The organism is Vibrio sp. Vb0937 (genome assembly GCF_033338855.1).
Genome location: NZ_JAWOTK010000009.1, coordinates 114,258 through 158,831 on the forward strand (window position 1 = coordinate 114,258; position 44,574 = coordinate 158,831).

Here is a 44,574-nt window from a genome sequence, read left to right on the forward strand (position 1 = left end):
AATAGGTTGTGCTCGTCCTGGTATGTATGGGGTTTATAGCGATATCGCTGCTATGCGCAATTTTGTCGATGGTGTTATCGGAACAGCAACACCACCAAAAGAGAATGTTTCTGTTGGATACACCACCGAACAGACACTGGCATCATTTAATGTTGGGGAGTTACAGCAACATAGCTTTGTTATCCAGAATTCAGGGAACACCACGTTCACTGTGGAAAATGTTCGCGCGTTTGCTTCGGGTGTTACTGATGCAGCTGTTATTGCCAATGATCAGTGCTCTCAGGCGACGTTAGCAATGAATGCAAGTTGTCGTGTTGATGTTGAATTTGGTGCTACTCAGAGCGGAGAAGCAAGAGTGGCTTTGAACTTCAACGTTGATAAGACCAGCACACAATACCAAGCGTTAGTATCCGCTCAAGCGAAAACGGTGACAACGCCTCCCACAGATAGCTGTACAACTGTATGGCAAGCCAGCTTAGTGTATCTCAAAGGAGATACGGTTACTTGGAATGGTAAAGTTTGGCAAGCGCAGTGGTGGACTCAAGGTGATAATCCAGCAGACTCAGGGCCTTGGGGTGTTTGGCAAAAAGTAGGCGATGCGAATTGCAAGTCTAACTAACGATCGGGCCAGTGAATTTGATTCGTTGACCATGAGATAAGATTCATTCTTGGTTTCAACGATCAGTACATAGTTATTATAACTGGGGTTTATTGTTTGCGAATAATAAGCCCTTTTTTATTGTGTCAACTATGAGAACCCACAAAATGTGTATGACTTTGTCCTGACGTTATCTTTATATAACTGGCAGAATTGCGATCAACATTTTATGTTTTGTCTGATCTTTGTCAGGTTTGCATTAAATTATTCTCCAGTGAGCGTTGAGATCGGGTTTTACGCGATCAACTCAGTTTGGCATAACTCGTTACTTAATTTTTGTCGAAAAAGATAAGGTTAACTGCCATGATTCATTGGTTATCATTATGTTTATTTAAGGTCATATTTTGTGTTGAGACAGCTGTTATTACTCATCCTTTGTTTTATTTTGTTACCTGTTTCACCGATCTCTACGGCTAAAGCCACTGCGAGCGAAGTTAAAGGAGCGCTCTGTATTGTTCGCGCTGATGACAAGTTAGTGCTAGTTCATGAAGTATTAACGGATAAGATTTCTCTACCTGGCGGAACCATCATTGATGGTGAGTCTCCACAAGTTGCTGCTCAACGAGAAACGTGGGAAGAAACCGGTATAGTGGTTACGGTTGGAGAGGAGCTTGGCAGAACGGACACTGCGGTTTTTTACGACTGTATATCAGACTCTGACATTATCGCTTTTTCTATGAATAATTCTTTAGGTGGAAATGAACTGCCTATTTGGTTTGCCCCTCATTATGGAGTAGAAGTTGCGTCAGCGATGTTGCTTAGCCCATCTGAATTACCATCATCTTTATATCGTTATCCTGAGCAATGGCCACAAGCCACTCAGTTTTTTGATCAAGCTACCAAGCAATCAGTATCTTATGTGACTCAGTTGATCGAATCCGCGCCTTCATTTCGTCAGGTTGAATTGGCGTGGCTGATAGATTTACAGAGTTGGGTAGGGGCGTTGTCAGAAACGAGTTACGAGGTAGCTAGTCAGATCTCGAAACTCGTTATAGATCTGACAGAACCGACGGTACTACTCTTTCTATTTCCTTTTGCCATGATGCGCTTTGGTAGCCGGTTTGTGTACCGACTCTTTTTCGCAATTAGTGCAACGTCGCTTATGGTGCTTGTCGCTCAACAAGGCTTTTCGCTACCGCGCCCACATGTCTATATACCAATGATGGAGTTAACGCACAGCTTTGGCTTTAGTTTTCCTAGCTTGCCTATCGCTGTGTGGTTTTGTGTGCTGACGTTCTTGTTTCATAGAACCCAGTATTTTGGTTTGAATGGAACAACGGCAGTCTTCGTGTTCATCACTCTTACTGTGGTGTTAGGTAAGTTTTTCCTCGGCAGTGCCTTTATTTTAGATATGTTATTTGGCGCGCTGTTAGGCAGCTTGGTGGCTTGGCATGTTCTTCGACTGGAGACAAATCAAGATGTGAACGTTGATCAAGTTCTAAGCTCAAAAGGCGTCTGGTTCATTATGACTGCGGCAACATCGGTCATCTCCGTCATCTGGCCATTACCTGTGTTTGGTCGCTGGCTAGCAATTTTAATCACTGCATCAGCGTTGGTCATGACATTTAAAGAGTCGAAAGCACATTTAGATACTCGGCAGATGATCTTTGTGACGCTTGCATTGTTGCTTGTTGATCAACTCTATTTGTACTCGGCTAATATCGTATCGTTTAGCGGTTTGTGGTCATTAGTCTTGTCGACGTTACATTATCCATTATTAATGTTGTTATTTATGCTGCTTGCAAGGAAGCTGACTTGTGAAAACCAACCGAGCAAAACGTTGCTAGATTGATGGCTGTATTTGTTATCTATTAGTATTTGAGTAAAAACAAAGCCTTGCATTACAGCAAGGCTTTTACACGTTTAGTCCACGAAAAACGCCGCTTGCCTATCTTGGACGGCTAGGGGTGTTAAACGTAAGAAGCTTAACGCAACAGACATGGCGGAAAGGGCTATGCATTGAGCACGAACTTTTCTATAGCTTTAGCGACACCGTGCTCATCATTACTTGCCGTAATGTAGTCAGCGATTTGCTTGGTTTCTTCCATTGCATTTGCCATCGCGATACCAAGGCCAGCGTATTTCAGCATGTGGTGGTCATTTTCTGCGTCACCCATACAGATAACTTCTTCCGGTTTAATTCCCAGATACTCGGCAATTGCGGCAACACCAATACCTTTGTTGCTCGCAGGGTTAAGAAACTCAAGGAAAAACGGAGCGCTTTGAACAACCGTAAACGCTTCGCGCATTTCAGCTGGCAGTGCTGCTATAACTTCTGTTAGTTTGCTTGGCTCTGCAACCATCATAGCTTTGATGATTGGATGATCGTCTTCTAGTGATTCGAAGTTCATCTCGGTGACATTTAAGCCATTTATCTTTGCTTCAATATCGGTGTAAGGGTTGTGCTCGTTGGTGATTAAACCATGAACTTGACTAAAAGCATGGACGTACGCACCTAGCTCTTCGGCTTTTCGCGCCACCAGTTTTGCAGCTTTACCATCTATGATTTGCTGGTGGATGATGTCGTTTGTGCCTACGTTCTTGACCATCGAACCGTTGTAGTAAAGAACAAAATCTCGATCGGAATGGATATTCAGTTCGTCGAGCTTGTCTTGCATTCCTTCTAATGGGCGACCAGAAGCGAGAACGACAGTAACGCCTGCTTCTCGAGCTTTTGCGATCGCTTGTTTGTTTTCTTCAGAAATGGCTTTATCACTATTGAGTAGCGTGCCATCCATATCTAGTGCGATCAGTTTATACATCATTTCTTACCTTAAAGTTTTTTGGGATCTGTCAGTGAATAAGGCTTGGTTTAACGTTAACCAGAAACCTATATTCATTACGCTATGAAACTACAAAATGGTCTATTTTAACAATTAATTTTTGGTTTAAATTGACCTAGACACGCGTGTCCATTATGGTCTTCGCCTCGAAATGTTATGAGTTGAGTGAGTTCTGCGTTGTATAAGCTAAATGAGATGTTTGAAACCATCCAAGGGGAAGGGGTTTTCACTGGAGTCCCTGCTGTTTTTGTTCGGCTTCAAGAGTGTCCGGTTGGTTGCTCATGGTGCGATACCAAACAAACGTGGTATGCAGATGAGAATGATCAACGTCAAATAGGCGATATTCTGGTGAAAACGGAAGATTCTCCGACGTGGTGTGTTGCATCTGCCGAGAACATCGTAGAGCAATATCAACAGCAAGGCTTTAATGCTAAGCATATCGTGATTACTGGTGGAGAGCCTTGTATTTATGATCTGCGCCCTTTAACAAAGGCGTTTGAAGATATGGGGTGCCAATGCCAAATTGAAACCAGTGGCACATCAGAAGTGATTACTTCAGAAAATACGTGGGTGACAGTGTCACCAAAAGTAGCAATGAAAGGTAAATTACCAGTGCTTAATAGCGCGTTAGAGCGGGCAAATGAGATTAAGCATCCAGTCGGCACCCAGAAAGACATCGACCACCTTGATGAGCTTTTAGCAAATGCGAACGTAGCGGCTGAGACTATCATTGCACTACAACCAATTAGCCAGAAGCTTCGTGCTACGCAATTGTGTATTGATACGTGTATTGCCCGCAATTGGCGTTTGTCTGTTCAAACTCATAAATATTTGAGTATTGCTTAGACGAGAGGCTCGTCATCATTCGAAGTGGCTTTTCTATCTAATCCCGGTTTCGCGAGTAATGCAGTTGGTAGCTTTGCTATGGAATCATTGTCGATGTATCTAAACAATTTATAGCGTTGTAAAAGCTAAGCAGTGTTGGCTGCTGTGGTGTGGTGCTATCTTTGGTTCGACAATCGTTTCGCATTTAATTGATGCCACCAATCTGGCGGCATCAAAATGAAGCTCTGTTGGCTGGAGTTTCACGCTGAGATAAAACGTTTAGAAGCTAACGCAAAAGGTTTTATCCCAGCGCTATTACCGCTAACAAAGACTATTTGCTCGCTAAGTATTCTTCTAAGCCGCTTTGTCGCAGTAGGCACGCTGGGCATTCACCACAGCCTTTACCAACGATTCCGTTGTAACATGTTAAAGTATTGTTTTGGACAAACTCCAACATATTGTGCTTATCAGCTAGAGCCCAGGTCTCGGCTTTAGTAAGCCACATTAAAGGAGTCTTAATGTTGAAGGCTTTATCCATACCTAAATTGCAAGAGAGATTTAGAGAGCGAATAAAGTTGTCTCGGCAGTCAGGGTAACCACTAAAGTCTGTTTCGCAGACTCCCGTAATGATGTCTTGAATGCCAAGCTGGTAAGCATGGATACATGCGTAAGTAAGAAAGAGAATGTTTCTCCCTGGAACGAATGTATTGGGTACGTTAGCGTCGCTTAAGTCATTAGATACCGGAATGTTGTCTCTTGTCAGCGAGCTTATCGCTAACTCATTAATTGATTTTACATCCAGGACTTTGTGGCTTTTGATGTTAAGTTGCTTACCTAATTCGATAGCGATATCTATTTCATCTGAATGACGCTGGCCATAATCAAACGTTACAGCATGAACTTCATCATATGTATTTAATGCATCGATTAAGCAGGTCGTAGAGTCCTGCCCACCGGAAAAAACCACAAGTGCTTTTGTTGTAGCCATGTTGAACCCTTAGTTATGCTCTTTGATTCTTTGGTATTGATACGTATTCTTAGGCGTTTAATCCCAATTACGTACTCGACTTCGTGGCGATTGCGTCCGCAATCAGCTGGGCTGTGCTCTCAAGCACTCTTTGCTTGTCATCATTTGACAGCTTGTGGAGATTCACAGCAAGTTCAGCGGTGATTTCATCTTCACAAAAAAAATAGTTTAGAGGCACGTTTAGCTCATCTGCGATAAGTTTGAGCGTTTTTACGTCGGGAGTATGGCGCTCCCTTTCGTATTGATTCATCCTTGCACTTGCAGAACTATCATCCATGCCGATACGGATGCCCAGTGCTTTTTGGGACAGATTCGCTTGTTTACGCGCATGCTTAAGGCGGGCTGGGAGTGGATTATTAAACAACACTTAATGTTCATACGAAGGACTTGGATGACTAAGATTATCTTAGTTTTTCTGATTTGTGTATACTAAGTAATGCTTAGTTATTGCCGAGGTCGCCAAGGCCGTGTATGTATAGCTAAACAAGATTTCGTATCTTTAGGTTGATTAAGTGACGTTGAATCTACTTCTTCAAAAACTGCCGTATGAAGCAGTGGGAGGAGCGAGTAAGGCACGAGAAACCGCAGCGATTTGTAGAGCAGAATTTGCTCTTCACATAAACGTAGTCGTCTAAGTTGAAGAGCAATATTGTTTTTGATGATCAACTATATACTTAAGTAAATAACTGTGTCGCACAATAGATCAGAGCTGCTGCTAAGCTCATATTGATGACTTTGCCATATCTCTGGAATTGCGATTGAAGTAGCTTTCCTGCAACGGCCCAAACTACGTTGCTAAGAAGTGCGATCAAAGCAAGAATGAGGCTAGTCGCTAAGATCCAGTAGATATTCTGAGTGTGGGGCAGTACGAACGTAGAAATAGAGGTCATTCCATAAAGAATGATTTTCACATTAACGAACTGCAAACCGAAACCTGTTAAGAAACTGATACCTTTAGAATTATCCGATGAAGTTTTGATCTCACTCGTAGCAAGCCCCCAAGCCAACCAAACAATATAAGCTGCTCCAATCCATGTTAGCCAAGGTGTAATCACGGGCAAGAGGCTGATCATGTTATACGTGAAAGCGCCACAAAGTAGCATCAAAACAACATAGCCACAAAACATCCCCGAAATCACTTTTGTTGAGCGTTTTAGTCCATATTGCGTCGCGATGCTGAGCGATAAAATGTTGTTTGGCCCTGGTGTAATTGAAGTAATGATTACGTAAGTAAAAAATGCGGTGTAGATGGCGGTCATCTCTATCTCTCCTGTTTTTACTGCACTATACTTCGCTACAATTGATTAAAAAATTGAATAAATTAAAACTTAGACTTTTAATTTATTGAACTGTTGGTTGTGGAGTCTAGTCATGAATCTAAAACGCTTTCTTACTTTTAAAGCTATTGTTGAAGAAGGATCGTTTCTAAAAGCGTCACAGAAGCTTTATTGCACGCAATCAACCGTCACCTTTCAAATCAAGCAGTTGGAACAAGATCTGTCTTTGCAGCTGTTCGAAAAAATAGGGCGTAAGATGGTTTTGACTCAAGCAGGAGAAAAGATACTGCCTTACGTCTATGAACTGGCGCGAGTGATGGAAAATATTGAGGGAACAGCACAGCAAGAAAACTCGGAGCCGACCGGTGAATTGAAAGTGCTGGTTGCTGAGACTCAACTTGCTTATAAGATGGCTAATGTTTTAAAAGAGTTCAGGATCAGAGCGCCCAATGTCCGACTCTCTCTGCAATCACAAAATTGCTATCAGATTCGAGATGAGTTGATAGCGGATAAAGCTGATTTAGGTGTGTTTTATCGAGTAGGTAATGACGATACGCTCAAGGTCCACGAGTTTGAGCAGGAGCCACTGGTATTGGTTGCTTCACCGCTTTTAAAAGGGCTAGATTTAAAGAAGAGAGAGCAACATATTGATTTAGGGTTTATAAGCAATGGCCCTAAGTGCCTTTTTCGACGGATGTTTGAGAGCATTATTCAGGAGCGTGATATTAGCATCGACAACATGATCGAACTTAGCAGTATTAATACGATCAAAAATTGCGTTGAGAGTAATATTGGTATCTCTTATTTACCTCGTTTTACGGTTGAAAAAGAGTTGCAAGAGGGCAGTTTACAAGAGCTTGAGTTCACCGAATTTTCACAGATGATCAAGCCACTTTGTGCTTATCATGCTGGGAAGTGTGTGACGCCGGCGATGGAAGTCTTTATTGATTGTATGCGTAACGAGTATGAACGGTTTTCTACTCAGAGCCGGTGATCTTTAATATGTGCTATCTGACATAGTTTCGTTTTTACTCCTTTTTACTTTTTAAGTGGCTACTTCTAATTTATTGATTTTTATTGCTTTGTTGTGAATCCGACTATTGTGGGATGATAAATGGGATCTGATGTGAAGAGCTATTTATTGACGGAAAGAGATAAGATATAAAAACGACGGCGTGTGATAACTAGATTAGATAAGGTTACATAATTAACAGTGTAATAAATGCCATTCTTTATGGATTATTTTCAACGAGACTTAATTGTTACGGTTCGTTATTATTAACTCGTTAACGCATCCATTGCTAGGAAGTTAACTTACGCATATTGTTTTTTTCATCATTTGCAGCAAATTATATTTGCTGCTTTTTTTTAACCAAAAAAAAGTTCAAATCTTGAACTACAAGCTCTGAACTTTTGTTTATACTTAGTGGTTTTCTACTTTAATAAGTAAAACACCGTTTAAAAGTATCGCGTAACCTAGTAACTCTAAGCTTTCTTCGACCAAGTTTTTCACGTCTCTATTGTATGAGTTCCCCATGAACTCGACCCAAAAATCACCATACCCTGCAAAGCGTGAGAATAAGAAAACAATAAAAAAGCCAATCGTTAATGTCGTGAAGCTAGAATGAGAAATGAAAAGTTTTACCTCATTTTTTATGTTAACTATATTATTAAAACAAAAATAACAGACCGAGACTATTATAATCCAAGCAGGATACTTCCATGAACCGTGAGGGAAATACTGCTCTATGTGGTAGTCCATTTCTCTAACGAATATAACCATAAAAAATGAAGACATTATTACTAATATGTGTTTGAGTTCAAGATATTCCTTAGATTTATACAAACACATTAACGATGAAAAAAGCACAAATGCTATTTGATTCATTTCTATAAGAGAGTTCTCCGATGTGCTTTTGTCCATTTGTACGCTAAAATAAATCGTTGCTAACGTGTAAATAACCAAAAAAATAAGATAAGATATTTTATATACTAACAAACTAGTGACCGAGGTGTGTTTTTCTTTAATATACATCGTAACTTGTATAGGTGATGGATTTGTTAGTATTATAAATCAAGAATGTTTTATATTTAGTGAATTAAGCGCCATTTAGAATGGAACTTAATTCACCTAACATTAAACTTCTATGAATCTTAAATTTTCCTGTTTTAACTTATTGATTTTATTTGATGTTTTATTATCTGTTAATTTTGGTTAAATAGAATCACCTAGCTTTTATTGAAATGCTTTTCCCATATTGGTGGTATGCCAATTTCTTCTTGAACGATATCAATGAATGCCCTAACCAATGGTGATTGCTGACGGTGTGAGTACATGGCATAAATATCACCAAAATCTTGAGTTTCATATTCTGGTAAAAGTTGAACTAAATTAGAAGACTCTAGGTTGTTAGGGAGCATAAATTGACCTATAAGTGCTGCGCCCAGACCTGACTTTACGCTTTCAATTATTAGCTCAGCTTCATTTACCATGTATGACCCTGATATTGGGTATGTATCTAAACCATCTGAGTTTGCTTTGTCGTAGAATTTAAGCTTATCGACAATAAAATTACCATTTGAATAAATAATAAAAGGTAGCTTAACTAACTCATCAGGCGTTTCTGGGTTACCATGTTTTTCAATTAAATTTCGAGAAGCAATGATTGCAGTCGTATTTTTTGCTAATTTTCTTGCTACCATTGATGAATCCCTCATAGGTCCGATTCGAAAAGCAATATCAAAATTACTTCTAATCACGTCTACATGAAGATCATCTAGCATTAGTTCAACACTTGCTTTTGGGTACTTATGTAAAAACTTCTCTATCGAAGGTTGTAGATAGAGTTTTCCAAATAATGTTGAGCTTGAAATTCGTACTTTCCCTGAAGGCTCAGTCTGAAAGTTCTCCGCTATTTGTTGAGTATCATCAAGGAGTTGAGATATTTGGTCTGCTTTTTCAACTATTTGCTTGCCGACTTGTGTTAATGAAAGAGAGCGAGTTGTTCTGTTTAATAGCCTAACGCCTAAGTGCTCTTCTAACTGCTTGATGTGTTTAGATAAAACAGAGCGGTCGATATTCATCCCATCTGCTGCTTTTGCAAAAGATCCAGCTTTAGAGACTTCTAAAAGCAGGTGTAGTTTATTTGCTAAATCCACAATGTTTATCCAGGTTAGATATTAGCGTATTAGTTTCATGTATAACTGCTGCTCTGTCTAGAAATTATTAATATACTTAATAACCAAAAGAAAAGGGAGCAATAGCTCCCTTTAGTATGAATATAAATGAGTATTTATATTATGGTTATAGTGTTTGACGTTTTTTGTTTCGACTCACTAACATGTAAAAAACAGGTGTGAGTAGTAATCCAAATACCGTTACGCCTACCATACCCGAGAATACGGCAATACCCATTGCTTGTCGCATTTCCGCTCCGGCCCCTGTACCAATCATTAATGGAATAACACCAGCGGTAAATGCAATTGATGTCATTAGAATCGGTCGAAGACGTAAACGACATGCTTCCAAAATCGCTGATAAGGTATCTTGGCCATTGTCTTTAAGTTCTTTAGCGAACTCCACCATCAAGATGGCATTTTTACACGCTAGAGCCACAAGGACAATCAAAGCAATTTGCGTGAATATATTGTTGTCACCACCAATGAACCAAACACCTGCTAGTGCAGAAAAAATGGTCATAGGAACGATCAAAATGATAGCGAATGGCAGTTTTAAACTCTCGTACTGCGAAGCTAGCACCATGAAAACTAACAAAACAACAAGTGGGAATATATACACCATCGTGTTACCAGCCAAAATCTGCTGGTAGGTTACATCAGTCCATTCATAAACCATTCCCTCTGCTAGGTTTTGATCCAGTACTTCCTCAATAGCCGTTTGGGCTTGGTCAGAGCTGTAACCAAAAGCAGGACTGCCGTTTAGTTCTGCACTAGGGTAGCCGTTATAGTGCATCACGCGGTCAGGCCCAATCGTGGGTATGATCTCCAGTACAGCGCCGAGAGGAACCATTTTTCCGGCAGCATTTCTTACTTTGTAATTAAGTATTTGGTCAGGTTCGAGACGATAGTTCATGTCTGCCTGGGCATTCACTTTGTATGTTCTACCAAACATATTGAAGTCATTGACGTATAATGATCCTAAATAAACTTGAAGCGCATCAAAAACCTGCTCTAGAGGAACACCTTGCAGCATCGCTTGTTCACGATCTATTTGGATGTCCATCTGTGGCACTTGTATGCGAAATGTAGAATATAATCCCATCAGCTCGGGTCTTGTTGATGCCTCACTTATTATCAAGTTCAATTGCTTGAAGAGCTCATCAAACCCTTTGTTCGCACGGTCTTCGATTTGAAGTTTAAAGCCGCCAGTAGAGCCAAGTCCTTGGATTGGTGGTGGTGGAAAAATCGCAACGAAGGCTTCATCAATGATTGAAAAGCTCTTATTCAAAGATGCAACAATCGCATTTGCTCCGAGAGTTGGATCATTTCGTTTATCGAAGTCCTCAAGCGTAACAAAAACGATGCCACTATTCGGACTGTTAGTAAAACCATTGACCGATAAGCCTGGGAAAGAAATGGTTTGTGCTACGCCAGGTGTTGCCAGCGCGAGGTTTTCCATTTCTTTAATAACGGACTCTGTTCTATCTAAACTTGCTGCATCTGGAAGTTGGGCGATCGCAACTAAATACTGCTTATCTTGTTGAGGAATGAATCCTCCAGGAACCGCTTTGAATAGAGAAACCGTTCCCCCGAGTAACGCAATGTATACCACCACAACAACAAGGCTAAAACGAATCAGCTTCTTGACCAGAACTTGATATTGGTTCGAGCTATACTCAAAAATTCTATTGAATGGCGCAAAAACATACTTACCAAAAACCGCATCCAAGAGCTTGGTTAGCCGATCGGGTTTTGCGTTCTTATCTTGTAATAGCAGTGCTGATAAAGCAGGCGATAACGTCAACGAGTTAATTGCTGAAATAATCGTCGAGATCGTAATTGTTAGTGCGAACTGCTTATAAAACTGACCGGATAACCCTGTAATAAAGGTCGTCGGGATGAACACCGCACATAACACTAAAGCAATTGCAATAATTGGCCCGGTAACTTCGGTCATTGCTTGTTTCGTTGCTTCTAGCGGTGCAAGACCATTATGGATGTTCCGTTCCACGTTTTCGACGACGACAATGGCGTCATCGACGACGATGCCTATGGCGAGAACAAGTCCAAACAACGAAAGCGTGTTAATCGATACTCCGAGCATTTGCATTACGGCGAACGTACCGATTAATGAAACAGGCACCGCAATGATAGGGATGATAGACGCGCGCCATGTTTGCAAAAACAAAATGACTACAACAACAACTAGTACAATTGCCTCTAGCAGAGTATGAACCACTGCGTCTATCGATCCACGAACAAAGACGGTCGGGTCGTAGGCTATTTCATATGAAACTCCAGCTGGAAAGGCTGCTTGTAAACGGTCCATGGTTGAGCGAACCTGATTAGATAGCTCAATAGCATTAGCACCAGGGCGCTGGAATACGGGCATCGCCACCGCTGGTTTACCATTTAACAAGGCGCGCAGTGCATAAGAGTTTTGACCTAGCTCTACGCGTGCAACGTCTTTAAGACGTGTCAAAGCCCCTGTTTCGTCAACTTTTACTACAATGTCGTTGAATTCATCAATATTCTCCAAACGGCCCTTTACGTTCAACAAAACTTGGAATTGGTTTTCATTAGCGGCTGGTTGCGCACCTAATGAGCCTGCTGCCACCTGTTGGTTTTGAGATCGGACGGCGGAGACAACGTCCATTACGGTTAGATTTCTAGAAGCGAGCTCATCTGGATTTAACCACAAGCGCATTGAGTACTCGTCACCACCGAAAAGGCGCACATCACCAACGCCTCCGAGCCGAGCTATCTCATCTTTCAAGTTTAAATTAGCGTAGTTAGCTAAATAACTGACTTCACGGCTAGAATCTGGAGAATATATATGCACAACCATAGTGAGATCAGGAGAGGCTTTTTCGGCAACAACTCCTAACCGTTGGACGGCTTCTGGTAATCGGGGCAAAGCTGTAGTGACGCGGTTTTGAATTTGAACCTGAGCTTTGTCCAAGTCCGTACCTAAAGCAAAGGTTACGGTCAATGTCATTCTGCCGTCACTGGTTGCCTGCGAAAACATATATAACATGTTTTCTGTACCATTAATTTCTTGCTCCAGAGGCGTAGCAACTGTTTCTGCGATTACTTTTGGGTTCGCACCAGGATAGTTTGCTGTAACTACTACTGTAGGAGGGACAACCTCTGGATATTCACTCACAGGCAACTGTAAAAGTGAAATTGCGCCTACTATTAATATCAATAGCGATAACATAGAGGCAAATATGGGTCTTTGAATAAAAAAGTGTGCAAATTTCATTCGGTTGTCTTCTTAGTCTTGAGCTAAACGTTTATTTGGCAACGATGTTGAGTTTGAAGCCATAATCAATGAGGTGTTGCTAATATCTAGCGTGACATTTTTTGGTGTGATTTTGCTATTTGGGCCAACTTTTGCTGGGCCATTTACCGCAATAATTGAGTCGGCGTTCAAGCCATTCTCGATGGCACGAAATGTTCCGTAACGTTCGCCTAAGGTTACGATGCTGTATTGCAACGTATTCTCTTCATTGAGTGTTAATACAAAGCGGTTTTCTAGATCTGTGCCAATAGAACGCTCTGGAACGAGAACTCGTTCAACTGGTTTGGTTGTTGATATCTGAACTCGGCCAAACGATCCCACTTTTAAGTTTGATTTTGTTGCATCGAATACCGCTCGAACCTGCAAAGTACCGGTGTTTTCGTTGATGGAGTTGTCGACAAAGTCAACGCGTCCAAAAAATTCCTGCCCATTTTGTCCAGATAGTTCAAGACGAGTAGGTAAGTTAGAGTCGGCATTGATTGTCGAGAAGTAACGGTTCCAAGTTCGCTCATCGACATCAAAGTATGCATATACCTGATCGTTAGAGACAATGTTTGATATAACGCTTTGATTTGCGTTTACATTGTTTCCTTTAGTAATGAATGCTCTTGAAATAGTGCCGCTAATAGGGGCATATATCTTCGTAAACTCAAGATCTAACTTTGCGGATTCTAACTGAGCACGCAAAGCCATTAGTTCTGCAGAGCGTTGTTTTACTGCGGTATCTCGGGCCTCTGCTTGTTCCGCTGAGATGGCTTTTCGCTTAACCAGTTGAGCGGCTCTCTTTTGTTCGTTTGCTGCTTGCTCTAGCGCAGCTCGAGCACTCTTAACTTGTGCTTCAAGTCGTGAGACCTGAGCTTTGAAGGTTCGATCATCAAGAGTGACGAGTAAGTCGCCTTTGTTGACACTCTGTCCGTCTTTGAACTCTACTGTTTCAATAACTCCGGAAACGCGTGGCATTAAAGAAACTTTCTCTGGGGCTTGAAGCCTTGTTGTAAAGGTGAACCACGATTGAACGGGCTCATAGATGACTTTGGAGACGTCTATCGTAGGTAAGGGAGTATTAGGTTGCTTGGTTATCTCTTCGTCTGCACAAGCAGCTAAAACGGATAAAAGGCCAATGCCGAAAACTTTCTTTAACATTTGTCTCGCCCTAAATGATTCTGTTCATACTAAAAGGAACGGCATTGTATTCATTGTACCTATGGGTAAATAGGCCCTCAGCGAACATAGAGTAGTGATAAAAATGCACGATTAAATATTGGTCAAAATGCTCATTTTTTGGTTTGAAAAAGGTCAGTTTAGGGTTTTAAAGACGTGGAGTATTGTTAAATGTAATAAGCCATAATAGATAGGAATAACTAAACAGAAGCTAAAGATAGCGACGAAAATTAAAGCGTTTTTAATTCGTGCATTATTTGCAATTCACTGATGCAATTTGAACCATAAAAAATTGAAATTAATTTTGTAAAATCCATTTCCCATCACATAAAGAATAAAAACTAAATAAGGAATTGTGCAGTGGATCTCGCAAGCCAACTTGAATTACTACTGGATGTCTCTGAATACGGAACTTTTGCTAAAGCTGCTGACAGAAATCATATAGATCGTTCAGCTTTGTCAAAACAGATCAAAAAGCTAGAGGATGAATTAGGCTTACGGCTGTTAAACCGTTCCACACGTTCGCTATCCCTGACCAATGCAGGTGTTGAGATGGTGGCGCAAGCTAAGAAAGTAAGAGAGGTTCTAACTGAAACTCGTAGTATTGCTGCTACATTTCAGGATGAACCGAAAGGTAATCTGAAAATATCAAGCTCCACTTTCTTTGGCAGAGCATACTTAAATCAGGCAGTTAAAGAGTTTATAAAACAGTACCCAAACATTACTGTAGAGCTGCTGCTCGATGATAATCGAGTCGATGTTATCCACGAAGGTTTTGATGTTGTGTTTCGTATCGGACCAATCCGAGAGTCCAACATGATAGTACGTAAGTTGGCAAGTAATAATATGGCACTGGTTGCATCGAAGAGTTTTATTGACAAGTATGGAACCCCGAGCTCTCCAGAAGAGCTTATAAAAATGCCAGCAGTAATATACTCGAATGCTAACTTTAAGGCGGATAAGCTACGTATAGCGCCAAGCCAGTCATCAAGCGACGTTAGAACGTATAATATCAATGGGCAGTACTTCGTGAATGAAACTGAGTTAATGCTCGATGCCGTAAAATCTGATCTAGGGTATGCTTTAATTGGGCAGTTCTTTCTTCAGGAGAGTTTGAGTAAACAAGATCTTGTACAGTTGCTTCCTGATTATAATCTTCCCGCAATAGGGGAAATATATGCAATGTATACTCACCGAAATCAACAACCATTAGCCAAACTGTTCATTGATACTGTTCAAAAAATAATAGGAACGCCTCCTGTTTGGATGGATTATCTCGACTAATATGAGTACTAGGACATAATGTTTTAGATTGAGAGCTTGTTTATATTTATCCATAGAATATGGTTGAATTTGCACTTTAAAAATAATTGCCACTGTTCATAATTTCACTCGATTCAAACAACACAAGTAGTGGTAATTAAATGAAAATGACAAGAACGTCGATCGCAATCGCAGCACTTTTCTCTGCAAGTGCTGCAAATTCAGCCGTAGTTTATGAAGATCAAGAATCAGTATTAAATATTCATGGCCGAGCGCAAGGGATGTATTATTTCTCTGATGATAAAAATGCTGACGGAGATAATAGCTACATTCGTGTAGGACTTTCAGGTGAGTCTAAAATAAATGAAGATCTTTATGCATTCGGCTTATATGAGTTGGAATTTAAGTCTAATCGCAGAGATGCTGATGGGATTGAAGATGATGAATTTGATATCCGAAAAGGCTATGTAGGCGTTGGTGCAGATTACGGAACAGTAAGTTATGGACGTCAATACGGTGCGGTCACTTTAGTATCTGACTACACGGATATTTTCCCGGAGTTTGGTAATGAAGCTGCTGGCGTAAGTGCGGATCTATATGGTACCGGTCGCTCCGATTCAGTATTTAAGCTAACGACAAGCTATGAAGGTTTGAATATTCATGTTAGCTATCAGGCTGAAAACGATGAAGTGTCAACAGATGCAGCCTCTTATGGTGCGGCGGCGGACTACAAGTTGCCATATGGCTTCAAAGTTGCGCTTGGTTACAACGAAGGTGAAGGGCAATCGGGTGCAGAAGATGCAGAGCTGCTAACGGGTGCTATTGCATTTGAATACGACAAGTTTTATGCCTCTGTTTTATACAGTGATGGTGAAAACTGGGCTAAAGATGGTTCTGAAAGTAATATTGATTACACCGGTATTGAAGCAGTTGCCATTTATGAAGTAACAGATAAGCTTTGGGCACTAGTTGGCTATAACAATCTAGAGCGTGATGATGAAGATGTCGTCGATTACTACTCACTAGGTGCAGAGTACGATTTGACTTCTAATTTTAAAGCACTAGCAGAATACAGAATTACAGATGTAGACAATGAAGACGATATTCTTGCAATAGCTGCGAGATATTCATTCTAAAAAATTAATAAATATAAAAAGCCTGAAACTATTTTCAGGCTTTTTATTTATAGGTGTAATTTTATAAGTGCTGATTTTCATCCATATATAATGGATTATATTGATCGTTACTTGTTAAAGTGTTTTGGATATAATTGTTTTGTTAGCTAGTCCACTGCTAGTTTTCATTTTCATATTTTTTGAATGATGATTTTTTTCTTTGGCAACAAGAAGTATCTTGTTGCCTTTTTTTACGTCTTATGGTTAATTAAAACAAAAAGAGTTTTTTTATATATTGCTATAAACGAGAAAAATATAACGAAAATTGTCAATCTTAGGTTGAGTTAATCTTCATAAAAAAGTGAACTCAATTTCAAGGGTCTTTTTCATTTAAGTGATGTGGAATCCATATGGCGAACCAAGTGAATGATAAAGCGCCAAACGACGAAATGTATCTCAATGAAGATTGGAAAAATTATTTTTATGTAAACGATAGAGGTAGGGATTGATACTGTTTATGTAAGGAGAGAGCGATTTATGAAAAGCCGTCGTTTCAATATGATTAGACACCTTTACTTTCTTAAAATAGGAAGGGCTCTAAGAAAGTAAAGGTGCAGATGATTTTTAGTTTTTACCGCCGTCACTTGTTCTGAAGTGATAATCGAAGTTTATGATTGCACGATATTTAACTTCATCACGGTTAAGTGCGTATTCTTCAACTCTCACCTTACTATCATCGATTGCAATATCACGAGGGAAACCGCTTCCAATGATGTTTAGACGATTTCTAAGTTCATGTTTTGATAGCGTTTGGTATTCATCGACAAGATCAAACGCAGAGCTATAAGCGGCATCTTTTGTCGTAAAGTCATTGAGAACAACTTTGTTTGTAGAGTGTTCGACATGAATACCAGCAGTAGCAGATAAACTGAATAATAATAGTGATGAGAGCGTCATTAGTTTTTTCATATAGTCACCTTTTTATTTGTATTACAAAGTCAAGATGTCCAACGAATCCTTGTTAATATCTCTCGACAAAGGTGATAGTGCCACTATAGAAATGTGCTGTACATCACATTTGTGACCATTGACTATGGAAGAATTGTCAACAATAAAACTCAAGCACTTTTGACATTACGGTCAATGTGAAAAAGCGAATATCTGTATGGTTTCGTTAATAATTAAACCACTCTCGGAAACGCTGACTATTCAGTCAAAGCGTATGTTTCTTGTCGTTATAGTGACCTGCCTACAACTTAATCACTTAATGCATGCAATTCAATTGCAATGGCTTGGTATAGATTTTCATTCAGATCTTCCAGCTTAGTAACGATTCTACAAATTCTAGTGATTAAAAAGTCATTTTTTGTGGTTTTTTATTCTATTGTCGTGTATAAAAAAACTTTACAACAAATGATAAAGGAATATCCATGAAAAAGTTATTGTGTTTTGCTGCACTGGGGTTAGCTGTTTCGACGACGGTTAATGCAGACCCAATTTTAGACGACATCAAAAGTACAGGGGAGCTAAAAGTCTGCTTTGATTCTGGGTATATGCCTTTTGAAATGACAGCAAAAAATGGGCAGTACATTGGGTTTGATATCGATTTGGGTAAGCAAATGGCGCGTGCCATGGATGTTAAGTTTGTGCCGGTAAACACTTCATGGGATGGCATTATCCCAACACTGTTGACTGGTAAGTGTCACATGATTATGGGCGGGATGACTATCACACCTATGCGAAATACTCAGGTGAATTTCGCTGATCCCTATGTGGTTATTGGTCAATCCATTCTCGTAGATCTCAAACATGAAGGTAAAGTGTCTAGTTACCGTGATCTCAATAGTCCAGAATATGTTGTTGCAACTAAGCTTGGGACAACGGGTGAGCAAGCGGTAAAACGATACCTTCCGAAAGCTAAGATAAATCTATACGAAACTCAGTCTGAAGCGGTACTTGAGGTTGCCAACGGAAAGGTAGATGCGTTTGTTTATGACTTTCCTTACAACTCTATTTATGTGGCGGAAAACAAAGGGCAGTTAATGCACTTGGCTAAACCGTTTACTTACGAGCCTTTGGGTTGGGCTGTGCCGCAAGGAAATCCAGATACGCTTAACTTCTTAAACAACTATTTACGTCAAATTAAGGGCGATGGAACTTACGATCGCATTTACGATAAGTGGTTTAACGACGATAAATGGTTAAAGCAAGTTAAGTAATCATTTTGTTATTGTAGAGGAGCGGCTAGCTTCTGGCTCGGTTCATCGCCAACCAAACGGTTCGCGCTGTGAAGCTAACGCTTTTCTTTATTCAAATACCCAACCAACTTTAATCAAAGTCATTCTCGGAATCACATGCAAAATAACTTTAAATCCCTATTGTGGAACGCTGTTTTTGTTCTTGTTTTGCTATCAATTTGCGGTCTTGTCTATCTGTCAGGTAAGCGAATCGATTACAGCTGGAATTGGGAGCGTGTCCTTCCTTATATTGCCACTAACGCTGCTTCATCCATTACCGCGCCTGTCGATGGGAACATCACTCTCGACGAGAATAACCAACTGGCTCTGGAGAATATTCATGGTGATATTGTTCTTGAACTAAGCCAATATAAGTCTTTGGACGTCTATGAAGGTGATCTTATTTTTGAAGGAGATACCTTAGCAACTATAAAAGAGTGGCGCTCTGGCCCAATTTTAGATGGTGTTGTGACGACCATTAAAATCTCACTCTGGTCACTTATCATTGCTCTAGCGTTGGGCTTAGTTGTCGGACTAATGCGTATATCCAGCAATCCGGCATTAAAAAAGCTGGCGCTTGTGTATGTCGAGGTCATTCGTGGAACGCCTCTTTTAGTACAGATTTTTATCGTTTACTTCTTTATTGGTACTGTGCTTGACCTTGAGCGTTTTACTGCGGGAGTGATAGCGCTCTCCGTGTTTACCGCCGCTTACGTCGCAGAAATTGTGCGGTCAGGAATCCAGTCAATCCCAAGAGGACAAATGGAAGCGGCGCGTTCACTAGGAATGAATTATCCCAAAGCGATGATTTATGTCATTTTACCTCAAGCGTTTAAGCAGACATTACCTCCCTTAGCCGGGCAGTTTATCAACCTGATAAAAGATTCCTCACTCGTCTCCGTGATCTCGATTACTGATCTGACAAAAGCGGGCAGGGAAGTCGTAAGTGGTAGTTTTGCCCCATTTGAAGTTTGGTTTACCGTTGCGGCCCTTTATTTGCTTCTAACTAGTACCTTATCTTGGGCAATACAAACGTTAGAAAAGAAATTGGCAGCAAGTGATTAATGGTGGAGTCATTAATGGAATACATTATTTCAGCAAAAACAATTAATAAAATTTACCCTAATGGCTGCCATGCGCTCAGGGACGTATCGGTAAATGTAGAAAAAGGGGAAGTGATTGTCATCGTAGGACCGTCAGGTTCTGGTAAGTCAACATTCTTACGGACGATTAATCAATTAGAGACAATAAATAGTGGGTCTATAATCGTAGATGGTATCGATATGTACCACAAATCTACGGATATCAATAAACTACGCGCTGATGTGGGCATGGTATTTCAAGGCTTCAACCTTTTTCCACATAAAACGGCGATAGAGAATGTCATGTTGGCACCTTTAAAGGTTTCTAAACGTGACCCTGAATCGGTGAAGAAAGAAGCAAAAGATTTGCTTTATAAAGTCGGTCTGTCGGAGAGAATGGATAATTATCCTAATCATTTATCAGGTGGGCAGCAGCAGCGCGTCGCAATCGCTCGTGCGTTAGCAATGAAGCCCAACATTATGTTGTTTGATGAACCCACATCAGCACTAGATCCTGAAATGGTTGGAGAAGTTCTTGATGTGATGAAAGATTTGGCCAAGGACGGAATGACGATGGTCGTGGTTACTCATGAAATGGGTTTCGCAAAAGAGGTCGCTGATAGGGTGTTGTTTATGGAAGATGGTGAGCTTTTGGTTTCTGACTCTCCTGAGCGATTTTTTGATAACCCCACCAACCCTAGATTGCAGAAGTTTTTATCTAAGGTCTTATAATAAAAAGAAAATTTGATTGAGGGCGAGTCCCTCAATCACTTCATGCACTATTGTGGCTCGTAACGCTCGCCTCGCCGAGAGACATAGATAATGGGCTTTTTACTCGAAGTTAATGGCGATAACATTATCTTGGTCCGAATGAAAGGTCTGGTAAATACTAGAGTGTTTAATCAGCCATTAAGTTTTGTTCACTTTAAACATAACAATTTCATTTTGAATTGATAAAAATTGTGTTTGAATAGATCTTATGGATGTTTGGCAGTATGGATGTCTAAATGAAGAAAGTAACAATTTTAGATGGTGGCATGGGGCGAGAGTTAAAACGTATTGGCGCCCCTTTTTCTCAGCCGCTTTGGAGTGCACAAGCGCTAATTGAATCACCACAATATGTAAAAATGGCCCATGAGAATTTCATAGACGCTGGCGCTGAGATTATCACTGTTAACAGTTATGCATGTGTTCCATTTCACTTAGGAGAGGAACTCTATGCGAAGCGAGGGATTGAGTTAGCAAAATCTGCAGCCAAAATTGCCAGAGATGTAGTCACCAGCTCTAACGATAGAGTGCTCGTTGCGGGGTCTCTTCCTCCTGTCATGGGGTCTTACAGGCCTGAATTATTCGAGCCGAAAAGGGCACTGGAAGTGGCTTCTGAGTTATTTGAAGCTCAAGATCAATATGTTGATATTTGGTTAGCTGAGACCGTGTCTAGCCTCGCTGAAGTTGAAGTTCTATCAATAATTTTAGCCAAAACAGATAAGCCCAATTATCTTGCTTTCACCTTAATGGATGAGCCTAACTCTTTGCCTCGCCTTCGCTCAGGGGAATCTCTCAAAGCCGCGGTCAATACGCTGTTGAAAACAAATGTTTCAGGTATCTTTTTCAATTGCTCTATTCCTGAAGTTGTCGAGCAAGCGATCATTGATACACAAGCAGTGTTGAGTGAGTCAGGTAGAGAATTGACGATAGGTGTTTTCGCAAATAGCTTTGCTCCGATAAAGCAAGCGCACCAAGCCAACGAGACCATTCAGGAAGTTCGTCATTTCTCTCCGACTGAATATCTTGAGTATGCTAAAAAGTGGCATGTGCAGGGAGCAAGCATTATTGGTGGTTGCTGTGGGATTGAACCACGTCATATTAAATTGCTAGCGACTTGGAGAGACACTCTCGAAAACGCCTAATTTTGGTGAAGCGCAGGGAAGCATGACAAGAGATTTTGTTTTTTATTCATCGTTATAGATAAAATAAAGGCCTTTCATATCTGGCAAAGTAACAAGATGCTTTAACTTGCTCATTCATTACCTTGCCAGTTTGCCTCGAGATTTTTATTAATTATTTTTGGTTCAGATTAACGACAATCTTTCCAACTGTTCTCTGATTTCGCATGTCCAAGAGTGCGTTACCTACATCTTCTAAGCCGATGATCTTCAGTTTCGGTACTTCCAATTCTCCATTTTCTAATAGCTCAGACACTTCCTTTCCGGCATTAACGATACTTGCAAACCCTCTCTCGCCAAAGACATGACCAGAGCCCAAACTTATTTGGTGGAAGCCCAAGCCTTTTAAGAAGGCATCTGGATATTGAGAAGGGTCGACAGTCTTGACGAGCTCCACCATTTCTCCCTCAAAGGTTAACACCGAGGCTGCAATTCGGTCGTTATCACCGCCTACACAATCGAGTGCAACCTCAACGCCATGATTTCCGGTAATGTCCATTACTCGCTGAACTACATCTTCATGATGATAATCAATCATATGGGTTGCTCCTAACGAGGACAAATATGCGTGATTAGCTTCTGAACTAGTAGCAATGATCTGTTCAACACCAAATGTCTTTGCTAACTGAATAGCAAAGCTTCCAACGCCGCCAGCACCTCCGGCGATAAAAATGCTGCTTCGATTTGAAATATCGAGCTTGTCTACCAAAGCGCGATATGCGGTCCAGGCTGCGCAAGGTGTAGATGCTGCCACTTCAACCGGAACCTGAGGGTGCTTTATGAGCGTTCTTGAATCATGGATAGCAAATTCAGCGAATCCACCGTGATGGCGTCTCATGTTTCCGTGATACAACACTTTATCGCCAACCTTCCAATCAACGACCGCATCGCCTACAGAGACTATTTCTCCTGATACGTCTAACCCGCCAACAAAATTGTTACCCATGTTAGTGACCATGTCTGACCAATAATGAATTTTTGCATCGACAGGGTTCAAACCAACAGCGTTAACTTTAACCAATACATCAAATTGGGTTTCTAGTTTTGGTGTAGGTAATTCGGATAAAGAGAAAGTATCGTTATCTCGTTGGTAAGTTATCGCTCTCATAGGTTTTCCTCATTATTAAGAATGGTCGAAAGTCATACTAACTCAGAGGGTAGTACTGTAATAATTATCGTTTTTTCTTATTTTGATAATTTTAGGTTATGTTTGATAAAAGGGATTCGAGATGCTCTGAAATTATCATCGACAACCAGTCTGCATAGCTAATGACATGTAACTTTATGATAAGTAATGACTAGTTTTATTATTCCATTTTTATGGAAATATTTTGTTGATCTTTTGTTTTGTGATTCTATAATTCCAGAACTATCGAAATAAAGGCTTATCTATCAGGTAAGCTTGTTAGCGAAAAATGACGAGGAGAGTAAATGTGAATACAGAAATTATAATTATGGCTAAAGAAGCGCTGGATATGTTTGCGTTTCTAGCAACCGAACTTATCATCTTATTTCTGGCAATTAGCTACATTGTCGGTGTGTTGCAAGATTTTCTAACGCCAGAAAAAATTCAATCTATTCTCAGCTCGAAAAAGGGTAAAGGTTACTTCATTGCTGCGTTGCTAGGTTCGATTACGCCTTTCTGTTCGTGTTCGACCATTCCTTTCTTAAAAGGCTTGTTGCGTGCAAGAGCAGGTTTTGGACCTATGATGGTGTTCCTATTTGCAAGCCCGTTGCTTAACCCAGTGATTATTGGCTTGTTTGTGGTGACTTTTGGTTGGAAAGTTGCGGTATTTTACTTTGCTATCGCGATGTCAGTATCAGTGGTAGCAGGCTATGTACTTGAAAAACTAGGGTTTGAACGTTACGTCAAACCAGAAGCATATCAAGCGGTAGGTTCTTCTTCGTGCGGTACTTCTTGTGGTGATTCAAGCAAGAAAAAAGAAGAAGTGAGACCAGCACCAATCTGTGGTACCAGCGCCTGCAATGAACCTACGCCAGTTGCGGCGAAAACATCTTGCTGTGGTGATGCACCAAAACCTGAACCTAAAGTGGAAGTGTCCTGCTGTTCATCAGACGGTAGTGCAACAGCGACAGTCGTGGAAGAGAAAGAGCCTAGCCGCTGGGTACGTATTTGGCAATCAACTTGGAAAGACTTTAAGCAAGTGTTCCCTTATCTCATGATGGGCATTGCGATTGGTTCATTTATCTATGGCTTCATCCCGACGGAGTTCATTGCGGAGTTCGCTGGTGAAGCGAAGTGGTACGCGATTCCGGTCGCAGCAATCATTGGTATTCCATTGTACATCCGTGCAGAGGCGGTCATTCCACTTAGCGCGGCACTAGTACAAAAAGGTATGGCTCTTGGATCTGTTATGGCGCTTATTATTGGTAGTGCTGGCGCAAGTCTTACAGAAGTGATTTTGTTGAAATCAATTTTTAAGAACCAAATGATCGCTGCCTTCCTAATCGTTATCTTAACGATGGCCATGGGAGCGGGTTACTTATATACGTGGGTTTTTTTATAAAAATAACCCTCGGGCGACTGCTCGAGGGCTCTGTTTTTGTCGCCATATAGGGAAAGGGAAGTTTCCTATACCGCGCAGGCTATAAAAAAATAGCGAGGTTACTCGTAAATACTATAGGAGAAATATTTGCTGGCGATGGTTTTATGCTTACCGCTCTGGATCAATTTTTGTATTCCGCTATCGAGTAATGCTTTTAATTCTTTGTCTTGTTTTCTCACTGCTACGCCAATGCCACGGCCGAACCACTTTTCCTCTGTAAACGCTGGTCCAGTAAAGTGATAGCCTTCACCTTGTGCAGTTTCAAGAAAACCAGCACTTAAACCGATTGAGCCGCCAAATACAGCATCTAACCGTCCATTGAGTAGATCGGTAAATGCCTCATCGAACGTACCATAACGACGAATATCAATATCTGGATACAAGGCAGAAAGGTACTTATCACCAATTGTGGCTCTTTGAACTCCAATAGATAAACGATTTAGGCTGCCGTCATCCATGTTGATTTCTCTATCATTTTTCATTACAAAACGAGTCGGTACTTTTGCATAAGGGACGGTGAAATCGACTTTCTTTTCTCGTTCTTCTGTGATTGTCATTGCAGCAATAATCGCATCGTTCTTGCGACTAAGGAGAGAAGGGATGATGCCATCCCAATCCATTTTTGAGATAACGCACTTTACTTCTAACTCTTTGCATAACGCGTTAGCGAGGTCGACTTCAAACCCTTCTAGCTTTCCCTCTTTTGTCGTCCAGCTAAATGGGGGGTAAGCCCCTTCAACAGTGAAGCGAATTTGTTTCCACTCTTTCGCATGGCTGAAAACTGAAAATAAGCTAATAAACAATACGACTATCCATTTCATAAACGTTTCCTTGTAACTATTTGGAAACCAATGTTTAACACAAAGTAAGCAAATATCAATGAAAGTGCATATATGTGTGACCTTTCGCCCGCATTGTGTGAGCGAAAGGTTTTACGTGTATTACAGCTTATCTTCAATAGTTACGAGGGGAACTCTCGTTGAGACAGCGTGAAGTGCAATGTTGTGAATCATTTCATCGACCGTGGTACAGCTATCGATTAAGATCGAAACATCATACTTGTCCGCAGATTTTGAGATAGCAGTATGTGTCACGCAGTTTTGTGTCATCATTCCGCATACAAGTAACTCCGTTACATTTTTGCTTGCCAATACTTCTTCTAAACGTGTTCCTTCAAAGCTATCTGCGAAGTGCTTTACCACGATTTCGGAATTCGGCGCTAAAGCAAGAACTTCTGGGTGAATATTGGCACCGTCGCTGCCTTCATTGAAGAATGGGGCAATACCCATGGCAGGGTCGGCAATATGCTGAATATGAATCACAGGAATGTTTTGCTCATTGGCTTTAGTTATTGCTCTCTTAACATTGTCTAAAGTCGATTCTGTATTCCATAAAGGAAACTTTCCTTCTGGGAAATAGTCGTTTTGCAAATCAATTACAAGTAGGGCTTTTTGAGTCATTTTCTTTTCCTTTTATTGAGGATCATTGCGGTAAGAATAATATAAAGACTTTTAGCTACCTTCTTTAGAGTCTAAAATGACACAAAAGAGTCAAAAAGCGACACTTGAAGATAATTGAAAATGAAAATAGCACTCGTTAATTACCCAGATAGCTCGCAAGCCTCCGTATATGGTTTAAGCGAACTCTTCGAGATGGCAAACCGTGCGGCGGCTAAATTGGGCGTTGATGTACACTTTGAAGTAGAGATATTGGATCACTGGTCAAACACGCACTTCGATGTGAAAACAGCGGTAATGATTCCGCCTAGCGGCACTGGTCAATATTACTTAGAACCAGAGCCAGAGCTACTCGACTGGTTAAAAGTCCAATATAGTAAAGGTGCGATTTTAGCCTCCGCCTGCGCTGGTACTTTTATTCTTGCTCAAACCCAGTTGTTGACCAATAAGTCTTGTACGACACACTGGGGCTTGGCTCCTTCATTAGCGAGTCAGTTTCCCGATATCCACGTAAGACAAGAAGCCATCCTTATTAACGAAGGAACGATCATTACGGCTGGGGGTATGATGTCATGGGTGGATTTAGGTTTGGAGTTGGTTTCCTTATTTGCGTCACCGGCAGTAATGCGCCTGTTAGGAAAAATGTTGGTTATTGATACTGGTCCGAGAGAGCAACGCTTTTATCAACAGTTTACCCCAAACTTCCAACATGGTGATGAGGTAATTGTTCAACTACAGCACTATATAAACGATCATTATCAAGGAAAACTGAGCAATAAAGAGCTTGCAGAGTTGAGTTGTTTAACAGAAAGGACATTGCAGCGACGCTTTAAAAAGGTGACAGGTTTCAATGTTAACCAATATATACAAAGCTTAAGAGTACAAAAAGCTTGTGATTTACTTGAGTCGACAACCCTAACATTTGACGCAATATCATTTAGAGTGGGTTACCAAGATGTGAGCGCGTTCAGGAAAATATTTAATAGGATCGTAGGTTTAACACCGAAGTCGTTCAGATCTCGGTTCTGTTCATGAACGCCAGAAGTAAGATAATGTTGGTATTAAACATTTATAACTCAGAAGCAAACACCACATATTTTTACAAGCTGGCTTAGCGTGATGAAAAGGGGTCACAAGCTAAGCCAACCGTAGCGTTCTCCTAATTACTTAACATTTTGTCGAGCGCTTAAAGTATTCTAAAATTACAACGACTTATATAGGCCGCTGTTAATCGAAAAGCTATGTGATTTCCAAAACCAGTTTCCCAGTATGTTGTTTGCGTGAAAATACTTCTTGCGCTTGACCTATCTGGTTTAAGGGAAATGACTCCGCGACTAAGGGACGAATTGCGTTCTGTTCGATATAGCGAACCAAGTTACCGAATACTTCTGGTGCCAAAACGGTACAACCAAATAACGCTAGGTCTTTAAGGTAAAGAGTTCTTACATCCAGCTCGACAATTGGGCCGCCTATGGCGCCGGAAACAGCGTATCTTGATCCTGGTTTTAGTACCTGAAGAAATTGTGGCCACTGCTCTCCTGCGACCAGATCAATCACTACGTCAACGCTGTTTTCTCCGAGAGTCGCCGGCAAATTTGCATCGCGAGGGATAACTTGGTTTGCTCCTAATGCCGTGATCTGTTCTTTCTTTTCTGGGCTGGCGATAGCAATGACGTATGCTCCACGCGCCTTCGCCAGTTGGATTGCGGCAGAGCCAACACCGCCGGATGCCCCTGAAATCAGTACGGTATCGCTCGCTGTGACATTAGAGCGGACAAGCATGTTCTCGGCAGTTGAATAAGAACAAGGGAAGGAGGCCAAGTCGATATCCGATAAACTACTCTTCACTGCATATGCATGTTTACTGTCAACAACAGTGAACTGAGCAAAGCCACCATCACATTCTGAACCGAAGTACCAAGGCAAGCTAAGTGCTTGACTGTTGAAGCGCGTAATACATGGTTCGATGAGCACGCGCTGGCCGACTCGTGATGGGCAGATATTCTCACCAACAGCGACGATGGTACCGCATACATCGGCACCTTGGATTCGAGGGAGAGATAGCGCGTCTCCTGACCAACTTGCATCCATGCTATTGGCGTCGTTTTTAGAATACCATGCTGTTCGGGTATTGATGTCGGTGTTATTGACTCCGGCGGCGGCTACTTGGATCAATACATCATCAGGCGAGGGGACTGGCACAGGTATATCATCGCGGTAACGAAGCATATCTGGCCCACCATGACCGATAAGTTGGACGCCTTTCATTACTTTCGGGATTGTGGTCATTGATTGTTCTCCTTCATTAGTTCTAGCAGAGTGTGTTCAGCGGATGCAAAGGCAGCGTGACCGAGAACCGGCCATGCGTTGGATAAACCTTCATGTAACAAGAAGAGTGTGGTTGCGAGGTCTTCTCGCTGACTTAGTTGGAGCATAAGCTGACGGACCGCCAATTTGTGTTGTTTTACTGCTTGATTAATCGATAGATTTTCTGGATAGGCTGCTAATGCATTGATGGACATGCAGCCATTCGGTGCAAACTCCTTCATCCAATCCTCGAGGCGAGTGAATAGGTGTAATACAGCCGGTGTTCCACTGGCAGGGGCGTCTTCGAGCAAAAAACTCAAATACCTTTGATGGCGATGCTCGAGAGCTGCAACAATCATCGCTTCCTTGGAGGGGTAGTATTTGTACAGGGTTCTCAGGCTGACTTCGCAGGCGTTTTTGAGTTGGGGTACGCTAGGCTCGGCGAAGCCATACTGACTGAATGCTTTTTCTAGGCTTGCTGCGATTTTTTCTTTCACTATTTGATACACCAGGTAGAACGTTTGTTTTACCTAAGGGTAGAATAAACTTTCTACCTCAGTCAATGGTGTATTTAAACTCTGTATTGAAAGCCCGACGTAATGCCGGGCTAATTTAAGTGATTTTTATAGATTCGGAACGTGAATCAGTGTGCCGTTGCGTGCTGCTCTCCACGCTTGTCTAGCATTCCGCTGAAACGGGTTAGTAGTAGAGCACCTAATACTACGATCGCGCCAATCCAAGGTGTGTGCATCAGCCCAGCATTGGCCACGATAAGGCCACCGCCCCAAGAACCCAGTGCAATACCTACGTTAAATGCAGCAATGTTGAGACCAGAAGCGACGTCGACTGCATCAGGTGAATATTTCTCTGCTAGTTTGACAACATAAACTTGAAGTCCTGGAACGTTACCAAAGGCAAAGGCACCCCAGACAAGAATGGTCACTACTGCAGAAATTGGATTAAATGCTGTGACACTAAACACGAGCAATACCACAATTAGGCCCGAGAAAATCGCGGTCAGAGCTTTGATTGGCCCCATAGAGTCGGCCATCTTTCCGCCCCAGATGTTGCCGAATGCGACTGATACACCATAAACCAACATAATTAGGCTGATAGCGCTAGAGCCAAACCCCGAAACTTCTTCCAAAATAGGAGCCAAGTCAGTGAAGGCTGTGAACGTACCACCGTAACCGAGCGCGGTGATTGCGTACACCAAAAGTAGACGAGGTTGAGTCAAGACTTTTACTTGCGATGACAGCTTGGTTGCTGGTGGTTGTTTCAGATTACTCGGCACTAGCAGAGCGCTTCCTATCAGTGCGATGATTCCAAGGATCGCGACGATTAGGAAGGTTGCCTGCCAACCAAATGTCTGGCCAATCCAGGTGCCAAGTGGCACGCCCGTCACTAGAGCTACGGTCAGACCGGTAAACATAATAGCAATTGCGCTAGCGGCTTTTTCTTTTGACACTAGGCCAGTGGCGATAGTCGAGCCGATCGAAAAGAACACACCGTGTGCAAGCCCGGTCAGTATCCTTGCTGTAACTAGTGTGTTGTATCCAGGTGCTTGCCAGGCTAACAGATTGCCAAGAACAAACAGTGCCATAACAGAAAGCAGAACGTACTTTCTTTTCCAGTTACCAGTCAGCGCTGTTAAAACGGGAGCACCAACCGCAACACCAAGTGCGTACAGGCTAACTAAAAGACCCGCTGAAGGTAATGATACGTTGAGGTCGGAGGCCATAGTCGGTATCAGACCGACAATTACAAACTCCGTGGTTCCAATAGCAAAGGCGCTAAGCGTCAATGCAAGTAAAGCTAAAGGCATAACAACTCTCTCTTATAATCATTGAATATGAATGGATAAACGAATAGCCCGTTTCCATGTCGTGTATTATTAAAGAGTTATTCGTTGCGAAAAATGGTGTTTATTACAAAATACTTTTGTTATAAATGATGAAAGTGCGCAGTTAAGAAAGGGGATGAAATGTTAACCCGATCAGATGAATTAGAGATTCTTATGGCAGTTGTGGATAGTGGTGGATTTTCTTCCGCTGCTGATGCACTAGGTATTCAAGTCGCTAGGGTATCTCGTGCGGTTAGTAAAGTTGAATCACAGTTGGGGGTAACCTTGCTGAATCGCACGACACGCAGAGTGGAAGTTACTGAGGAAGGGCATCAGTTTGTTGAAGCGGTTCGCTTAGGTTTACTACAAATACAGCAAGCTGAAGAAGAGATCATCACACGAGGTGAATTACCCAAGGGGCGCTTAAGAGTTGATGCCGCTAGCCCATTTGTTTTACATCAACTCGTGCCGTTAATTCAGCCATTTAAAGAGGCTTATCCTGATATTCAACTCGATCTTACCTCTAATGAGGGTTTTGTGGATCTATTGGAAAAAAGAACCGATGTGGCGATACGTATTGGACGATTATCGGATTCAACACTGCATGCTAAACCTTTAGGAACAAGCCCACTATTTATCGTTGCCACGCCTGGTTATTTATCTAAACGAGGTTTCCCTGAAGCGGTGAGCGATTTGCGCAGTCATAACTTGATCGGTTTTTCTGGCGCTAAAGTGTTAAATCAGTGGCCATTACGAGGGTTTGAGATGATAGAGCCTGATATCCTATCCAGCAGTGGTGAAACGGTTAGACAGTTAGTGTTGGCAGGGAATGGCATTGCATGTTTATCTGGCTTTATGGTGAAAGATGATCTTGATTCTGGACGGTTAGTGGCATTGTTTGAATCGGAAAAAATCACAAATACTGGACGAGAACAGGTCAATGCTGTCTTCTACAAATCTTCTTCAGTCTCTAAGCGTATTTCCGCGTTCATCGACTTTATTCAACCAAGACTTACTTTAAGATAACTCTATTATTGTTGTTTTAACAAAAGAGTTTTGTCGTTATTGCATCTTTTATTTTCCCAAGTGCCAAGCCTAGCGTGCCACCCCTTAGTAAGGTGGCACATATTTTTATTTGATCTTAGTTAAAGCGTGGCAACACGTACTGAGCGATCTGTTCCATTGATTTCTCAATTGGTTGGCTATTACGACGGAAATGCAACCCGATGTGGTTGACTCCTGCTTCTTGCATTTTTTCTAGCTCATCGCTCAAGCCATTGACTCCGGCCTGGATACCAAAATGATGCCGAACGACTGGTGCATTTGGGTTATCGACTAAATCAAGATGAATAAAGCTGGCGTAGGGTTTGTTTCCCGCTACGGAGCGCCAAAGTGCAACGCGGTGTTCATGATCATCAGGTGTGCCTGGGTAGGCGAGCCAGCCGTCTAGGTTTTCTCCTATCCATTGTGGACTTTGCTGCGCTAACCCTGCGACATAGATAGGAATATCAGCAAACTCGGGTAATAACTGTAGATCGTTACCCAGTTTATCATTTTGCGTATCTTTCAAAATCTCTACACTTTCTCGAAAAGCTGAGCCACGGCTGTCAAAGTTGGCATTAAAAACGGGATATTCACTAGGTCGGTCTCCACTAGCCACACCGAGTATCAGGCGGTCACCACTTAACTCGTTGATGGTCGCAGCGGCTTTTTTCACTAGCCAAGGTTGTCTTAACGGTAATACTATCGCTGCTGTCCCTAGTAGAATGTTGTCGGTGCACGCAGAGAGATAGCCAAGATAACTGAACGGTTCATAAATTTGTGCCGCGTCTCCAAAGTTAGGGTCGTACAACGGGACATCTCTCACCCACGCTACGTTAAAGCCTAACTTATCGGCTAACATAATACGCTGTTTATGTGCACTCATGTCTGGTACGCCGAACGGTTTTCGTTGGAGCAGGCGTTTTTTTTGGCCTTCTTGGGTCCAGTCATTATCTAGGGGGAGCTCAACCCCGATGGTGAATCTGTTACTTAAATCTTTATGCATTATGAAGCCTGACTATTACTGTGAGTACTAGGAGGCAAGGTGCCTCCTTGATATTCAGGACACTATGAGATTTTTGTTGTGAGAAAAAGCGGCAAAAAGACAAAAGTGTTTTGCCACAAACAGCGGTGGTCTTTAAAGGAACTGGTGGTTCTCTACCTTGATTTCTTGCTTGATGAAGTCAATAAAAGAGCTGATCCGGCGTGAGGTGCTGGCATTTTTGTAATACACAGCATGAACGGGCTGTTCGACATTATGCGTGTGTTCACTAAGCACGCCCACTAAGCGACCAGCTTGTCGGTCAGAGTAGGTCATAAAGTCAGACAGGCAAGCTATCCCCGCACCATGTAAGGCTAAACATCTTAGCGTCTCGCCATTATCAGATCTTAGGCTACTCATAATACGCAGAAGTTTGTTCTTATCATCCATGATCGGCCATTCCTTAAGATACTCCGGCTTGTTGAATCCAAGTAGCTTGTGATTGAGTAACTGATCTATTGAGGTTGGAGTACCATGTTGTCTTAAATACTCTGGACTCGCGACGATTCGAATCCGACTTTTACCAAGAAATATCGCGCGCATGGTTGAGTTTTGTAGCTCACCGATACGAAAAGCAATATCGGTTTTTGTTCCCAAAAGGCTAATATTTTCCTCATTGGAATTGAGATCGATTTCGACTTCTGGATACAAGCTCTGATATTTAGCAATGTGCGGCGTTAGTACGTGCAGTAAGAAGGGGGTAGCTGCGTTTATTCGTAGGAGGCCAGAAGGCTTATATTTCTGGCTTTTCAGTTGTGCTTCGGCATTCTCTACTGCTTCTACAATATGTCTGACTTTATCGAGGTATATCGTTCCTTCATTAGTAACATCTAACTTACGGGTTGTGCGATTTAACAAGGTCGTTTCGAGTTTGGCTTCTAGCCGAGATACCGATCGACTCACCGCCGAGACGGTCATCGATAACAGTTCAGCCGCAGAGCTGATTGAACCCGTATCGACGACGGCCATAAAGGTGCGCATTTCATCTAGAGTAGCTTTCATTGTTGAATATATTTCAAATTAGATTTGAGTATTGTTAACTTTACGGAAAGTTTCTTGCGGCGTAAAGTTTTGCTTCGAATCAACTATAAAATCGATAATTCAGGAGATTTAGATGAAAGTACCATCATTTGGCGTCGGCACGTTTCGTTTAGAGGGTGAAGTAGTTAAGGATTCAGTCCGTAATGCGTTAGAAGTGGGTTACCGCGTAATTGATACTGCACAGATTTACGGTAATGAGGCAGAAATCGGTGAAGTATTGACACAGTCCGGTATTGCACGTGATGAGCTATTCATTACGACCAAGATCTGGGTTGATAACATGAACACGGAACAACTCATTCCAAGTCTAAAAGAGAGCTTAGAAAAGCTAAATACAGATTATGTGGATTTGACCTTGATCCACTGGCCTGGCAATAACAATAACTTGAACGAATACATGGCTTCATTACTTGAAGCTAAATCGCAAGGGTTAACCCGTAATATTGGCGTATCCAACTTTAATATTGACTTGTTGCAACAAGCGATAGAAGTGGTCGGTAAAGAGAATATTGTTACTAACCAAATCGAGCTTAGCCCTTATTTGCAAAATCGTAAGTTGGTCAGCTTCATGCAGGAAAACGATATTCAGGTAACGTCTTACATGACCTTGGCATATGGGAAAGTACTTGGGGACCCAACTATTGCAGGTATTGCTGAGGACTATCAGGCCACGCCAGCTCAAGTCGCGCTTGCTTGGGCTTTGTCAAAAGGTTACGCGGTGATCCCGTCTTCAACTAAACGAGAGAATTTGGCAAGTAACCTGAAAGCACTTGAACTTAATCTGAGTGAAGAGGCGATTGCAAAGATAGATGCGTTGGAAAGAAATGGCCGCGAAGTAAACCCTGAAGGGCTAGCGCCTGAATGGGATGATTGAGTGAGTTTCACAGGAAATCATTGCCTAAATGACGCCTCTGCAATCGCTGACTTCCTCAGCGTTTGACGGTAGTACAACACCATAGACGATAACGGCTCGCTTGTCTGACGATAGTGCGAGCTTTTATCTTTTTGGCCTATTAGTTTACTGTATTCTCCCGGCCTTCAATTTGGCCGGGAGACGTCATTTAGAGAACAGTTACCATTCGATTGTAGAGCCATCAAATACGCGGAAGCTTCCGGATTGCTCAAGTGTTAGCTGTTCTGCGACCGAAACAATGCCTGCAACACTTTCCTCGGCAGAAAAGGTTGCGTCCTCACCGCCCATATCGGTTTTTACCCAGCCGGGATGAACTGCGACAGTTTTTACTCCTTGCGATTCGAGATTGCGTGCTGCTGATACTAGAACCTGATTAAGCGCTGCTTTAGATGCTCGATAACTGTACATGTTACCTGAACTGTTATCGCTTAAACTCGCAACTCGGGTTGAGATTCCCACGATGGTTTTGTGCTGACTTTTCGCAACGTTGTCTTGTAGGGCTTGAATTAGCAGGGCAGGTGCGACGGTATTTATGTTTAGTACTTCTAGCCATTTTTTCTGGGTCATTTCGCCAAGCGTTGCACACTCTTCGCCTAATACACCTGCATTCAGAATTAAATGATCGAGCGGACGATCCGCTAATCGAGTGGCTAACTGATCGATATCTTGTTGGTTAGTGACGTCTAGAGCCATCAGTTGAAGTTGATTAGATTGGGTTACTAGTTCATTGAGCTGCTTAGCATTTTCTGGTGAACGACAAGTTGCGATAACTTGCCAACCTTTTCCAAGGTAGTGGCGGACAAATTGCAAGCCTAAGCCACGGTTAGCGCCAGTGATTAATACAGTAGACATCGCTTCTCCTACGTTGTTGAGTTGAACAACGACCATATTAGAGGCGACGTATAAGCATGTAATCAAAACAGTATAAAAATGGCCTAGGATTCGACACTGTCAAATCTTAAAGCTTGAGAAAGATGCTGGCAAAGTGTTTTAGCCTAGTGACCGTCAGTTCGGAGGCAGCACCGCTGACACCTGCAACAGCAACGACCTTACCATCCAAGTAAAGGGGGATCGCTAAGCAATTGAGGTTTGGCTCTGCCTCTTCTAAATCGAGTGCGTAACCTGATAATACAACCTGATTAAGTTCAGTTTCTAACGTGGGGGATATTTGGCTTTCAAGGCGCAATGTTCGGCGAAGCTCATCATCAAAACTAAGAAAAACTTTGCCGATCGCAGATGTTGTGAGTCCTTCTCGTTTCCCTCTCGGGCTGCGGATAGTAAGAGGGTTATCCTGCTCTATAGCATCGATATACAAGTACTCTTTAGCGCCACTTTGTACAGCGAGGTAAGCTGTGTTGTTAGTCATTTGGGCCATTTTTTTCAGCAATGGAACAAAATGTTGTCGGATAGCTTCGTTTTTTTGTTCAATCGGCTTAGACAGTTCATAGCATCTAAACCCTAGGCTGTAGCTATGGTTGTGTTTGGATACATATCCAAGAGAGTGTAGAGTCGCAAGTAACCCGTGAACAGTCGTCTTATTTAACTGGATCGCATTACTGATCGTCTGTAATGATAGGGGAGACTCACTCATCGAGAGCAACTCGAGGATTAGAAAACCTCGCTCTAGAGACTGAATGTTTTTTCTTGCCTTGGGCACAAAGACTCCTTGATGATGGTGTTGCATCTGAATGGCTTACTGATGCTTCCACCTATAACAAACCACTACGCTGGTGGTTTGGCTTTATTAGAGAATATACTCAGCACTTAAACTGATCGGCTCGTTGTATGCGTCCACAAGAGAGTTTTTTCCTTGCTTCTTAGCATTGTATAACGCTTGGTCTAATATCGAATAGAGCTCATCAAAGTTGGTGAGTGGCATTGAGGTTGATAGATAGGCCAGACTCGCAGATATATTCAATTGATGGTTATTAAGCGAATGTACACTCTTTTCTGAAGTTGTTTTATGCAGACTTTGTATTCTAAAGGGAACGTCAATCTCATCGACGTTTTTCAATAGCAAGATAAACTCTTCTCCACCTAAACGACCCAAGTACTCTCCCTTATTAAGTTTAGCTTTAAGCGCTTTGCACACCTGTTGTAGTACTAAGTCGCCAGTTGGATGACCATACTGATCATTAATCGCCTTAAAGTCATCTAGATCGATTAATGCTAGAACGTAGCGGAAGTCTCCTTCCGCTTTGGAGGTTTGGCTTTTAATCGTCTCTATAATTGCCGCTCTGTTTAATGCACACGTTAAGCTGTCTATTTTGGCTTTTAAGCGTGTTTGTCGCTGAATCATCAATGCCAGAGCGAGGAGAAGCAATAAACAGAAAACAACAAAATTATAAGTGCGTTGTTGGTCTGTGAGTTTTTCAAACTGGTACTGACTTAGAAGAGTTTCGTTGTTCAACTGCGCGACTTGTAGATCATATTCATACTCTTTTTTAGTGAGATCTAGTGCCTCTAACTCCTTGATATTACTCGCGTCTCGGTTCGTTAGTTCAATCGTCGAGTAGGCCTTGTGATGCTCCAGCGCCTTTTTGTAATCATTTTGAGCTTGGTATGCTTTTGAGAGGAGTAATTGGGCTTGCGCTTGCAATAAGGGCCTAGCGTTTTTTACCGCTAATCTTAACGCAATTGTACCGTGTTCAATCGATTTTTCAGGTGTATGGTTCTTTAAATATGCCAATCCAGCAGCCAAATGACCCTCTGTTTCAAGGTGCGTATTCTCATAAGTTTGGGCAATGTTTAATGCTCTTCCAATGTAATCTACCGCGGTATCCAATTGCCCAGAATCGGCCAAAGCAGCAGATAACCCTAAATAGGTCAACCCTTGCCCGTATGGATAATGAAGTTGTTCGAGAATCGTTAATGCATTTTTGTAGTGGCTGATGGACTTATCGAGTTCTTTGGATTTTCTGTACATCGCTCCTAGACTATGTTCGACTTGCGCAACTTCAAGAGGTGTCCCTTCATCTTGGCGAACCAGTAAGGCTTGAATGAGATATTGCTCTGATTGTTCAAATTGCCCCAGCTCTGCAAGTAAATTGCCGACGTCATTGTAAATCCCTGAAGGATCGCTTTGCGTCGACATGTTGGCCATCAACTGTCGATACAAACTTAAGGCTTTTTCATAGTCACCACGGTAATTGTAGTTATTTGCTACCACGCGCAAAGCAAGATCAACAGGGAAGTTTTCTTGATGCTTATGATTTAAGTGGCTCTCTATGGATGAGCAATAAAAGTTTGCTTTGTGATAACGACCTTGTTGATTCAGCGTATAACAAAGTTGATAGTTCATCAGAGCCTTGCCTTCGGAATCGGATATTTTCTTCATTGTCTGTCGCAAAGAAGAAAAGCTATCTACTGAGGCCTCGTAACTACCATGCTTACGTTCATTTAACGCAAGAATATATTCTGATTCTAATTGAGAAAAAGGGTTGTCTAAGACTTGACTGCTGCCATAGTAAGGCTGATTTATGTTTGACATATATTCATAAATCAACCCACTTACGTAGAGCTTTTCGCTGTCCGATTTCGCTGTATGGTAGCGATCTTGAAGCATGCTCAATGCCGACTCAGGGTTGCTTCGTAGTGTGGTTTGGTAGACAGAGTGCCACTGTGTGATATTTTGGTTTGGTTCAATATCTTGAGTGTCGCTTGCATATACTGGAGTGAGCAAAAGTGACGCAAGCAAGGGATAGAGCACGCGCATGTTTAAACGAGCCTTTAATTTAAGGTGCCTTTAAAGTTGAGTTATCATAGCGCTTTTAACGCATCAGCGTTGTGATTAAGTTGGGTGTACTAAGAAAAAGAGTAGTAAAACTATGCACTTGGTCGAGATATTGAAAGAAGAGGCATAAAAAAGAAAGACCTCAACATAAAGTTGAGGTCAGAAATCTTTAATCAATGTAAAGCTTTGCTAGATCTTGAGGCTCCATTTCTTTGCCTTCTAACTGATCGTTCCAGTTAGTTCCAACAAGAACACCATCTTCAGCAAGAGTCAAAAGCCAATCTTCAACAAAGATATCTAATGGGATTTCTAGTACAGTAAAATCTGCCCATTCTTCAACATTATGTGCTTCTGCATCTTCTTTAGAAGACCAGAAAGGCATGACTTCGCTGTTTTCGAATTCAGTTGAATCGCAAGATAGCCAACCTTCTTCATTGCGTAAACCCCAAACCAATTGGTTTTCTTTCGTTTCTGCAACAAAAAGGTCAAGGTTCGCTTGGATATCTGATGTAAGTTTGCTCATTTCAAAACTCTCGTTGTTATGACGTGGCTAGAGTAACACTAAAGTGCCGATTCCTAAAGCATAATACGGTTGTCGAAATGAGTAAAAATAAAGGAGCCGAAGCTCCTTTTCTGAGGTTAAGTATTCACTTGTTTTTGTTTGCTTTATGCTCACAGAGCAAACAAAAACAGGTACTTTACCTTTCTGGAAGAGTTGTGAATATTGTCCACTCTCTTTTTATCTCGCCTTTGTAACCAACGACTGATGCGGTTACTCGACGATTTAAAGCATGGCTGACTTCATCGGTCCCTTGCTGTGCTAAGTGAGTGTCACCAAAACCAACAATGCGGACTCTACTCGGTTCGATGTCGTAGCTTAGTAGGGCTTCACGGACATTGCGTGCTCGTCTTTCAGAAAGATCTTGGTTATGCTTTGAACCACCAACTTTACTAGCATAGCCGTGCAGCTCTATCGAAGTAGTAGGGTACTCTTTTAAAAAGTCGGAAAGCTCTCGAACTTGTCTTCTGAAGACTGGATTGATCTCATCAGAGTCGTTAGCAAAAAGTATCCGCACTTGCATGTTATCTGATGCTTTAATGTATTCTCCACAACCGTCGTTGTCGACCTCTGAGCCTTCAGGTGTACCTGGACACATATCTCGAGCATTGATGACACCATCGTTGTCGTCATCTTTCAAATCTGCTATTTGTTCTGCATTTGGTACAGGACGATACTCATATTCGTCTTCAGCAACAACGTGTTGAGTGATGGCGAGCATACCCAATGCAAATAGAATCTTCACTGGTTTCATGATCAGTACTCCACCTTTTCATTCCATTCTGTAGGTACATCGACACGCAAGGCATTTAACAATTGGCCAGTCGCGTTCATAACGCGGTACTTGGCGTACTGCTCTGAGTATCGAGCATCCAAGTAGTTCTTTCTTGCTTCGAAAAGTTCGTTTTCAGTATTTAACAAGTCCAGCAGAGTGCGTTTTCCAATGCGATACTGCTTTTCGTAGGCGATGACAGTTTCAGAGGCCGAATCTACGTGATCCGCTAGGAACTCTTTTTGTTGAAGTGTTAAATCTAACGCACTCCAAGATAGACGAAGACCTTCTTCTACTTGGCGGTATGCACGTTCTCTTAGGTCTTTTGCTTTATTTAGTTGGTAGGCAAAACTTTCAGCGTTGGCTACGTCACTACCACCGTTAAAGAGGTTGTAACGCATACGTAACATTGCTGTTGTCTCTTCGCTGCTTCCTTCGATACCGCTTGCATCATCACGCCATGTTTGAGCCGCTTCTACCGATATCGTTGGGTAGTAAGTTCCCTTAGATTGCTTGTATTGGAACTTTGCAGAGTCCACATCAGCTACCGAAATTTTGATTACTGGATGTGACTCGAATGCCAAGTCAATCGCTTCATCGATGGTGTAGGGAATAAAGTTTTGGTCCGCTCTTGGGAAAATCAATCCTTGTGGTGACTGTCCGACAAGGCGTGTAAAGGTGGTGTGGCTGTCATATAAGTTGTTCTGAGCTGCCACCAAGTTACCGTGAGCCTTTGCTAAACGAGCCTCTACCTGGGTTAGGTCTGCTGTAGAACCGATACCTGAGTTAACTCGCTTTTTAATGTCTTCATAGATCTTCTTATGCACTTTCAAGTTATTCTCGGAAAGTGTAAGAATTTCATAAGCTTTTACTGAGTCTAAATAAACTTTCGCGACCTCTAGAGCGGTGTCTTGGGCATCAGCTAGAAGTTGATAACGGACCGATTCAGCATCAGCTGCTGTTCGATCCATATCATTAAGTGTCGCTGAGCCATCCCATATTAGCTGGGTTAGTGTCACGGTGGCTTCTTTTCTTGTCAGATCGGTTGAATCTCGCCCTGACTCTGCGGGTTTGATTCCTTCGTAACCGATACCGGCATCTAAGTCTACGGATGGGAGGTAAGCACCACCAGATGCTTCATTCACATACTGCTTGCTAACGAATTCATTGAACGCACTTTTGATGTCAGGATTGGTTTTTAATGTGTTTTCAACCGCTTGCTCTAGCGTTTGCCCAAAAGCATGACTAGCGGTGAACATACCAATACAAAAGGCGTTGGCACGAGTCCACTTCACTGTGATTCTCCTAGATAATGGTAAAAATTCTCGAGGTGATAGGGCTTATAAGTGGAATACTTATAAGGGCGTCAATAATTTAGCGCACAATAACATTAATATGCGATGAAGTAACCTGTTGATTCGCTGTTCATTTGTTTCAATTTTGATAAATCAACCTACTAAATCTGCCTGAAACTTGAATTAAGATCTCAAATTAAAGATGAAGGTAATAGCTAGGAACGTGTGTCCAGATTTTAATAAAATAAAACACTTATGCATCTGGATTCTTATTGATGTATGACACATAATTACTTTATTGAGCATCAAATTGCTGTTATTGCACTATATATTCGGGCAATATATAGCAAATTAGTATTGTTAGTCAAAAACTTGACAGTTATTTAGGGTTAAGGTTTATATGGATCGTACAGCATTAGTGCCACTCGGTAATCAAGTCGTCGTAATAGGTTTGGATGGGCAGCTGAGAGTCCTTGCAGAAGGACAGCAGCCTCTACCAGGTGAAGTGATAGTGGCAATGACAGATGCTGCGCCTCAAGACCTGAAAATTCAGCTTGCTCAAGAGCAAGGTTTAAAAGATATTTCAGACGATGTAGCACAGATTATTAGTGCTATTGAGCAAGGTCAAGACCCTTCTGCTATTGATGAAGAACTCGCACCTGCAGCGGGTGAAAATAGTGGCTCCAGTTTGCAAAATAGTGCCACGATTGTACGAGATGGTACTGAAGTGCTAGCCTCAACAAACTTTGAAACTATTGGCATAGAATCCCTCGGCTTATCTGAAACTCAAGCGTTGACCTTAAATGACTTCTTCACAACAGGTATCGAGACAAGTGGGGATGGCTCAAGTAAGCCACTTACTAATTCTCCAGTGACATTAAGCGCTGTTGAGGAAGATAGCGATCCAATCACGATAACTACTGAAGAATTACTATCGAACGTCAATATTGATGATGCCGATACTCTTGTCATTACAAACGTCACTATTGAGAGTGGGAATGGCACCTTAATTGATAACAGCGATGGATCTTGGACTTACATTCCAGAGGCTGACGATGACACTGAAGTGTCATTCTCCTATGACATTATTGATAAAGATGGCGGTGTTATTAATGGCACTGCTAACTTAGATATTACGCCTGTTAATGACGCGCCAATAGCAACTAATGATGCGATTCAAACTGACGAGGATTCCCAGGTTGTAATTGATGTGCTCGCTAACGACAGTGATATTGAAGGTGATGATTTAATCATTACCTCTGCTTCTGTACCAGAAGAGCAAGGTATCGTTGAGATTATCGATGGTAAGCTTGTTTTCACTCCGGCCGAAAATTTCAACGGTAATGCAACGATTAGCTACACCATCACAGATGGTGAGTTAGAGGATGAAGCTCAAGTTTCGGTAACAGTAAACTCAGTTAACGATGCGCCTATTGCCTCTAATGATACAACAATTACAGAGGAAGATAGTTCAGTAACGGTTGATGTCCTGCCAAACGACACCGACATTGATGGCGATACGCTGTCGATTGAATCGGCTTCCGTACCTGAAACACAAGGTACAGTTGAGATCGTTGATGGCAAACTGGTCTTCATACCGGCTGAGAACTTCCATGGTGACGCTGAAATCACTTACACCGTGACCGATGGTGCACTGACTGACCAAGCGACGGTTAACGTCACCGTGAATGCGGTGAACGACACGCCTGTGGTTGAAAGCAGCATTGCAGACCAAACCTTGGCGGAAGATTTCACCCCATACAGCATCAATCTGAATACCGCTTTCAGCGATGTGGATAACGTGGATGGCGAGTTAACGTTTAGCGTCTCTGGCAACAGCAACATTCAAGTGGCGATCGTCAATGGGATTGCTACGTTCACTCCAACGGCAGACTGGAACGGCTCAGAAGCGCTGACGTTTACGGCTACCGATCCAAGCGGCGAGAGCGTAAGCCAAACGGTGAACTTCACAGTAGCGCCAGTGGCGGATATCGTGGCAGACAACGCGACGGTTGTGGAAGATACGCCAACCATCATTAAGGTCTTAGATAACGACACGTTCGAAGGCGACGACAAAGTGGTGTCGCTGGATACCAATAACGGTCCAGCGAACGGCACGGTCTCGGTCAACCCGGACGGCAGCGTGACCTACACGCCGAACGACAACTACCACGGTACAGACAGCTTCACCTACATCGTTACGTCGGGTGGGGTATCGGAGTCCACCACGGTGAACGTCGATGTGACGCCAGTCAATGATGCGCCAGTGGCAAAAGATGACACGGCAACAACACAAGAAGATACCGCTGTCACGATTGATGTCCTGCCAAACGATACTGACATCGATGGTGATGCATTACGTATTGACTCGGCATCTGTGCCGAGTGACCAAGGGGCAGTTGAAATTGTTGATGGCAAACTGGTGTTCACACCGGCTGAGAACTTCCATGGTGACGCTGAAATCACTTACACCGTTACGGATGGTTCGCTGACCGACCAAGCGACGGTCAATGTCACCGTAAATGCCGTAAACGACACGCCTGTGGTTGAAAGCAGCATTGCAGACCAAACCTTGGCAGAAGACTTTACGCCATACAGCATCGATCTGAATACCGCTTTCAGCGATGTGGATAATGTTGATGGTGAGTTAACGTTTAGCGTCTCTGGTAATAGCAACATTCAAGTGGCGATCGTCAACGGTATTGCTACGTTCACTCCAACCGCAGACTGGAACGGCTCAGAAGCGCTGACGTTTACTGCCACCGATCCAAGCGGCGAAAGCGTTAGCCAAACGGTGAACTTCACGGTAGCGCCTGTGGCGGACATCGTGGCAGACAACGCGACGGTTGTGGAAGACACGCCGACCATCATCAAGGTTTTAGGTAACGACACGTTCGAAGGCGACGACAAAGTGGTGTCGCTCGATACCAATAACGGTCCAGCCAACGGCACGGTCTCGGTCAACCCGGATGGCAGCGTCACTTACACGCCAAACGACAACTACCACGGTACAGACAGCTTCACCTACATCGTCACCTCCGGTGGGGTATCAGAGTCCACCACGGTGAACGTCGATGTCACACCAGTGAACGATGCGCCAGTGGCAAAAGATGACGCGGCAACAACACAAGAAGATACCGCTGTCACGATTGATGTTCTGCCAAACGACACCGATATTGATGGCGATACATTACGTATTGACTCGGCGTCTGTGCCGAGTGACCAAGGTACAGTTGAAATTGTTGACGGCAAGTTGGTGTTCACACCGGCTGAGAACTTCCATGGTGACGCTGAAATCACTTATACCGTGACCGATGGTTCACTGACTGACCAAGCGACGGTCAACGTCACCGTGAATGCGGTGAACGACACGCCTGTGGTTGAAAGCAGCATTGCAGACCAGACCTTGGCGGAAGACTTCACGCCATACAGCATCGATCTAAATACCGCTTTCAGTGATGTGGATAACGCCGATGGTGAGTTAACGTTTAGTGTCTCTGGCAACAGCAACATTCAAGTGGCGATCGTCAATGGCATTGCTACGTTCACTCCAACCGCAGACTGGAATGGCTCAGAAACCCTAACCTTTACCGCCACCGATCCAAGCGGTGAAAGCGTTAGCCAAACGGTGAACTTCACAGTTGCGCCTGTGGCAGATATTGAATCTGACCGCGCGACGGTTGTGGAAGACACACCAACCATCATCAAGGTTTTAGGTAACGACACGTTCGAAGGCGACGACAAAGCGGTGTCGCTGGATAGCAATAACGGTCCAGCCAACGGCACGGTCTCGGTCAACCCGGACGGCAGCGTCACTTACACGCCAAACGACAACTTCCACGGTACAGACAGCTTCACCTACATCGTCACGTCCGGTGGGGTATCAGAGTCCACCACGGTGAACGTCGATGTCACACCAGTCAACGATGCGCCAGTGGCAAAAGATGATACCGCTGTCACTGACGAAGACACGCCAGTGACAATTGATGTCCTGCCAAACGACACCGACATTGATGGCGATACGCTGTCTATCCAATCGGCTTCCGTACCTGAAACACAAGGTACAGTTGAGATTGTTGACGGCAAACTGGTCTTCACACCGGCCGAGAACTTCAATGGTGATGCCGAAATCACTTACACCATCAC

General features: G+C 42.4%; 37 protein-coding genes (1 of these 37 cut by a window edge). 15 read left to right on the top strand and 22 right to left on the bottom strand.

Translation table 11 applies throughout. The features are described 5' to 3' along the window. A protein-coding gene (locus R7P67_RS13980) for a trypsin-like serine protease (RefSeq protein ID WP_132937114.1) crosses the window boundary here: on the top strand, positions 1-619 show its final stretch. It extends 713 nt beyond the left edge of the window; the window shows 619 of its 1,332 coding nt (coding positions 714-1,332); the start codon falls outside the window, past its left edge; it ends in the stop codon at positions 617-619. A 385-nt stretch (positions 620-1,004) separates the two neighbouring features. Further along, positions 1,005-2,450, top strand: coding sequence for a bifunctional NUDIX hydrolase/phosphatase PAP2 family protein (locus tag R7P67_RS13985; protein ID WP_017633779.1), 1,446 nt, complete (start codon positions 1,005-1,007; stop codon positions 2,448-2,450). Positions 2,451-2,610: 160 nt separating this feature from the next. On the opposite strand, the gene R7P67_RS13990 is transcribed toward R7P67_RS13985, so the two are convergent. After that, positions 2,611-3,420, bottom strand: coding sequence for a Cof-type HAD-IIB family hydrolase (locus tag R7P67_RS13990; protein WP_017821691.1), 810 nt, complete (start codon positions 3,418-3,420; stop codon positions 2,611-2,613). A 216-nt stretch (positions 3,421-3,636) separates the two neighbouring features. Here R7P67_RS13990 and queE point away from each other — a divergent pair, with 216 nt between their 5' ends. Beyond that, a complete protein-coding gene (queE, locus tag R7P67_RS13995) occupies positions 3,637-4,287 on the top strand; it encodes a 7-carboxy-7-deazaguanine synthase QueE (RefSeq protein ID WP_053307054.1) in 651 nt (216 codons plus the stop codon). Between the two features lie 310 nt (positions 4,288-4,597). On the opposite strand, the gene queC is transcribed toward queE, so the two are convergent. The 3 genes from queC to eamB form a co-directional block, all read right to left on the bottom strand. After that, positions 4,598-5,254, bottom strand: coding sequence for a 7-cyano-7-deazaguanine synthase QueC (gene queC, locus R7P67_RS14000; protein ID WP_318086009.1), 657 nt, complete (start codon positions 5,252-5,254; stop codon positions 4,598-4,600). Positions 5,255-5,321: 67 nt separating this feature from the next. Further along, positions 5,322-5,660 carry a helix-turn-helix domain-containing protein gene (locus R7P67_RS14005; protein ID WP_005388200.1) on the bottom strand — a complete coding sequence of 113 codons (339 nt, stop codon included), beginning with the start codon at positions 5,658-5,660 and terminating at the stop codon, positions 5,322-5,324. A 307-nt stretch (positions 5,661-5,967) separates the two neighbouring features. Continuing rightward, positions 5,968-6,552: a cysteine/O-acetylserine transporter gene (gene eamB, locus R7P67_RS14010; protein ID WP_151514819.1), complete on the bottom strand. Its 585-nt coding sequence runs from the start codon at positions 6,550-6,552 to the stop codon at positions 5,968-5,970. Positions 6,553-6,664: 112 nt separating this feature from the next. On the opposite strand from eamB, the gene R7P67_RS14015 reads away from it, so the two are divergent. Next, the gene (locus tag R7P67_RS14015) at positions 6,665-7,564 is read left to right on the top strand and encodes a LysR family transcriptional regulator (RefSeq protein WP_025768138.1); all 900 of its coding nucleotides are present in this window, start codon (positions 6,665-6,667) and stop codon (positions 7,562-7,564) included. Between the two features lie 1,235 nt (positions 7,565-8,799). Here R7P67_RS14015 and R7P67_RS14020 read toward each other — a convergent pair. From R7P67_RS14020 to R7P67_RS14030, 3 genes are all read right to left on the bottom strand, one after another. Then, positions 8,800-9,729, bottom strand: a complete 930-nt coding sequence (locus tag R7P67_RS14020; RefSeq protein ID WP_064353962.1) for a LysR family transcriptional regulator — start codon at positions 9,727-9,729, stop codon at positions 8,800-8,802. Positions 9,730-9,874: 145 nt separating this feature from the next. After that, on the bottom strand, positions 9,875-13,015 hold the full coding sequence (locus R7P67_RS14025; RefSeq protein WP_064353961.1) for an efflux RND transporter permease subunit: 3,141 nt from the start codon (positions 13,013-13,015) through the stop codon (positions 9,875-9,877). Positions 13,016-13,027: 12 nt separating this feature from the next. After that, entirely contained in the window at positions 13,028-14,197 is a 1,170-nt protein-coding gene (locus R7P67_RS14030) for an efflux RND transporter periplasmic adaptor subunit (RefSeq protein WP_064353960.1), read from the bottom strand. Between the two features lie 378 nt (positions 14,198-14,575). Here R7P67_RS14030 and R7P67_RS14035 point away from each other — a divergent pair, with 378 nt between their 5' ends. Further along, positions 14,576-15,499 (top strand): LysR family transcriptional regulator, encoded by a 924-nt coding sequence (locus tag R7P67_RS14035; RefSeq protein ID WP_017821684.1) that lies wholly within the window; start codon positions 14,576-14,578, stop codon positions 15,497-15,499. Between the two features lie 140 nt (positions 15,500-15,639). Beyond that, a complete protein-coding gene (locus tag R7P67_RS14040) occupies positions 15,640-16,614 on the top strand; it encodes a porin (RefSeq protein ID WP_318086010.1) in 975 nt (324 codons plus the stop codon). A gap of 603 nt (positions 16,615-17,217) precedes the next feature. Here the strand turns inward: R7P67_RS14040 and R7P67_RS14045 are convergent. After that, the gene (locus R7P67_RS14045; protein WP_005377323.1) at positions 17,218-17,562 is read right to left on the bottom strand and encodes a DUF3316 domain-containing protein; all 345 of its coding nucleotides are present in this window, start codon (positions 17,560-17,562) and stop codon (positions 17,218-17,220) included. Between the two features lie 461 nt (positions 17,563-18,023). Between R7P67_RS14045 and R7P67_RS14050 the strand changes: the two genes are divergently transcribed. The 4 genes from R7P67_RS14050 (at position 18,024) to R7P67_RS14065 (ending at position 21,822) form a co-directional block, all read left to right on the top strand. Further along, positions 18,024-18,812 carry a transporter substrate-binding domain-containing protein gene (locus tag R7P67_RS14050; RefSeq protein ID WP_005377324.1) on the top strand — a complete coding sequence of 263 codons (789 nt, stop codon included), beginning with the start codon at positions 18,024-18,026 and terminating at the stop codon, positions 18,810-18,812. A 135-nt stretch (positions 18,813-18,947) separates the two neighbouring features. Then, on the top strand, positions 18,948-19,895 hold the full coding sequence (locus R7P67_RS14055; protein ID WP_262653952.1) for an amino acid ABC transporter permease: 948 nt from the start codon (positions 18,948-18,950) through the stop codon (positions 19,893-19,895). Positions 19,896-19,909: 14 nt separating this feature from the next. Next, entirely contained in the window at positions 19,910-20,644 is a 735-nt protein-coding gene (locus R7P67_RS14060) for an amino acid ABC transporter ATP-binding protein (protein ID WP_017635218.1), read from the top strand. Positions 20,645-20,919: 275 nt separating this feature from the next. Continuing rightward, positions 20,920-21,822, top strand: coding sequence for a homocysteine S-methyltransferase family protein (locus R7P67_RS14065; protein WP_017635219.1), 903 nt, complete (start codon positions 20,920-20,922; stop codon positions 21,820-21,822). Positions 21,823-21,973: 151 nt separating this feature from the next. On the opposite strand, the gene R7P67_RS14070 is transcribed toward R7P67_RS14065, so the two are convergent. Further along, the gene (locus tag R7P67_RS14070) at positions 21,974-22,966 is read right to left on the bottom strand and encodes a zinc-binding dehydrogenase (protein ID WP_170890260.1); all 993 of its coding nucleotides are present in this window, start codon (positions 22,964-22,966) and stop codon (positions 21,974-21,976) included. 346 nt (positions 22,967-23,312) lie between these two features. Here R7P67_RS14070 and R7P67_RS14075 point away from each other — a divergent pair, with 346 nt between their 5' ends. Continuing rightward, positions 23,313-24,386: a permease gene (locus tag R7P67_RS14075; protein ID WP_249372649.1), complete on the top strand. Its 1,074-nt coding sequence runs from the start codon at positions 23,313-23,315 to the stop codon at positions 24,384-24,386. Between the two features lie 98 nt (positions 24,387-24,484). On the opposite strand, the gene R7P67_RS14080 is transcribed toward R7P67_RS14075, so the two are convergent. Further along, positions 24,485-25,246: a transporter substrate-binding domain-containing protein gene (locus R7P67_RS14080; RefSeq protein ID WP_005388903.1), complete on the bottom strand. Its 762-nt coding sequence runs from the start codon at positions 25,244-25,246 to the stop codon at positions 24,485-24,487. A 120-nt stretch (positions 25,247-25,366) separates the two neighbouring features. Continuing rightward, positions 25,367-25,885: a cysteine hydrolase family protein gene (locus R7P67_RS14085; protein ID WP_025768146.1), complete on the bottom strand. Its 519-nt coding sequence runs from the start codon at positions 25,883-25,885 to the stop codon at positions 25,367-25,369. A 120-nt stretch (positions 25,886-26,005) separates the two neighbouring features. Between R7P67_RS14085 and R7P67_RS14090 the strand changes: the two genes are divergently transcribed. Then, a complete protein-coding gene (locus tag R7P67_RS14090) occupies positions 26,006-26,917 on the top strand; it encodes a GlxA family transcriptional regulator (RefSeq protein ID WP_170890258.1) in 912 nt (303 codons plus the stop codon). A 204-nt stretch (positions 26,918-27,121) separates the two neighbouring features. On the opposite strand, the gene R7P67_RS14095 is transcribed toward R7P67_RS14090, so the two are convergent. From R7P67_RS14095 to R7P67_RS14105, 3 genes are all read right to left on the bottom strand, one after another. After that, complete coding sequence (locus tag R7P67_RS14095; protein ID WP_262653983.1) at positions 27,122-28,171, bottom strand: alcohol dehydrogenase family protein; 1,050 nt, start codon at positions 28,169-28,171, stop codon at positions 27,122-27,124. After that, positions 28,168-28,689, bottom strand: a complete 522-nt coding sequence (locus tag R7P67_RS14100; protein ID WP_213891926.1) for a TetR/AcrR family transcriptional regulator — start codon at positions 28,687-28,689, stop codon at positions 28,168-28,170. Before R7P67_RS14100 ends, R7P67_RS14095 begins: the two co-directional genes overlap by 4 nt. Positions 28,690-28,832: 143 nt before the next feature. Further along, entirely contained in the window at positions 28,833-30,014 is a 1,182-nt protein-coding gene (locus R7P67_RS14105) for an MFS transporter (protein WP_318086011.1), read from the bottom strand. Between the two features lie 159 nt (positions 30,015-30,173). Here R7P67_RS14105 and R7P67_RS14110 point away from each other — a divergent pair, with 159 nt between their 5' ends. After that, positions 30,174-31,058: a LysR family transcriptional regulator gene (locus R7P67_RS14110; protein WP_025768150.1), complete on the top strand. Its 885-nt coding sequence runs from the start codon at positions 30,174-30,176 to the stop codon at positions 31,056-31,058. A 115-nt stretch (positions 31,059-31,173) separates the two neighbouring features. On the opposite strand, the gene R7P67_RS14115 is transcribed toward R7P67_RS14110, so the two are convergent. Both R7P67_RS14115 and R7P67_RS14120 read right to left on the bottom strand, forming a co-directional pair. Then, positions 31,174-32,079, bottom strand: a complete 906-nt coding sequence (locus tag R7P67_RS14115) for a TIGR03571 family LLM class oxidoreductase (RefSeq protein ID WP_065274553.1) — start codon at positions 32,077-32,079, stop codon at positions 31,174-31,176. Positions 32,080-32,211: 132 nt separating this feature from the next. Then, the gene (locus R7P67_RS14120) at positions 32,212-33,117 is read right to left on the bottom strand and encodes a LysR family transcriptional regulator (RefSeq protein ID WP_005377343.1); all 906 of its coding nucleotides are present in this window, start codon (positions 33,115-33,117) and stop codon (positions 32,212-32,214) included. A 112-nt stretch (positions 33,118-33,229) separates the two neighbouring features. Here R7P67_RS14120 and dkgB point away from each other — a divergent pair, with 112 nt between their 5' ends. After that, positions 33,230-34,030 carry a 2,5-didehydrogluconate reductase DkgB gene (gene dkgB, locus R7P67_RS14125; RefSeq protein ID WP_053304418.1) on the top strand — a complete coding sequence of 267 codons (801 nt, stop codon included), beginning with the start codon at positions 33,230-33,232 and terminating at the stop codon, positions 34,028-34,030. A 198-nt stretch (positions 34,031-34,228) separates the two neighbouring features. On the opposite strand, the gene R7P67_RS14130 is transcribed toward dkgB, so the two are convergent. From R7P67_RS14130 to R7P67_RS14155, 6 genes are all read right to left on the bottom strand, one after another. After that, positions 34,229-34,921: an SDR family oxidoreductase gene (locus R7P67_RS14130; RefSeq protein ID WP_017635968.1), complete on the bottom strand. Its 693-nt coding sequence runs from the start codon at positions 34,919-34,921 to the stop codon at positions 34,229-34,231. Between the two features lie 106 nt (positions 34,922-35,027). After that, entirely contained in the window at positions 35,028-35,726 is a 699-nt protein-coding gene (locus R7P67_RS14135; protein ID WP_017635969.1) for an IclR family transcriptional regulator, read from the bottom strand. Positions 35,727-35,813: 87 nt separating this feature from the next. Further along, the gene (locus R7P67_RS14140; RefSeq protein WP_318086012.1) at positions 35,814-37,784 is read right to left on the bottom strand and encodes a tetratricopeptide repeat-containing diguanylate cyclase; all 1,971 of its coding nucleotides are present in this window, start codon (positions 37,782-37,784) and stop codon (positions 35,814-35,816) included. A gap of 187 nt (positions 37,785-37,971) precedes the next feature. After that, positions 37,972-38,325 (bottom strand): DUF2750 domain-containing protein, encoded by a 354-nt coding sequence (locus R7P67_RS14145; protein WP_005377352.1) that lies wholly within the window; start codon positions 38,323-38,325, stop codon positions 37,972-37,974. Positions 38,326-38,500: 175 nt separating this feature from the next. Further along, positions 38,501-39,115, bottom strand: coding sequence for an OmpA family protein (locus R7P67_RS14150; RefSeq protein WP_262653987.1), 615 nt, complete (start codon positions 39,113-39,115; stop codon positions 38,501-38,503). Positions 39,116-39,117: 2 nt separating this feature from the next. Continuing rightward, positions 39,118-40,428, bottom strand: a complete 1,311-nt coding sequence (locus tag R7P67_RS14155) for a TolC family outer membrane protein (RefSeq protein WP_017635971.1) — start codon at positions 40,426-40,428, stop codon at positions 39,118-39,120. A gap of 400 nt (positions 40,429-40,828) precedes the next feature. On the opposite strand from R7P67_RS14155, the gene R7P67_RS14160 reads away from it, so the two are divergent. Then, positions 40,829-44,574: tandem-95 repeat protein (locus R7P67_RS14160; protein WP_318086013.1), on the top strand; the 3,746-nt coding region annotated here is incomplete at its 3' end.

Bases quoted from the DNA above. Each gene is read 5' to 3' on its own strand.
- dkgB (WP_053304418.1), top strand. From the start codon at position 33,230: ATGAAAGTACCATCATTTGGCGTCGGCACGTTTCGTTTAGAGGGTGAA.
- queE (WP_053307054.1), top strand. From the start codon at position 3,637: ATGTTTGAAACCATCCAAGGGGAAGGGGTTTTCACTGGAGTCCCTGCT.
- eamB (WP_151514819.1), bottom strand. From the start codon at position 6,552: ATGACCGCCATCTACACCGCATTTTTTACTTACGTAATCATTACTTCA.
- R7P67_RS14105 (WP_318086011.1), bottom strand. From the start codon at position 30,014: ATGCCTTTAGCTTTACTTGCATTGACGCTTAGCGCCTTTGCTATTGGA.
- R7P67_RS14085 (WP_025768146.1), bottom strand. From the start codon at position 25,885: ATGACTCAAAAAGCCCTACTTGTAATTGATTTGCAAAACGACTATTTC.
- R7P67_RS14025 (WP_064353961.1), bottom strand. From the start codon at position 13,015: ATGAAATTTGCACACTTTTTTATTCAAAGACCCATATTTGCCTCTATG.
- R7P67_RS14115 (WP_065274553.1), bottom strand. From the start codon at position 32,079: ATGCATAAAGATTTAAGTAACAGATTCACCATCGGGGTTGAGCTCCCC.
- R7P67_RS14065 (WP_017635219.1), top strand. From the start codon at position 20,920: ATGAAGAAAGTAACAATTTTAGATGGTGGCATGGGGCGAGAGTTAAAA.
- R7P67_RS14070 (WP_170890260.1), bottom strand. From the start codon at position 22,966: ATGAGAGCGATAACTTACCAACGAGATAACGATACTTTCTCTTTATCC.
- R7P67_RS14095 (WP_262653983.1), bottom strand. From the start codon at position 28,171: ATGACCACAATCCCGAAAGTAATGAAAGGCGTCCAACTTATCGGTCAT.
- queC (WP_318086009.1), bottom strand. From the start codon at position 5,254: ATGGCTACAACAAAAGCACTTGTGGTTTTTTCCGGTGGGCAGGACTCT.
- R7P67_RS14080 (WP_005388903.1), bottom strand. From the start codon at position 25,246: ATGAAATGGATAGTCGTATTGTTTATTAGCTTATTTTCAGTTTTCAGC.
- R7P67_RS14145 (WP_005377352.1), bottom strand. From the start codon at position 38,325: ATGAGCAAACTTACATCAGATATCCAAGCGAACCTTGACCTTTTTGTT.
- R7P67_RS14110 (WP_025768150.1), top strand. From the start codon at position 30,174: ATGTTAACCCGATCAGATGAATTAGAGATTCTTATGGCAGTTGTGGAT.
- R7P67_RS14015 (WP_025768138.1), top strand. From the start codon at position 6,665: ATGAATCTAAAACGCTTTCTTACTTTTAAAGCTATTGTTGAAGAAGGA.
- R7P67_RS14120 (WP_005377343.1), bottom strand. From the start codon at position 33,117: ATGAAAGCTACTCTAGATGAAATGCGCACCTTTATGGCCGTCGTCGAT.
- R7P67_RS14130 (WP_017635968.1), bottom strand. From the start codon at position 34,921: ATGTCTACTGTATTAATCACTGGCGCTAACCGTGGCTTAGGCTTGCAA.
- R7P67_RS14060 (WP_017635218.1), top strand. From the start codon at position 19,910: ATGGAATACATTATTTCAGCAAAAACAATTAATAAAATTTACCCTAAT.
- R7P67_RS14075 (WP_249372649.1), top strand. From the start codon at position 23,313: ATGGCTAAAGAAGCGCTGGATATGTTTGCGTTTCTAGCAACCGAACTT.
- R7P67_RS14140 (WP_318086012.1), bottom strand. From the start codon at position 37,784: ATGCGCGTGCTCTATCCCTTGCTTGCGTCACTTTTGCTCACTCCAGTA.
- R7P67_RS14150 (WP_262653987.1), bottom strand. From the start codon at position 39,115: ATGAAACCAGTGAAGATTCTATTTGCATTGGGTATGCTCGCCATCACT.
- R7P67_RS14030 (WP_064353960.1), bottom strand. From the start codon at position 14,197: ATGTTAAAGAAAGTTTTCGGCATTGGCCTTTTATCCGTTTTAGCTGCT.
- R7P67_RS14050 (WP_005377324.1), top strand. From the start codon at position 18,024: ATGAAAAAGTTATTGTGTTTTGCTGCACTGGGGTTAGCTGTTTCGACG.
- R7P67_RS14090 (WP_170890258.1), top strand. From the start codon at position 26,006: ATGAAAATAGCACTCGTTAATTACCCAGATAGCTCGCAAGCCTCCGTA.
- R7P67_RS14040 (WP_318086010.1), top strand. From the start codon at position 15,640: ATGAAAATGACAAGAACGTCGATCGCAATCGCAGCACTTTTCTCTGCA.
- R7P67_RS14055 (WP_262653952.1), top strand. From the start codon at position 18,948: ATGCAAAATAACTTTAAATCCCTATTGTGGAACGCTGTTTTTGTTCTT.
- R7P67_RS14045 (WP_005377323.1), bottom strand. From the start codon at position 17,562: ATGAAAAAACTAATGACGCTCTCATCACTATTATTATTCAGTTTATCT.
- R7P67_RS13990 (WP_017821691.1), bottom strand. From the start codon at position 3,420: ATGTATAAACTGATCGCACTAGATATGGATGGCACGCTACTCAATAGT.